53 protein-coding genes and 1 pseudogene (1 of these 54 cut by a window edge) are annotated in these 57,145 nt (G+C 68.7%); 42 read left to right on the forward strand and 12 right to left on the reverse strand.

Annotation, left to right across the window (positions count from 1 at the left end; genetic code table 11):
* A pseudogene (locus NBRGI_RS40125) lies at positions 1–339 on the reverse strand (alpha-ketoglutarate-dependent dioxygenase AlkB); the annotation flags it as partial.
* 83 nt (positions 340–422) lie between these two features.
* Positions 423–623 (reverse strand): DUF7489 domain-containing protein, encoded by a 201-nt coding sequence (locus tag NBRGI_RS40130; RefSeq protein WP_029903109.1) that lies wholly within the window; start codon positions 621–623, stop codon positions 423–425.
* Positions 624–911: 288 nt separating this feature from the next.
* Between NBRGI_RS40130 and NBRGI_RS40135 the strand changes: the two genes are divergently transcribed.
* Entirely contained in the window at positions 912–1,283 is a 372-nt protein-coding gene (locus tag NBRGI_RS40135; RefSeq protein ID WP_148311148.1) for a hypothetical protein, read from the forward strand.
* Positions 1,284–1,317: 34 nt separating this feature from the next.
* Here the strand turns inward: NBRGI_RS40135 and NBRGI_RS40140 are convergent, their stop codons facing one another.
* Positions 1,318–2,184 carry an alpha/beta fold hydrolase gene (locus tag NBRGI_RS40140; RefSeq protein ID WP_029903113.1) on the reverse strand — a complete coding sequence of 289 codons (867 nt, stop codon included), beginning with the start codon at positions 2,182–2,184 and terminating at the stop codon, positions 1,318–1,320.
* Between the two features lie 251 nt (positions 2,185–2,435).
* On the opposite strand from NBRGI_RS40140, the gene pyrR reads away from it, so the two are divergent.
* From pyrR to NBRGI_RS40215, 14 genes are all read left to right on the forward strand, one after another.
* Positions 2,436–3,071: a bifunctional pyr operon transcriptional regulator/uracil phosphoribosyltransferase PyrR gene (pyrR, locus tag NBRGI_RS40145; RefSeq protein ID WP_029903115.1), complete on the forward strand. Its 636-nt coding sequence runs from the start codon at positions 2,436–2,438 to the stop codon at positions 3,069–3,071.
* Positions 3,072–3,147: 76 nt separating this feature from the next.
* Positions 3,148–4,107: an aspartate carbamoyltransferase catalytic subunit gene (locus NBRGI_RS40150; RefSeq protein ID WP_029903117.1), complete on the forward strand. Its 960-nt coding sequence runs from the start codon at positions 3,148–3,150 to the stop codon at positions 4,105–4,107.
* Between the two features lie 20 nt (positions 4,108–4,127).
* Positions 4,128–5,441 (forward strand): dihydroorotase, encoded by a 1,314-nt coding sequence (locus NBRGI_RS40155; protein ID WP_029903119.1) that lies wholly within the window; start codon positions 4,128–4,130, stop codon positions 5,439–5,441.
* Entirely contained in the window at positions 5,442–5,963 is a 522-nt protein-coding gene (locus tag NBRGI_RS40160; RefSeq protein WP_029903121.1) for a PH-like domain-containing protein, read from the forward strand.
* Positions 5,960–7,099 (forward strand): glutamine-hydrolyzing carbamoyl-phosphate synthase small subunit, encoded by a 1,140-nt coding sequence (gene carA / locus NBRGI_RS40165; RefSeq protein ID WP_029903123.1) that lies wholly within the window; start codon positions 5,960–5,962, stop codon positions 7,097–7,099. The genes NBRGI_RS40160 and carA overlap by 4 nt, the downstream gene beginning before the upstream one ends.
* On the forward strand, positions 7,099–10,425 hold the full coding sequence (carB, locus tag NBRGI_RS40170; protein WP_029903125.1) for a carbamoyl-phosphate synthase large subunit: 3,327 nt from the start codon (positions 7,099–7,101) through the stop codon (positions 10,423–10,425). Before carA ends, carB begins: the two co-directional genes overlap by 1 nt.
* Before the next feature lie 45 nt (positions 10,426–10,470).
* Positions 10,471–11,295 (forward strand): orotidine-5'-phosphate decarboxylase, encoded by an 825-nt coding sequence (gene pyrF, locus NBRGI_RS40175; protein ID WP_029903127.1) that lies wholly within the window; start codon positions 10,471–10,473, stop codon positions 11,293–11,295.
* Between the two features lie 613 nt (positions 11,296–11,908).
* A complete protein-coding gene (gene mihF / locus NBRGI_RS40180; protein ID WP_014986450.1) occupies positions 11,909–12,229 on the forward strand; it encodes an integration host factor, actinobacterial type in 321 nt (106 codons plus the stop codon).
* Positions 12,230–12,237: 8 nt separating this feature from the next.
* Positions 12,238–12,822 (forward strand): guanylate kinase, encoded by a 585-nt coding sequence (gene gmk / locus NBRGI_RS40185; RefSeq protein WP_014986449.1) that lies wholly within the window; start codon positions 12,238–12,240, stop codon positions 12,820–12,822.
* Positions 12,823–12,916: 94 nt separating this feature from the next.
* Positions 12,917–13,198: a DNA-directed RNA polymerase subunit omega gene (gene rpoZ / locus NBRGI_RS40195; RefSeq protein WP_014986448.1), complete on the forward strand. Its 282-nt coding sequence runs from the start codon at positions 12,917–12,919 to the stop codon at positions 13,196–13,198.
* A 22-nt stretch (positions 13,199–13,220) separates the two neighbouring features.
* The gene (gene coaBC / locus NBRGI_RS40200) at positions 13,221–14,507 is read left to right on the forward strand and encodes a bifunctional phosphopantothenoylcysteine decarboxylase/phosphopantothenate--cysteine ligase CoaBC (protein WP_228832169.1); all 1,287 of its coding nucleotides are present in this window, start codon (positions 13,221–13,223) and stop codon (positions 14,505–14,507) included.
* 212 nt (positions 14,508–14,719) lie between these two features.
* A complete protein-coding gene (gene metK / locus NBRGI_RS40205) occupies positions 14,720–15,931 on the forward strand; it encodes a methionine adenosyltransferase (RefSeq protein WP_029903131.1) in 1,212 nt (403 codons plus the stop codon).
* Positions 15,932–16,674: 743 nt separating this feature from the next.
* Entirely contained in the window at positions 16,675–19,143 is a 2,469-nt protein-coding gene (locus tag NBRGI_RS49465; RefSeq protein WP_235211271.1) for a primosomal protein N', read from the forward strand.
* Positions 19,144–19,308: 165 nt separating this feature from the next.
* Entirely contained in the window at positions 19,309–19,713 is a 405-nt protein-coding gene (locus tag NBRGI_RS40215) for a subtilase-type protease inhibitor (RefSeq protein WP_029903135.1), read from the forward strand.
* On the opposite strand, the gene NBRGI_RS40220 is transcribed toward NBRGI_RS40215, so the two are convergent.
* Complete coding sequence (locus NBRGI_RS40220) at positions 19,710–20,147, reverse strand: DUF6196 family protein (RefSeq protein ID WP_029903136.1); 438 nt, start codon at positions 20,145–20,147, stop codon at positions 19,710–19,712. The genes NBRGI_RS40215 and NBRGI_RS40220 overlap by 4 nt on opposite strands.
* Before the next feature lie 70 nt (positions 20,148–20,217).
* Here NBRGI_RS40220 and NBRGI_RS40225 point away from each other — a divergent pair, with 70 nt between their 5' ends.
* Both NBRGI_RS40225 and NBRGI_RS40230 read left to right on the forward strand, forming a co-directional pair.
* Positions 20,218–20,823, forward strand: coding sequence for a TetR/AcrR family transcriptional regulator (locus NBRGI_RS40225; protein ID WP_029903138.1), 606 nt, complete (start codon positions 20,218–20,220; stop codon positions 20,821–20,823).
* Entirely contained in the window at positions 20,820–21,512 is a 693-nt protein-coding gene (locus NBRGI_RS40230) for a YqeB family protein (RefSeq protein WP_051728406.1), read from the forward strand. The genes NBRGI_RS40225 and NBRGI_RS40230 overlap by 4 nt, the downstream gene beginning before the upstream one ends.
* A gap of 10 nt (positions 21,513–21,522) precedes the next feature.
* On the opposite strand, the gene NBRGI_RS40235 is transcribed toward NBRGI_RS40230, so the two are convergent.
* Positions 21,523–22,368: an SDR family oxidoreductase gene (locus tag NBRGI_RS40235; protein ID WP_029903142.1), complete on the reverse strand. Its 846-nt coding sequence runs from the start codon at positions 22,366–22,368 to the stop codon at positions 21,523–21,525.
* 79 nt (positions 22,369–22,447) lie between these two features.
* Here NBRGI_RS40235 and NBRGI_RS40240 point away from each other — a divergent pair, with 79 nt between their 5' ends.
* From NBRGI_RS40240 to NBRGI_RS40270, 7 genes are all read left to right on the forward strand, one after another.
* Positions 22,448–23,032 carry a TetR/AcrR family transcriptional regulator gene (locus NBRGI_RS40240; protein ID WP_162836698.1) on the forward strand — a complete coding sequence of 195 codons (585 nt, stop codon included), beginning with the start codon at positions 22,448–22,450 and terminating at the stop codon, positions 23,030–23,032.
* Between the two features lie 59 nt (positions 23,033–23,091).
* A complete protein-coding gene (locus NBRGI_RS40245) occupies positions 23,092–23,781 on the forward strand; it encodes a PadR family transcriptional regulator (protein WP_370627922.1) in 690 nt (229 codons plus the stop codon).
* A gap of 61 nt (positions 23,782–23,842) precedes the next feature.
* On the forward strand, positions 23,843–24,850 hold the full coding sequence (locus NBRGI_RS40250; protein WP_370627923.1) for an esterase/lipase family protein: 1,008 nt from the start codon (positions 23,843–23,845) through the stop codon (positions 24,848–24,850).
* A 149-nt stretch (positions 24,851–24,999) separates the two neighbouring features.
* Positions 25,000–25,566, forward strand: a complete 567-nt coding sequence (gene def, locus NBRGI_RS40255; RefSeq protein ID WP_029903150.1) for a peptide deformylase — start codon at positions 25,000–25,002, stop codon at positions 25,564–25,566.
* Positions 25,566–26,489, forward strand: a complete 924-nt coding sequence (gene fmt / locus NBRGI_RS40260) for a methionyl-tRNA formyltransferase (protein ID WP_029903151.1) — start codon at positions 25,566–25,568, stop codon at positions 26,487–26,489. Before def ends, fmt begins: the two co-directional genes overlap by 1 nt.
* Before the next feature lie 931 nt (positions 26,490–27,420).
* On the forward strand, positions 27,421–28,860 hold the full coding sequence (locus NBRGI_RS44720; protein WP_051728407.1) for an RsmB/NOP family class I SAM-dependent RNA methyltransferase: 1,440 nt from the start codon (positions 27,421–27,423) through the stop codon (positions 28,858–28,860).
* A gap of 441 nt (positions 28,861–29,301) precedes the next feature.
* Positions 29,302–29,646 carry an MmcQ/YjbR family DNA-binding protein gene (locus NBRGI_RS40270; protein ID WP_029903155.1) on the forward strand — a complete coding sequence of 115 codons (345 nt, stop codon included), beginning with the start codon at positions 29,302–29,304 and terminating at the stop codon, positions 29,644–29,646.
* 1 nt (position 29,647) lies between these two features.
* Here the strand turns inward: NBRGI_RS40270 and NBRGI_RS40275 are convergent, their stop codons facing one another.
* Entirely contained in the window at positions 29,648–30,550 is a 903-nt protein-coding gene (locus tag NBRGI_RS40275; RefSeq protein WP_029903157.1) for an RNA polymerase sigma factor SigF, read from the reverse strand.
* Positions 30,550–30,972, reverse strand: a complete 423-nt coding sequence (locus NBRGI_RS40280) for an ATP-binding protein (protein ID WP_029903159.1) — start codon at positions 30,970–30,972, stop codon at positions 30,550–30,552. The genes NBRGI_RS40275 and NBRGI_RS40280 overlap by 1 nt, the downstream gene beginning before the upstream one ends.
* A 96-nt stretch (positions 30,973–31,068) precedes the next feature.
* On the opposite strand from NBRGI_RS40280, the gene rpe reads away from it, so the two are divergent.
* On the forward strand, positions 31,069–31,719 hold the full coding sequence (gene rpe, locus NBRGI_RS40285; RefSeq protein WP_029903161.1) for a ribulose-phosphate 3-epimerase: 651 nt from the start codon (positions 31,069–31,071) through the stop codon (positions 31,717–31,719).
* 725 nt (positions 31,720–32,444) lie between these two features.
* On the opposite strand, the gene NBRGI_RS40290 is transcribed toward rpe, so the two are convergent.
* Positions 32,445–32,915, reverse strand: a complete 471-nt coding sequence (locus NBRGI_RS40290; protein ID WP_029903163.1) for a hypothetical protein — start codon at positions 32,913–32,915, stop codon at positions 32,445–32,447.
* A gap of 598 nt (positions 32,916–33,513) precedes the next feature.
* On the opposite strand from NBRGI_RS40290, the gene NBRGI_RS40295 reads away from it, so the two are divergent.
* From NBRGI_RS40295 to NBRGI_RS40315, 5 genes are all read left to right on the forward strand, one after another.
* Positions 33,514–34,137 (forward strand): riboflavin synthase, encoded by a 624-nt coding sequence (locus NBRGI_RS40295; RefSeq protein ID WP_014986427.1) that lies wholly within the window; start codon positions 33,514–33,516, stop codon positions 34,135–34,137.
* A 151-nt stretch (positions 34,138–34,288) separates the two neighbouring features.
* The gene (locus NBRGI_RS40300; RefSeq protein ID WP_029903165.1) at positions 34,289–35,533 is read left to right on the forward strand and encodes a bifunctional 3,4-dihydroxy-2-butanone-4-phosphate synthase/GTP cyclohydrolase II; all 1,245 of its coding nucleotides are present in this window, start codon (positions 34,289–34,291) and stop codon (positions 35,531–35,533) included.
* A gap of 21 nt (positions 35,534–35,554) precedes the next feature.
* A complete protein-coding gene (gene ribH / locus NBRGI_RS40305; RefSeq protein ID WP_014986425.1) occupies positions 35,555–36,034 on the forward strand; it encodes a 6,7-dimethyl-8-ribityllumazine synthase in 480 nt (159 codons plus the stop codon).
* 181 nt (positions 36,035–36,215) lie between these two features.
* On the forward strand, positions 36,216–36,710 hold the full coding sequence (locus tag NBRGI_RS40310) for a PH domain-containing protein (RefSeq protein WP_063726379.1): 495 nt from the start codon (positions 36,216–36,218) through the stop codon (positions 36,708–36,710).
* A gap of 292 nt (positions 36,711–37,002) precedes the next feature.
* The gene (locus tag NBRGI_RS40315; RefSeq protein ID WP_029903169.1) at positions 37,003–37,542 is read left to right on the forward strand and encodes a GNAT family N-acetyltransferase; all 540 of its coding nucleotides are present in this window, start codon (positions 37,003–37,005) and stop codon (positions 37,540–37,542) included.
* 583 nt (positions 37,543–38,125) lie between these two features.
* Here the strand turns inward: NBRGI_RS40315 and NBRGI_RS40320 are convergent.
* Positions 38,126–40,090: a gamma-glutamyltransferase family protein gene (locus tag NBRGI_RS40320; RefSeq protein ID WP_029903171.1), complete on the reverse strand. Its 1,965-nt coding sequence runs from the start codon at positions 40,088–40,090 to the stop codon at positions 38,126–38,128.
* Positions 40,091–40,224: 134 nt separating this feature from the next.
* Here NBRGI_RS40320 and NBRGI_RS40325 point away from each other — a divergent pair, with 134 nt between their 5' ends.
* From NBRGI_RS40325 to tpiA, 8 genes are all read left to right on the forward strand, one after another.
* Positions 40,225–40,920 (forward strand): HAD family hydrolase, encoded by a 696-nt coding sequence (locus NBRGI_RS40325; protein WP_029903173.1) that lies wholly within the window; start codon positions 40,225–40,227, stop codon positions 40,918–40,920.
* A 454-nt stretch (positions 40,921–41,374) separates the two neighbouring features.
* Positions 41,375–43,381: an excinuclease ABC subunit UvrC gene (gene uvrC, locus NBRGI_RS40330; RefSeq protein WP_029903174.1), complete on the forward strand. Its 2,007-nt coding sequence runs from the start codon at positions 41,375–41,377 to the stop codon at positions 43,379–43,381.
* Between the two features lie 175 nt (positions 43,382–43,556).
* Complete coding sequence (rapZ, locus tag NBRGI_RS40335; protein WP_029903176.1) at positions 43,557–44,537, forward strand: RNase adapter RapZ; 981 nt, start codon at positions 43,557–43,559, stop codon at positions 44,535–44,537.
* Positions 44,534–45,580: a gluconeogenesis factor YvcK family protein gene (locus NBRGI_RS40340; RefSeq protein ID WP_014986418.1), complete on the forward strand. Its 1,047-nt coding sequence runs from the start codon at positions 44,534–44,536 to the stop codon at positions 45,578–45,580. Before rapZ ends, NBRGI_RS40340 begins: the two co-directional genes overlap by 4 nt.
* Complete coding sequence (gene whiA / locus NBRGI_RS40345) at positions 45,571–46,554, forward strand: DNA-binding protein WhiA (RefSeq protein ID WP_014986417.1); 984 nt, start codon at positions 45,571–45,573, stop codon at positions 46,552–46,554. Before NBRGI_RS40340 ends, whiA begins: the two co-directional genes overlap by 10 nt.
* A 643-nt stretch (positions 46,555–47,197) precedes the next feature.
* A complete protein-coding gene (gene gap / locus NBRGI_RS40350; RefSeq protein ID WP_029903178.1) occupies positions 47,198–48,217 on the forward strand; it encodes a type I glyceraldehyde-3-phosphate dehydrogenase in 1,020 nt (339 codons plus the stop codon).
* Between the two features lie 4 nt (positions 48,218–48,221).
* On the forward strand, positions 48,222–49,436 hold the full coding sequence (locus NBRGI_RS40355) for a phosphoglycerate kinase (RefSeq protein ID WP_029903180.1): 1,215 nt from the start codon (positions 48,222–48,224) through the stop codon (positions 49,434–49,436).
* A 4-nt stretch (positions 49,437–49,440) separates the two neighbouring features.
* The gene (tpiA, locus tag NBRGI_RS40360) at positions 49,441–50,226 is read left to right on the forward strand and encodes a triose-phosphate isomerase (protein WP_029903182.1); all 786 of its coding nucleotides are present in this window, start codon (positions 49,441–49,443) and stop codon (positions 50,224–50,226) included.
* 56 nt (positions 50,227–50,282) lie between these two features.
* On the opposite strand, the gene NBRGI_RS40365 is transcribed toward tpiA, so the two are convergent.
* Genes NBRGI_RS40365 through NBRGI_RS40375 form a run of 3 tightly spaced genes read right to left on the reverse strand, consistent with a single transcriptional unit; the run spans position 50,283 to position 53,517 of the window.
* Positions 50,283–51,206, reverse strand: coding sequence for a hypothetical protein (locus tag NBRGI_RS40365; RefSeq protein ID WP_029903185.1), 924 nt, complete (start codon positions 51,204–51,206; stop codon positions 50,283–50,285).
* Positions 51,207–51,261: 55 nt separating this feature from the next.
* Positions 51,262–52,050 carry an META domain-containing protein gene (locus tag NBRGI_RS40370; protein ID WP_029903187.1) on the reverse strand — a complete coding sequence of 263 codons (789 nt, stop codon included), beginning with the start codon at positions 52,048–52,050 and terminating at the stop codon, positions 51,262–51,264.
* Between the two features lie 48 nt (positions 52,051–52,098).
* The gene (locus NBRGI_RS40375; protein WP_081878449.1) at positions 52,099–53,517 is read right to left on the reverse strand and encodes a lipase family protein; all 1,419 of its coding nucleotides are present in this window, start codon (positions 53,515–53,517) and stop codon (positions 52,099–52,101) included.
* A gap of 170 nt (positions 53,518–53,687) precedes the next feature.
* Between NBRGI_RS40375 and NBRGI_RS40380 the strand changes: the two genes are divergently transcribed.
* The 4 genes from NBRGI_RS40380 to NBRGI_RS40395 form a co-directional block, all read left to right on the forward strand.
* On the forward strand, positions 53,688–54,326 hold the full coding sequence (locus NBRGI_RS40380; RefSeq protein WP_051728408.1) for a TetR/AcrR family transcriptional regulator: 639 nt from the start codon (positions 53,688–53,690) through the stop codon (positions 54,324–54,326).
* A 4-nt stretch (positions 54,327–54,330) separates the two neighbouring features.
* On the forward strand, positions 54,331–54,858 hold the full coding sequence (locus tag NBRGI_RS40385; RefSeq protein WP_051728409.1) for a hypothetical protein: 528 nt from the start codon (positions 54,331–54,333) through the stop codon (positions 54,856–54,858).
* A gap of 821 nt (positions 54,859–55,679) precedes the next feature.
* Positions 55,680–56,594, forward strand: coding sequence for a DMT family transporter (locus NBRGI_RS40390; protein WP_029903195.1), 915 nt, complete (start codon positions 55,680–55,682; stop codon positions 56,592–56,594).
* A gap of 124 nt (positions 56,595–56,718) precedes the next feature.
* Positions 56,719–57,145 carry the start of an MFS transporter gene (locus NBRGI_RS40395; protein WP_036562595.1) on the forward strand. The gene runs 1,169 nt beyond the window's last position, so only the first 427 of its 1,596 coding nucleotides appear in the window; the start codon lies at positions 56,719–56,721; its stop codon lies beyond the right edge, outside the window.

Below are 57,145 nucleotides of genomic sequence, written 5' to 3' on the forward strand. Positions count from 1 at the left end.
CCCGGCCGTGCGGAACGGCTCACCGAGTTCTCGGTGATAGTGCTCGGTGAGGGCCTGGCGCGCGTCGGCCAGCGCCGGATCGGGGAGCGGTTCGTGTTCTTCGTAGAACTTGAGCAAGCGGGGGACGTCGACGACGCGGTCGTACATCGGCCGGCGTTCGGCCTTCCACGGCACGTCGTCGACCAGCCGCTCGAACAGTGCGTCGGCGCCGGACAGCCAGCCGGGCAGCACGTCCACCCAGGCGCCGTGGTCCAAAGTCGTGCGGCGCGCATGCCGCAGCGACCCGAATTCGGTGTCACCGAACCCGTCGAGCAGTGATCCCTGCAACGGTGTCGACATGCTGCCGACAGTACCGCCGATCGAACATATGTGCTAGCGGTTTCTTGTCGCCGTCATGAAAAGGGACGAGCACGTCGTTGGGATCAGTCCTTCGCAGGGTCCGCTCCGGCCTGTTTGGATACCGAATCGCCCGGTTCGAGCGAATTCCACAACGAGCGATTCACCCGCACCTCGAGGGTGCTGCCGTCGCCGAGCCGCACAACCAGGCGGCGGTAGAGATTGGACCCGTCCAGCAGTCCGCGTGACTTCTCGACAACGGTCCCTTGCCATTCTTGCTGTGCCATTTGTCCGGCTCCTCGTTTCGAGTGCGCACCTTTGCCGCGCCATTCGCGGGGCGATCTCAGTGTTGTGCAGGACGCAGGTCCGGGGCATCGCCTCAGCGGTGTATGTCGGGGGATACCAGAGATGTAGGCAGGGACATCCCCGATGCGGACGGGGCCGACCTCGCCGGTGGCGAAGCTGTGGTTGCGCCCATCCGGAAGTGTCGCGGCGTCGAATACGCGATATCACTCCCCGAATTGTGGTGCGGCCGTAAGCGCTGTGCCGAAATGCTCGTCGATGAAGGAGCCGGGATGTCCCCTGCAGGTCGCCCACTTTCCGTCGTGCCGTTCGCCGTCGCCACGGCGCTGACCGGGATGCTGCTGGCCGCGGCGGCGGTGGCCGAAGCCGGAACCGTCGAACCGGACAAGGTTTTCAAACCCGCCGCGCGCTTATGCGTTCATCAATTACGCGACGCCGGTTGGCGCACAGACCTATTCGTGCGTTGTGTGAAGAACGAGATCGATCAGCGGATCGAGGACGGCAAAGAGAACGGCCGGTTCAAGCGGGACGTGGACCGTGCTCGGGCGTGCGTCGACGCGGTCGGCGGGGGTGTCGCCGAAGTGAGCGAACGAGACGTAACGGACAAGCTGGTGCGGTGCCTGTTCGACGCCGCCGCCGGATAGTGTCGCCGGGGTGATGTTGTTGCGCCCCAGCGGATCAGCGGGCGCTGCTCGTCGCGAAATGTTCGACCAGCAATCGGCTCGTCGGTTCCGGCGCCTCCTCGGGGATCCAGTGTGAGACGCCGGACAGGACCTCGAGGCGGAAAGGGCCGTCCGCGTAGCGCGCACACAGTTTGTTCCCGGTGTCGAGGACAGCGGTGTCCCCGTCGCTCCAGATCTGCAGCACGGGTGCGGTGACATGCCCGCGCAGCATCCGCGGCGAGCCGAAAGGCATGCCGCGATACCAGTTCAGGCCGCCGCGGGCGATTGTCCGGTCCCGCACGCGCGCGCTGTCGCGGGCGGCGACCTCGGCGGATTGTCCTGTCCGCCGGAGCAATTGGGGAAACAAGCCCGAACGCAGCAGCAGTTCGGGGAGTAGCGGCAGCTGGAAAAGGTACATGTACCAGGACGCCAGCCCCTGCTTGCTGGTCACCATCGCGCGGGCGAACGCGCCGGGATGCGGTACGGACAGCGCCGACAGCGAGAGCAGGCGATCCTGCATCGTGATCCCCGCCGCCCAAGCGGCCACGGCGCCCCAGTCGTGGCCGACCACGTGCGTGGGCCGCCCGATCTGCTCGATCATCGCCTCGACGTCGGCGGCCAGTTCGTCCATCCGGTACGCCCGGCGGCCGCGGGGCGCCGCGGTCGGGCTGGCGCCACGCTGATCCGGCGCGAAGGTTCGGTAACCGGCCTTGTTCAGCAGTTCCGCCACCGGCGTCCAGCTGCGCGAATCCTGCGGCCAGCCGTGCAGCAGCAGCACCGGTTCGCCGGTGAGCGGTCCGGTGTCACGCACCGGGAACACCAGCCCGGCGCGCTGGAAAGTGGTGATCCGGTTGGACTCGTCGGCAGAGATATCGGTCGCCATTGACCCTCCCGTGGTTCGCGGCTTCCTATGTAGCGTGTCACACCACTCCGTTTAACGCTACTGTCGGTTACGCATATATCTCCCGAGGAAACGGGCATATCGGATCGACCGCGTGGCACCGCTCACAACCGGTCCGTGGCACCGCTCACACCGCCTATACCAGGTGAAAGCCGCGTCGCGGCCGCTGTTACGCTGCTTGCCGTAAGACATCCTTTAACGGACCGTCCCGTGAGGCGGGGAAGGAGGTCGGCATGGCTGTGCCCGAAGATCGGGCCGCCGAGTCCGGCGCTGCCGAGACATCGCAGCGACACACCCCGGAATGGGTGGGGGCAGGACGGGAGCTGTTGTCGGCTTCCGATGTCAGTCGGACCATCGCGCGGATCGCGCATCAGATCATCGAGAAGACCGCGCTGGACGCGGGCGCCACCGACGCCCCGCGCGTGGTGCTGATCGGCATTCCTACCCGCGGCACCTCACTGGCCGCGCGGCTCACGGACAAGATCCAGGAATTCTCCGGCGTCCGGCCCGCGCTCGGCTCGCTCGACATCACCCTCTACCGCGACGACCTGCGCACCCGGCCGCACCGGCCGCTGGAGCGCACCTCGGTGCCCGAGGGCGGGATCGAGGACGCGCTGGTCGTGCTCGTCGACGACGTGCTGTTCTCCGGTCGCACCGTGCGCTCCGCCCTCGACGGACTGCGCGACCTCGGCCGTCCCCGCGCCGTGCAACTCGCGGTGCTCATCGACCGCGGCCACCGCGAACTCCCGATTCGCGCCGACTACGTCGGCAAGAACGTGCCCACCTCCCGCGCCGAGGACATCTCGGTCCTGCTCACCGAACACGACGGGCGGGACGGGGTTTATCTGCGGCAGGAGACTGAGTCGTGAGCGAGCGCAGCGAGGGAACCATCGACACAGCGGCCGAATGGCTTACGGCGGAACCGAGCGTCAGCGAGGTGGAGTCGTGAGGCACCTTTTGACGGTCACTGATCTGGATCGGGCCGGCGCGACGGCCCTGCTCGACGAGGCCGAACGTTTCGAGCAGGCGCTGCTCGGCCGTGAGGTGCACAAGCTGCCGACCCTGCGCGGTCGCACCGTGATGACGGTGTTCTACGAGAACTCCACGCGCACGCGGGTGTCGTTCGAGGTGGCGGGTAAGTGGATGAGCGCCGACGTGATCAACGTCAGCGCCAGCAGTTCGTCGGTGTCCAAGGGCGAGTCGCTGCGCGACACCGCGCTCACCTTGCACGCGGCGGGCGCGGACGCGCTGATCGTCCGGCATCCGGCTTCCGGTGCGGCACACCAGATCGCGCGCTGGATGGATGCCTGGGCCGTGCAGTCCGGCCGCACGTCGGGTCCGGCGATCATCAACGCGGGCGACGGCACGCACCAGCATCCGACGCAGGCGCTGCTGGACGCGCTCACGCTGCGCCAGCGGCTCGGCGATATCGAGGGCAAGCGGGTCGTCATCGTCGGCGACATCCTGCACAGCCGGGTTGCGCGCTCGAATGTCTTCCTGCTCGACACCCTTGGCGCCGAGGTGGTGCTGGTCGCGCCGCGCACGCTGCTGCCGGTGGGCGCGGACAGCTGGCCCGCTCGGGTCGCGCACTCGCTCGACGCCGAATTGCCCGGCGCGGACGCGGTGCTCATGCTGCGGGTGCAGGCGGAGCGGATGAACGGCGGGTTCTTCCCGTCAGCCCGCGAGTACTCGATCAACTACGGCTTGTCCGAGCGCCGGATGGCGCTGCTGGACGAGCACGCGGTGGTGCTGCATCCGGGCCCGATGTTGCGCGGCATGGAAATCGCGTCGCCGGTGGCGGATTCGCCGAAGTCCGCGATCCTGCAGCAGGTGACCAACGGAGTGCACATGCGGATGGCCGTCCTGTTCCGGCTGATGGTCGGCACCCAGGAGGCGATCGCGTGAGGACGAACAGCGAAGGCGTCATGAGTGAATTGCTGATCAGGGGAGCGCGGGTATACGGCGAGGGTGAGCCGGTGGACGTGCTGGTGCGCGACGGCGTGATCGCCGCGATCGGCACGGACGTGGCCGCAAGTGCGGATGCCGAGATCATCGACGCGGCGGGCCAGATCCTGCTCCCCGGTTTCGTCGACTTGCACACGCATCTGCGCGAACCCGGCCGCGAGGATACCGAGACGATCGAATCCGGTTCCGCCGCAGCCGCATTGGGCGGTTACACCGCGGTGTTCGCGATGGCCAACACCAACCCGGTCGCCGACTCGGTGGTGGTCACCGATCACGTGTGGCGGCGCGGGCAGGAGGTCGGCCTGGTCGACGTGTACCCGGTGGGTGCGGTCACGGTCGGGCTCGAAGGGAAGCAGCTCGCCGAAATGGGCACCATGGCAGCGGGTGTCGGCGCGGTGCGGATGTTCTCCGACGACGGGCACTGTGTCTACGATCCGCTGCTCATGCGGCGCGCGCTGGAGTACGCGAACACGCTCGGCGTACTGATCGCCCAGCATGCGGAGGAACCGCGGCTCACCGTCGGCGCGATCGCGCACGAGGGCCCGACCGCGGCCCGGCTCGGTCTGGCCGGCTGGCCGCGGGCGGCCGAGGAGTCGATCGTGGCGCGCGACGCGCTGCTCGCCCGCGATGCCGGTGCGCGCGTGCACATCTGCCACGCTTCCACCGCGGGCACCGTCGAGCTGGTGAAATGGGCCAAGGCGCAAGGGATCTCGATCACCGCCGAGGTCACCCCGCACCATTTGCTGCTGGACGACTCACGCCTGGAAACCTACGACGCGGTCAACAAGGTCAACCCGCCGCTGCGCGAGGCGTCCGACGCCGCCGCGCTGCGTCAGGCCCTGGCCGACGGCGTGATCGACTGCGTCGCCACCGATCACGCCCCGCACGCCGAACAGGACAAGTGCTGCGAGTTCGCTGCCGCCCGCCCCGGCATGCTCGGCTTGGAGACCGCGCTGTCGATCATCGTGCAGACCATGGTGCGGCCCGGCCTGCTGGACTGGCGCGGCGTGGCCCGCGTGATGAGTGAGCGGCCCGCCGCGATCGTCGGTCTCGACGAGCACGGCAGGCCGATCGAGGTCGGCGAGCCCGCGAACCTGACGCTGATCGACCCGGACGCCACCTGGACGGTGCGCGCGAAGGAACTCGCGTCCATCTCGAACAACACCCCGTTCGAGGACATGACGTTTCCGGCCCGAGTGACAACGACGTTGCTCAGGGGACGAGTAACCGCCCGCGAGGGCAAAGCGGCACCGCAGGGCACAGGAGGTCCGTAAGTGGAAAGAACGCTGTGGGTGATCGGCCTGCTCGCGCTGTTCGCTTTGTGCGTCTGGTTGATGTATCGAGGCTGGCAGAACCGGGCGGCGCGGCAGACGGACCGGATCGGCGAACTGCCCACCGTGCCCGCCGATCTCGGCGCGCAGGTGCTGGAGCCGACCACCGGCCTCTACCTCGGCAGCACGATCGCGCCGAGCTGGCAGGACCGGATCACGGTGGGCGACCTGGGTTTCCGCGCCACCGCGGAGCTGACCCGGTTCGAACGGGGGATTCTGCTCGAGCGCGACGGCGCGACGGTGATCTGGATTCCGCAGGAGTCCATCACCGCGGTGCGCACCGAGCGCGGGCACGCGGGGAAAGTAATGACACAGGATGGTGTGCTGGTAATTCGCTGGCAGCTGCCCACCGGGACCGAGATCGATACCGGTTTCCGGGGTGACGACAAGTCGGTGTACCCGGCTTGGACGCGGGGCCTGCCGAGCGAACAGACCAGCACGACGACGGGAGACGACGAGGGATGACACAGCAAGCAGCTGCTCTGGTGCTGGAGGACGGCCGGGTGTTCCGCGGCGCGGCCTACGGCGCCGTGGGCGAGACGCTCGGCGAGGCGGTGTTCTGCACCGCGATGACCGGCTACCAGGAGACCCTCACCGACCCCAGCTATCACCGTCAGATCGTGGTCGCCGCGGCGCCGCAGATCGGCAACACCGGCTGGAACGACGAGGACGACGAGTCCGGCAAGATCTGGGTCGCCGGCTACGTGGTGCGTGATCCCGCGCGGCGCGCGTCCAACTGGCGCGCCACCACCACGCTGCCCGAGGCGATGCAGCGCCAGGACATCGTCGGCATCGCCGGGGTCGACACCCGCGCGCTGGTGCGGCACCTGCGCACCCGCGGCTCGATGAAGGCGGGCATCTTCTCCGGTCCCGCGCTCGCGGACACCGACGAGCTGCTGGCCCGGGTCACCGGTCAGCCGTCGATGCTCGGCGCCGACCTGGCCGAGGAGGTGAGCACCGACGCGATGTACACCATCGAGCCGACCGGCGACCGGCGCTTCACCGTGGTCGCGGTCGACCTCGGGATCAAGACCAACACCCCGCGCATGTTCGCCGAGCGCGGCATGCGGGTGCACGTGGTGCCGTCGAACGCGCCGCTCGAGCAGATCCTCGACCTGAACCCGGACGGGGTGTTCCTGTCCAACGGTCCCGGCGACCCGGCCACCCAGGACGGCGCGGTCGCGCTGACCAAGGGCGTGCTGGAGCGCGGGCTGCCGCTGTTCGGCATCTGCTTCGGCAACCAGATCCTGGGCCGGGCGCTGGGCCGCGACACCTACAAGATGAAGTTCGGCCACCGCGGCATCAACATCCCGGTCGTCGAGCACGAGACCGGGCGCATCTCGATCACCGCGCAGAACCACGGGTTCGCGCTGGAGGGCGAGCAGGGCGAACAGTTCGACACCCCGTTCGGCAAGGCCGAGGTGAGCCATGTCTGCGCCAACGACGGCACCGTCGAGGGCGTCCGGCTGGTCGACGGCCGCGCGTTCTCGGTGCAGTACCACCCGGAGGCCGCCGCGGGTCCGCACGACGCCGCGTACCTCTTCGACCGGTTCGCCGGTCTCATGGCAGGCGGCCCGGCCGCGCAGCGGAAGGGAATCTGATGCCACGTCGTACCGACCTCGAACACATCCTGGTCATCGGCTCCGGCCCGATCGTCATCGGCCAGGCCTGCGAATTCGACTACTCCGGCACGCAGGCCTGCCGGGTGCTGCGGGCCGAGGGCCTGCGCGTCTCGCTGGTGAACTCCAACCCGGCGACCATCATGACCGACCCCGAGTTCGCCGACTCCACCTACGTGGAGCCGATCACCGCGGAGTTCGTCGAGAAGGTCATCGCCAAGGAGCGCCCGGACGCCATCCTGGCCACCCTGGGCGGACAGACCGCGCTGAACACCGCGGTCGCGCTGCACGAGAACGGGGTGCTGGAGAAGTACAACGTCGAGCTGATCGGCGCCGATTTCGAGGCCATCCAGCGCGGTGAGGACCGGCAGAAGTTCAAGGACATCGTCGCCGAGGTCGGCGGCGAAAGCGCCCGCTCGCGCGTCTGTTTCACGATGGACGAGGTCCGTGAAACGGTCGGCGAACTCGGCTTCCCGGTGGTCGTGCGGCCCTCGTTCACCATGGGCGGGCTCGGCTCGGGCATGGCCTACAACCACGACGACCTCGACCGGATCGCCGGCGGCGGCCTGGCCGCCTCGCCCACCGCGAACGTGCTCATCGAGGAATCCATCCTGGGCTGGAAGGAATACGAGCTCGAGCTGATGCGCGACGGCCGCGACAACGTCGTGGTGGTCTGCTCGATCGAGAACGTGGACCCGATGGGCGTGCACACCGGCGACTCGATGACCGTCGCCCCGGCCATGACGCTCACCGACCGCGAGTACCAGAAGCTGCGTGACCTCGGCATCGCGATCCTGCGCGAGGTCGGCGTGGACACCGGCGGCTGCAACATCCAGTTCGCGGTGAACCCCGCCGACGGCCGCCTGATCGTCATCGAGATGAACCCGCGCGTCTCGCGTTCGTCCGCGTTGGCTTCCAAGGCAACGGGTTTCCCGATCGCCAAGATCGCCGCCAAGCTGGCCATCGGCTACACCCTGGACGAGATCGTCAACGACATCACCAAGGAGACGCCGGCCTGTTTCGAGCCGACGCTGGACTACGTGGTGGTCAAGGCGCCGCGGTTCGCGTTCGAGAAGTTCCCCGGCGCCGACCCGACGCTGACCACCACGATGAAGTCGGTCGGCGAGGCGATGTCGCTGGGCCGCAACTTCACCGAGGCGCTCGGCAAGGTGCTGCGCTCGCTGGAGACCAAGGCCGCGGGCTTCTGGACCCAGGCCGACGGCAAGTGGACCGACGTGGAAGCGATCCTGGAAGACCTGCGCACCCCGACCGAGGGCCGCATCTATCAGGTCGAGCGTGCGCTGCGCCTGGGTGCGAGCATCGAAACCGTCGCCGCCGCATCGGGTATCGACCCCTGGTTCGTCGCCGAGATCGCCGGCCTGGTCGAGCTGCGTACCGAGATCATCGACGCGCCGGTGCTGGACGAGCCGCTGCTGCGGCGGGCCAAGCACTACGGCCTGTCCGACGGTCAGCTGGCCGCGCTGCGCCCGGAACTGGCCGGGGAGACGGGCGTTCGCGCGCTGCGGCACCGGCTCGGGGTGCGTCCCGTGTTCAAGACGGTCGACACCTGCGCCGCCGAATTCGAGGCCAAGACCCCGTACCACTACTCGGCCTACGAGCTCGATCCCGCCGCCGAGTCCGAGGTCGCGCCGCAGCGCGAGCGGGACAAGGTGATCATCCTGGGTTCCGGCCCGAACCGGATCGGCCAGGGCATCGAGTTCGACTACTCGTGTGTCCATGCGGCGCAGACCCTTTCGCAGGCCGGCTACGAGACCGTGATGGTCAACTGCAACCCGGAAACCGTCTCCACCGACTACGACACCGCCGACCGGCTCTACTTCGAGCCGCTCACCTTCGAGGACGTGCTCGAGGTGTACCACGCCGAAAGCGAGTCCGGGCGGGTCACCGGTGTGATCGTGCAGCTCGGCGGGCAGACCCCGCTGGGCCTCGCGCAGCGGCTCACCGAGGCGGGCGTGCCGGTGGTCGGCACCAGCGCCGCCGCCATCGACCTGGCCGAGGACCGTGGCGAATTCGGCGATGTGCTCGTCGCGGCGGGACTGCCCGCGCCGAAGTACGGCACCGCGACCACCTTCGCGCAGGCCAAGAAGATCGCCGCGAGCATCGGTTATCCGGTGCTGGTCCGGCCGTCCTACGTGCTCGGCGGGCGCGGCATGGAGATCGTCTACGACGAGCAGTCCCTGGAGGGCTACATCTCCCGGGCCACCGAGCTCAGCCCCGAACATCCGGTGCTGGTGGACCGTTTCCTGGAGGACGCGATCGAGATCGACGTCGACGCGCTGTGCGACGGCGAGGAGGTCTACCTCGGCGGCGTGATGGAGCACATCGAGGAGGCCGGTATCCACTCCGGTGACTCGGCGTGCGCGCTGCCGCCGATCACCCTGGGCCGCAGCGATATCGAGGCGGTGCGCCGTTCGACCGTGGCGCTGGCCAAGGGCATCGGGGTCAAGGGCCTGCTCAACGTGCAGTACGCGCTCAAGGACGACGTGCTCTACGTGCTCGAGGCGAATCCGCGTGCCAGCCGGACGGTTCCGTTCGTGTCCAAGGCCACCGCGGTGCCGCTGGCCAAGGCGGCCGCGCGGATCATGCTCGGCGCCACCATCGCCCAGCTGCGCAAGGAAGGCATGCTGCCGGGTGAAGGCGACGGCGGGCACGTCCCGCTGGACGCGCCGGTGGCCGTGAAGGAGGCCGTGCTGCCGTTCCACCGGTTCCGCAAGGCCGATGGCACCGGCGTGGATTCGCTGCTCTCGCCGGAGATGAAGTCCACCGGCGAGGTGATGGGCATCGACGCCGATTTCGGCACGGCCTTCGCCAAGAGCCAGACCGCCGCCTACGGGTCGCTGCCCACCGAGGGCACGGTGTTCGTCTCGATCGCCAACCGGGACAAGCGTGCCATGGTGTTCCCGGTGAAGCGCCTGCACGACCTGGGATTCCGCATCCTGGCCACCGAGGGCACCGCGGAGATGCTGCGCCGCAACGGCATTCCGTGCGAGCGGGTGCGCAAGCACTCCGAACCCGAGACGGCGTCCGGCGAGTCGGGCGCACCGCAGCCCACGATCGTCGAGCAGATCCGCGACGGCGAGATCGACATGGTGTTCAACACCCCCTACGGCAACTCCGGTCCGCGCGTGGACGGCTACGAGATCCGCAGTGCCGCGGTGGGGGTCAACATCCCGTGCATCACCACCGTGCAGGGTGCGGCGGCCGCGGTGCAGGGCATCGAGGCCAGCATCAACGGCGGGATCGGGGTGCGGTCGCTGCAGGAACTGCACTCGGTGCTGCGTGGCTGATCGCGACGGCGGACGCGCCGCAGGACACGGAAGGAGGCCGGCGCGATGAAGACCTTCGGTGACCGATTGCAGCACGCCATGGCGCATTTCGGGCCGGTGTGCGTCGGCATCGACCCGCATCCGGGACTCCTGGCGTCCTGGGGGCTGAGCGTGGACGCGGACGGACTGGAGCAGTTCGCGGAGATCTGCGTCGAGGCCTTCGACGGCCGGGTCGCGATGGTCAAGCCGCAGGTGGCGTTCTTCGAAACCTACGGCTCGGCCGGAATCGCGGTGCTGGAGCGCACCATCGAGGTGTTGCGGGCCTCCGGCACGCTGGTGCTCGCCGACGCCAAGCGCGGCGACATCGGCTCGACCATGGACGCGTACGCGCAGGCCTGGCTGGGTGCGGGCCCGTTGGGTTCGGATGCGGTGACGGTGTCGCCGTACCTCGGATTCGGTTCGCTGGCACCGGCTCTGGACCTGGCCGCGGCGGCGCATCGCGGGGTGTTCGTGCTGGCCGCCACCTCGAACCCCGAAGGGGCGCAGGTGCAACGGGTCGACACGGGGGCGGGCCGCACGGTCGCGCAACTGATGGTCGACGAGGCCGCCGCGCGCAACGCGGGTGCGGGCTTCGGCTCGGTCGGCGTCGTGATCGGCGCGACCCTGACCGACGCCCCGGACCTGTCGGCGCTGAACGGACCGATCCTGATGCCGGGTGTCGGCGCCCAGGGCGGCGGGCCGGAAACCATCCGTGAGCTGGTCCCCGAGGCCATGTTCCGGGCGGCGGTGCCCGCGGTGTCGCGCGAGGTGCTGCGCGACGGACCGGACGTGCCCGCGCTACGGGCGGGGCTGGCCCGATTCCAGGAAGCGTTCGCGTTTCTCCAGAAATAAATGAAACGAACTCCGAGACCGGCGCACCAGCGCCGGTCTCGGTGCTTTTTGCGGCCGGAGCGCGCTGCTCGGGTGCGGTCATGTGCACGCGTGCATGCGGCCCGTAGCGGGGCCTGTACGCCCCGCCAGGCGGATTTTGCCCAGGATCGGTCTATCCGGCCCGATCAAGCCTTCAACCGCGCAGAATGGCGTCAGCGTGCGGTGCGGGGCTTGGTCCGGCGCACGGCCGCGGCGGCGCCCAACCGGTCATTTGACCGGACTGTGGCGCGCGACACGCTGAAAGGCAGCACGACACGCGGAAAATTCCGAGAAAGTTCCTGGTCGGACTCGTCCGGGTTTGCCAGCGTCGCATGTCACGTCACCGCAACCTGCTGGCTAACGTGTGTCGGATGTGAAAACTCCCTGCTGAAGGGGCATTTCGCGATTTCGGCGGTACGATCTGCGCAGCGGTAGAGGGCCCGTGCGATGCGCCTCGCTCTCGCGTCTACGGCATCCGGAATCATGCGCTGACCTGGGGGGTGGGTTCGCAATCTGCGGATGCCGTGGGTACGGTCGCTGAGACTGCCGGGTTACCGGCAGGAGTTGATGCAATGAACGATGAGACGGAGGAACCGTGGCCCTTCCCCAGCTGACTGACGAGCAGCGCGCCGCTGCTTTGGAGAAGGCGGCTGCCGCTCGCCGCGCTCGGGCGGAGCTCAAGGAGCGCCTGAAGCGAGGCGGCACCAACCTGAAGCAGGTCCTCACCGATGCCGAGTCCGATGAGATTCTCGGCAAGATGAAGGTGTCGGCGCTGCTCGAGGCCCTGCCGAAGGTGGGCAAGGTCAAGGCGGCGGAAATCATGAGTGAACTGGAGATCGCCCCCACCCGGCGGCTGCGCGGACTGGGCGATCGGCAGCGCAAGGCGCTGCTGGCCCGGTTCGACTTCGACGCCTGATAACGAGGGTGGTCGAACACACGCGGAAGGGTCGGCTGGTTGTACTGGTCGGCCCCTCGGCCGTTGGCAAGTCCACCGTGGTCCGCTGCGTCCGCGAGCGACTGCCGCACCTGATCTTCAGTGTGTCGGCAACGACCCGGGCTCCGCGGCCCGGGGAGGTCGACGGTCTCGACTATCGGTTCGTGTCCCGGGAAGAGTTCGACGCCATGATCGAGGCGGGCGAACTGCTCGAGTGGGCGGATATTCACGGTGGCTTGCAGCGTTCGGGCACCCCGGCAGCGCCGGTACGGGCCGCTCTCGCGGACGGTCTACCGGTGTTGGTCGAAGTGGACCTCGAGGGCGCGCGCTCGGTACGCAAAGCGATACCGGAGGCGACCCTGGCGTTTCTCGCGCCGCCGAGCTGGGACGAGCTGGTCTCCCGGCTCACCTCACGCGGCACCGAATCGCCCGAGGTGATCGCCCGCAGGTTGGAAACCGCCAGGACCGAACTGGCGGCCTGTGACGAGTTCGACATCGTCATAGTGAACGACGAGGTGACCAGCGCCTGTGAGCAGTTGGTATCGTTGTTCGTTAGCACAAATTCGAGTTCGTGACCCCGACCGGCTGCGGCCGGTCCGGCACGCTCGGGTTCACCAGCCCGGCCGGGCCCAGCCCGGCCACCACCTCCAACGCGCAGGAGCCCTCCTAGTGAGCAGTACGGACCTCAAGACCGTTCCCGCATACGACACCCCGATCGGCCTCACCAACCCCCCGATCGATGAGCTGCTGGAGCGCACTTCGTCCAAGTACGCCCTGGTCATCTACGCGGCCAAGCGGGCCCGCCAGATCAACGACTACTACAACCAGCTCGGCGACGGCATCCTCGAATACGTCGGCCCGCTGGTCGAGCCCGGCCTGCAGGAGAAGCCGCTCTCGGTTGCCATGCGCGAGATCCACTCCGACCTGCTCGAGCACTCCGAAGGCGAGTAGGCCCGAGTGTGCGCGTCGTCCGATGGACGCCGCGGTACCGAATTCCCCGCGGCGCGGGGATGAACCAGCAGCCGGAGGCACAGTGAGCACCCTACGGATCGTCGTCGGCGTCGGCGGCGGTATCGCCGCCTACAAAGCCTGCTCGCTGGTCCGGCGGTTCACCGAGACCGGACACCGGGTTCGGGTGATCCCCACCGAGTCGGCGTTGCAGTTCGTCGGCAAGGCCACCTTCGAGGCGTTGTCCGGGAACCCGGTGCACACCGATGTGTTCACCGACGTGCCCGAGGTGCCGCATGTCCGGCTGGGCCAGGAGGCGGACCTCGTGGTCATCGCCCCGGCGACCGCCGACCTGATGGCACGCGCGGCCCAGGGCCGCGCCGACGACCTGCTCACCGCGACGCTGCTGACGGCCCGATGTCCGATCGTGTTCGCGCCCGCGATGCACACCGAGATGTGGGAGCATCCGGCGACCGTCGCCAATGTCGCGACGCTGCGCGCCCACGGTGCGATCGTCATGGAGCCCGCGTCGGGTCGGCTCACCGGCACCGACACCGGACCGGGACGGCTGCCCGAGCCCGAGGAGATCTTCGGACTGGCCACCTTGCTGCTGGAACGTGCCGACGCCATCCCGCGTGACCTCGAGGGTCGCCGCGTGGTGATCACCGCGGGCGGCACCAGGGAACCGCTGGATCCGGTGCGCTTCCTCGGCAACCGCAGTTCGGGCAAGCAGGGCTACGCCCTCGCCCGGGTCGCGGCACAGCGCGGCGCGCACGTCACGCTGATCGCGGGCAACACGATCGAGATGGCCGCACCCGCGGCCGTCGACCTGGTGCACATCACCACCGCCGAGCAGTTGAAGACCGCGGTGGACAAGCACGCGGTCGGCGCCGACGCGGTGATCATGGCGGCGGCGGTGGCCGATTTCCGGCCCACCGACGTGGCCGCGGCCAAGATCAAGAAGGGCGCGGGCGAACCCGACGTCATCGCCTTGACCAAGACCACCGATATCCTCGCCGGCCTGGTGCAGGCCCGGCGGGACGGACAGCTGCCCGGCACCGCGATCGTCGGATTCGCCGCCGAGACCGGTGACGAACACGGCGACGTGCTCACCTACGCGCGGGCCAAGCTGGCCCGCAAGGGGTGCGATCTGCTGGTGGTCAACGCGGTCGGCGAAGGCAAGGCGTTCGAGGTCGACACCAACAACGGCTGGCTGCTCGGTGCGGACGGTACCGAACAGTCGCTCGATCACGGGTCGAAAGCGCTGCTCGCCAGCCGTGTGCTCGACGCGCTCGGCCCGCTGTTGCGCTGAAACTCATTGCGCGACTGGGATAATGCCCCAGGAACTATCATCAACCGAGTGACGTCAGGGTGAACGATCGATCCCGCTGCGGGAGAGTCAGGTCTCTCCGAGTCCAGCGCGTCAGTGGTTTGCCATAGTCTGAAACGAAGGGTTTGCGCGGCGACGGCATCGCGTTACTGTCGCAAATCGTACGAATGACCCGTGAGGGAGAGGGAAGAACTGTGCGCACGTCCGGCAGCCGGCTATTCACCAGTGAGTCCGTGACCGAAGGTCACCCGGACAAGATCTGTGACGCCATCAGCGATTCCATTCTCGACGCGTTACTGACCGAGGACCCGCGCAGCCGGGTCGCGGTGGAAACCCTCGTGACGACCGGCCAGGTCCACGTCGCGGGTGAGGTCACCACCTCCGCATATGCCGACATTCCCCGCATCGTCCGGGAAAAGGTTCTCGAAATCGGATACGACTCCTCGGCAAAGGGATTCGATGGCAATTCCTGCGGCGTCAATATCGCGATCGGCGCGCAATCGCCGGATATCGCGCAGGGTGTGGACACTTCGCACGAGGCGCGGGTCGGCGGCTCCGATGACGAGATCGAGAAGCAGGGCGCGGGCGACCAGGGCCTGATGTTCGGCTACGCGACCAGCGACACCCCCGAACTCATGCCGCTGCCCATCGCGCTCGCGCATCGCCTGTCGCGCAAGCTGACCGAGGTGCGCAAGTCCGGCGTGCTGCCCTACCTGCGGCCCGACGGCAAGACCCAGGTCACCATCGAATACGACGGCGATCGTCCGGTCCGGCTGGACACGGTGGTCATCTCCACCCAGCACGCCGCCGATATCGACCTGGACAACCTGCTCGCGCCCGACATCCGGGAAAAGGTCGTCGACGCGGTGCTGGCCGACCTCGAACTACCCAGCCTGGACACCTCCGAGATCCGCCTGCTGGTCAACCCGACCGGCAAGTTCGTGCTCGGCGGCCCGATGGGCGACGCGGGCCTGACCGGCCGCAAGATCATCGTCGACACCTACGGCGGCATGGCCCGCCACGGCGGCGGCGCGTTCTCCGGCAAGGACCCGTCGAAGGTGGACCGCTCTGCCGCGTACGCCATGCGCTGGGTCGCCAAGAACGTCGTGGCGGCCGGCCTGTCCGAGCGCGTCGAGGTCCAGGTGGCCTACGCCATCGGCAAGTCCGCGCCCGTCGGCCTGTTCGTGGAAACCTTCGGCACCGAAAAGGTCGACCCGGAGCGCATCGCCACCGCGATCAAAGAGGTCTTCGACCTGCGCCCCGGCGCCATCATCCGCGACCTGGACCTGCTGCGCCCGATCTACGCCCCGACCGCCGCGTACGGCCACTTCGGCCGCACCGACGTCGACCTGCCCTGGGAGCACACCGACCGCGCCGACAAGCTGCGCGCAGCCGTCGGCCTGTAGATGGAGACGTCGGTCCGGGCGTCGTTCCGCCTCCCGCGGTTGGACTTCGCGCGGACCGACCCTTCCTTCCGCCGGGCTGGTTCGCGGGTGCCGCGCGCGCAGGTCGCCGCACCCGTTGTGCGTTCACGCCCGGTTTCTGCGTTCCCGCACCCGCTGTGGCGTGGTGGAGCGGGTGCACGAGCGCAGAACGGATGCGGAGTGGTGGCGTCGCCGCGCGTGGCCCGGGTTGTGCGTTCCCGCGCGGGTTCCGTGTTCGCGCACCGGCTGTGGCGTGGTGGAGTGGGTGCGGGAGCGCAGAACGGGTGCGGGAATCTCGGTGTGCGTCGAGGGTCTGACGCGTCGTCGAGTGGTGGCCTCCGGCGGTCGGCGGCAGGCTGTCAGTGGTCCTCTAGCCGTCACGTGATGTCAAGGGGGGCTATCCCCGGGTGGGTGTTTCGAGGGCCCTCGGGCCGTCCATTGCGGCCGGGTTCGGGGGCCGGTTTTCGCTACCGGCCGAGCGGTGACGACTCGCCGACGGATCGCGCAGCGGCCATGGTCAAGGCAGGTCGGCCCGGTCTGGGCGGGGGTTGCCGATGCGTTGCGAAAAGCCGTGTGCCGCTACTGAGCAGGGCGCAATGCGACCTGTCGATGACGGGGATTTTTGGCATGCCACGGTCGGCGGCTGAGCCGACCAGACCTGCGTGAGCGAGCCGACGGCGGATGCCCCTGCCTCGCAAGGGGTTCTGCCGGTGGGGACTGCGAGCATGGAGTACCCGATTGCCCGGGTGCTCCCCTTGCTGTCGCCCGCGCACCTGGACCGCGACTTCGATTACCTGGTCCCTCCCGAGCTGGACGAACTCGCGCAACCGGGTGTGCGCGTGCGCGTCCGCTTCGCCGGACGATTGGTCGACGGCTACCTTCTGGAGCGCCGCGCGCGCAGCGACCACGGCGGCAAATTGGTGAAACTCGAACGCGTCGTCTCCGCCGAACGCGTCCTGACCCCCGAAATCCGCCAACTGACCACCGCCGTAGCCGCCCGCTACGCCGGCACCCGCGCCGATGTCCTCCGCCTCGCCATCCCACCCCGCCACGCCCGCACCGAAACCGGTGGCAAAAAGAAATCCGCGACCGCACAAGAACTTTCCGCGAACGACGAGGGCAGCACGTCCGACGATCCCGGTCGCGAGGAACAGGAGGAAGACGTCCCCGGGGACGACTCCGCTCACAACCTCAGCTCGACCGATGAGCGAGACGGTGCCGCGCCTTCTCCACGGCGCATCTCCGTCGCGTCGCCTCGCGAGTCCACGCAGGGCGTCTCCACCGCCGCACTGCCGCTGTCCGCGTCCGGCTCATCTGTCGGCCCGGAACCCGACTCGCGACAACCGGATTCGACATCGTCGTCCCAAGTCGACGCAGCGTCGCCCGGTGCGTCGAACCATGCTGCCGAACAGTCGGATTCCACTGATGAGGTGCGGACGGATGCGGATGATTCTTCGCCTCGATCGCCGGGGGAGGCAGCCGAGACCGGGTCGTTGACCGGTGTCCCTTCGGTCGCGATCGGAGACAGCGTCGGCGTTGTGGTGCAAGGGGATTCGACCGCCGAGGAATCGCCGGGTGTGCAGGTTCCCGATGCTTGGCATCGGTATGTGCACGGTCCGGCGTTTGTTACGGCGCTGGCGCAGGGGAAGGGGCCGCGGGCGGCTTGGCAGGCGCTGCCGGGGGAGGATTGGCCGCGTCGGCTCGCGGAGTTGGCGGCGACGGTGGCGAGTGCGGGACGCAGTGCGATTCTGATGGTGCCGGATCAGCGGGATCTCGACCGGGTGCTGGCGGAATGTGAACGGCTGCTGGGGGATTCGGCGGTCGGTTTGTCGGCGGGGTTGGGTCCGGCCGCACGGTATCGGCGCTGGCTTTCGGTGTTGCGCGGGACGGCGCGGGTAGTCGTCGGGACTCGCAGCGCGGTTTTCGCGCCCGCCGACAATCTCGGGCTCATCGCGATCTGGGACGACGGCGACGACACCTACGCCGAGCCACGCGCACCGTATCCGCATGCGCGCGAAGTGGCCATGCTGCGCTCGCACGAGACGGGGGCGGCGTTCGTCGCGGCGGGTTTCGCACGAACGGCGGAGATCCAGGCGGTCGTGGAAACCGGGTGGGCGCACGATCTGGTGGCAGACCGGGCGGTGGTGCGCAAAGCTTCCCCGCGCATCAGCGTGCCCGGCGATTCCGATGCCGCACTGGAACGGGACCCGGTCGCGCGGGCGGTCCGTATCCCCGCGGTCGCTTTCGCCGCCGCCCGATCCGCGCTGAAGGAGGGCGCGGGCGTGCTGGTGCAGGTGCCGCGTCGCGGCTACGTCCCGGCGCTGGCCTGTGCGAAATGCCGGACCCCGGCGCGGTGCCGTCATTGCAACGGTCCGCTCGCGCTGCCGGACGGCCGGGCGGGGCAACGACATGCGCCTGAGCCCGCGCACAGTCCGAGCTGTCGCTGGTGCGGTATCACGGAGGCGGCGTTCCGCTGTCAGGCCTGTGGTTCGCGGGCGCTGCGCGCGGTGGTGATCGGCGCGATCCGGACGGCCGAGGAACTCGGCCGGGCCTTCCCTGGTGTTCCGATCCGCGGTTCGAGCGGCGGCGCAATGCTCGACACCGTGGAGCCCGGCCCGCAGGTGGTGGTCGCCACGGTCGGCGCGGAACCGGTGCTGCCCGGTGGTTATGGGGTGGCGCTGCTGCTGGACAGCTGGGCCCTGCTCGGCCGTGCCGATCTGCGCGCGGCCGAGGACGCGTTGCGTCGCTGGATGACCGCGGCGACGCTGGTGCGTTCGCACGGTCAGGTGTTCGTCGTCGCGGAGCCCTCGATTCCCACGGTGCAGACGCTGCTGCGCTGGGATCCGGTCGGCCATGCCCGGGCTGAGCTGGCCAGTCGCGCCGAGGTCGGTTTCCCGCCCGCGGTGCGCATGGCGGCGATCGACGGCACCTCCGATTCGATCGCCGAATTGCTCTCCACCGCAACCCTTCCCGACGATGTCGTCGTGCTGGGTCCGGTCCCGCTGCCACCCGCGGCCCGCAAGCCTTTCTCCTCCGGCGATTCCCCGGCCGAGGTGGAACGGATCCTCTTGCGGGTGGACCGCAGATCCGGCGCCGCGCTCGCCCGTGCCCTCACCGCCGCCCAAGCGGTCCGCAGTACGCACCGCTCCGATGCGCCGCTGCGCGTCCAGATCGATCCGGTCGATATCGGCTGAGGCGTCCACGGCCGTCGGCACGTTCTTTCGCGCCTGCGCACCGCGTTGTCGCCGCAAAGGACTCTCACGTCCGGCCGACACCTGCCCACCAAACTCGCGAAACCGGCTGGTCCACCCCTCGGCGCGTTGGTCCCGCGCGCGGATCGCCCGTGCTTAACTCTCCACGTGCCGACGACTCCGCTCCGCCGCATCCTCGCGACCGTGTGCCTTGCGTTCGCCACCCTCGCCACGTCCGTCGCCTGCGGGAAGTCCGATTCCGCTCCGGCCAGGACCACCCTCGACCTCGCGGTGAGCGCGGGCCAGACACTGGGCGTGCAGCCAACGCGCGTCTCGCTCACCTGTGAACCGGCCGGTGGCGATCACTCGAATCCCGATGGCGCGTGCGCCGCGCTGATCGGCGCGGGCGGCGATTTCGACAAGCTGGCCGGCGATCCCGGCACGATGTGCGCGCAGGTCTACGATCCGGTCACCGCGACGGCGACCGGCACCTGGCAGGGCAAAGCGGTGAAGTGGGAGAAGCAGTTCAGCAACAGTTGCGAACTGCGCGCCAAGACCACCCCCGTGTTCTAGGGCGAGCGCAGCGTCTCGATCTCACGCTCGACGGCGGCCAGCAGCTCGACCGGGCAGCCCCAATAGTCGTAGATGCCTCCCCGTTCCCGGTTGCTCCCGCACACCACGAACACCCCGGTGCCCAGCGCTCGTTTGAGGTGACCCGCGAGCCAGCCCACGAACCCGCTGTTGTCCATGCCGGTGGGGAAGTGGAACGAGAACAGGCCGAACTTTTCCACGTCGGGCCCGTCGGCCTCCGCGAACGGGACGAGCGCGCTCCAACTCTCGGCGTCGCGGACCACGGCCAGCGTGCGGGCGGACAGCTGCGGCGGTTCGGCCAGCGGGCTCTCCCGAAAACACCACACACCCGGCTGCACCTCGAGCTCCGCGGACGCGAGTACGCGCCGAAGGCGTTGGGCGGTTTGGTCTTCGGTCTCGATGCTGATGTCCACCACGGGGCCACGGTAACAACCCCAGCCTCGATAATTATTTAACTGGTCGATCAGTTAATGATACGATCGCCGCATGGCACGCACCGTGGATCCCGATCGAGTCGCCGAGCGACGCCGCGCCATCACGGCCGCGGCCGCCGAGCTGTTCGGCTCGCACGGCTACGAGAACACCACCGCCACGCAGATCGCGCGGGTCGCGGGGATGAGTTCGGGCAGCGTCTTCTACTACTTCAAGGACAAGGCCGCAGTCTTCCGCTCGATCTTCGAGGCCTCGATTCCCGAACACGCCGAAGTCATTGCGCGCCACATCGATCGGACCGACTGCGTGGCGGCTGTCCTGGACATCGTGGAAGCGCTGGCCGCCGAGGCGCTCGACCCGGTGGCGCCGGGACTGATGGTCGAGTTGCTGCGGCGCATCGATCAGGACGAGGAGCTGACTCGGGTGGTGCTGGAGGACGCGCGGCTCAGCGCCGAAGCGCTCACCACGCTGCTGGAGCGCGGGGTGCGCGCGGGGCAGCTGGACGCCGGTTTCCCGCCCGCGCAGACCGCGCGCTGGATTCTCGCGATCGTCGACGCGGCCTTTCTCGACGCCGATCCCGCGCACCCGCACGATCCGCGCCCGCTGGTGCGCGCGACCGTGTCCCGGCTGCTGCGACCGACCGTGACGGATCAACCATGACCACTGCCTCCGCACCCACTGTCCTGCGCTTTTCCGTCCTGTGGGCCTGGGCGTTCTCGATCGGCGGGTTGCTGCTCGGCGTCGGGCTCGGGTTCGTCGTCCGCCCGATCGGGCGCTGGGTGATCGATACCTTCGATGCGACGCCGGGCCCGCTGCGCATCGCGATGACCGTGCCGCCGGTGTGGCTGGTACCGGTCACCTCCGTCGTCGGCGTGGTCGCCGGGATCGTGCTGTTCGAGGTGGCCCGCCACGAGGCGCTCGCGCTGACCGTCGCCGACGACCACGTCGAGCTCTCGCAGAACGGCCGGGCACGGCACGTGCCGCGCAAGAGCGTCGCCGCGGTGTTCCGCGAAGGCGCGGACCTGGTGCTCACCGACCGGTCGCGCCGCCCGCTGGCCCGGTTCGGCGCAAAGGACCTGTCCCGCAACGATATCGAGCAGGCGTTCCGGGACCACGGCTATCCCTGGCTCGACCAGGACGATCCGTTCGCCGCGGACTTCCTGCGCTGGGTCGACGGCCGCCCGGAGTCCGGCCCCGCCGTCGACGCCGTGCTGCGCGCGCGGCGGCGGGCGCTGGCCGACGAAAAGCCGCTCGCGGTCGAAGAACTCGACGAGGAACTGCTCGCCCTCGGCGTCGATGTCCGAGACCGTCAGGGCGAGCAGCACATTCGCTTCTTCGATCAGGTGTGAAAGCCGAGGGTCAGGCGAACGCCGCGCGATTGCGCTGTGCCCACTGCGCATAGCTCGCCGGCTTGCGGCCGAGCACGCGCTGCACATCGGCGCTGAGTTCGAGTTCCGCGGCGGTCGGCGTGCCGAGGATCGCCAGTGTGTGCTCGACCACCGGCTCCGGCATGAACCGCGCCATGGCGGTAAACGCCTGCGCCCGAGTCAATTCCACGAAACGCACCGGTGCGTCGAGTGCCGCCCCGATGGCCGCCGCCTGGTCCCGCGGCGTGCTCAGCGCGGGGCCGGTCAGCGTGTAGGTCTGCCCGGCGTGTCCGTCTTCGCGGAGCGCGGCGGCTGCCACCGCGGCGATATCGGCCGGGTCGATCGACGGCAGGCCGACGGCGCCGAAGGGCGCGGCGACCGTGCGGTCCGCGCGCACGGATTCGGCCCACGCGTAGGTGTTGGCGTAGAAGCCCGCGGGTCGCAGGATGGTCCACTCCAGGTCGGACCGTCGAATGGCGTCCTCGAACGCGGCCAACCGCGCATAGCCCGCGGCGCCGGGCCGGGTCGCCACGCCCTGCGACGAAACGAACACCACCCGCCGGACCCCGCCCGCCGCGGCGACCGCGAGCACTTGCTCGGGCGCCGGACCGTCGACCAGTTGCTCGCCGGTGATGAGCAGGAACAGCGCGTCGGCGCCCGCGACGGCGGGGGCGAGGCTGCCGGGATCGGCGAGGTCGGCGCGCATCGACCGCACGCTGCTGGGCCATTCGCTCGGCCGGTTGCCCCGCGATACCGCCGTGACGCTCGCGCCGGCGTCGGCCAGCGTCTGTACGAGGTGTGTGCCGATGTTTCCGGTTGCTCCGGTGACCACGATCATGCTGTCGAATCCTTCTTAGTTAGTTGACTGACTAAATCGAACATAGTCGCGCCTGCCCAGTCTGTCTATAGTGAGTTGGGTGACTAACTCAGTGGCCGGGGAGCGGCCGAAAGGCGGCAAGCGGGAACGGCTCGGCGCGGCAGCGGCCCGGGTGTTCCACGAGCAAGGGGTGGAGAAGACGACCATCGCCGATATCGCGCACGCTGCCGACGTGCCGGTCGGCAACGTCTACTACTACTTCAAGACCAAGGATCAACTGGTCCGCGCCGCGATCGGTGCGCACGACCACACCTTGACCGAGCTGATCGCCCTGCTCGAGCAGTTGCCCGCGCCGCAGGATCGGCTCAAAGCGCTGATTCGTGGGTGGGTCGATCAGCGGGAGACCGCCGCGCGGATCGGGTGCCCGTCGGGGACGCTCGCGACCGAACTGGACAAGCGGGCCGACGGTCTGGACCGCGAGCTCGCCGAGGTCATGCGGCGGTTGGTCGACTGGGTCGAGGGGCAGTTCGCCGCGATGGGTCGCGCCGACGCGGCCGAGCTGGCCGTCGCGCTGATCGCGGCTTATCAAGGAATCTCATTGCTCACCAACACGTTTCGCGATCCAGCGTTGATGGCGAGGGAGGGGGATCGACTGGCGCGTTGGATCGACTCGCTCGTGAGCTGAGTCGCCTTGTTCGCCAAAGGCTCTTGCGTTCGATGCATTGCCGATATATCGTCGATACTATGAAACGAACACGAGAGCCCGAGGAGGCTTACATGGAGAACCAAGGACATCGAGATTTCGGACGGCGCGGCCCCTGGTCGCGACCGGGCGGCGAGGACTTCGACCCCCGCCAGCGGTTCCGTCGCGGCAGGCACGGGCATGGGCACGGACCCGAGTTCGGTCCGGGCTTCGGCCCGGGATTCGGACCCGGCTTCGGCCCGGGATTCGGTCGCGGGCGTGGCCGCGGTGGCCGGGGCAGGCGCGGTGACGTGCGTGCCGCGGTGCTGCTGCTGCTCACCGAGCGGCCGATGCACGGCTACGAGCTCATCCAGCAGATCCGCGAGCGCAGCGACGACGTCTGGCGCCCGAGCCCGGGGTCGATCTACCCCGCGCTGGCCCAGCTGGAAGACGAGGGACTCGTCCTCATCGATAAGATCGCCGGTCGCAAGACCGCGCAGCTGACCGAGGCGGGCACCGCGTACGTCACCGAGCACAAGGACGAGCTGGGCGACCCGTGGGCGGATGTCAAGGAAGACGTCGGCGCGCAGGCGATCGATCTGCGCGGTCTCGTCGGCCAGGTGATGGGTGCGGTCGCACAGGTGGCGGCTGTGGGCACACCCGAACAAGCGGCGCGGGCGGCGGACCTGCTCACCGAGACCCGCAAATCGCTCTACCGGATCCTCGCCGAAGACGAGACCCCCGAAAAGTAACGGGGTGTGAAACACCGCGCCGGAGTGCACATTTGAACCGAATCCGGTAGATCATTGTGAAATGCAACAGTCTAGGGGTTCGTGGGGTTGGGGAAAGTCACTCTTGTGCAGGGCCGGGGTGGCCGTCGCGCTGGCCGGAGCCGTAGTTCTCGGCTCCGGGTCGGCGCAGGCCGCGCCCCTCGGTTACCTGCCGCCCGAGGTGCCTTCCGAACCCGGCCCGTCGCAGACCGATCATCTGGCCGCGGCGTGGTACAAGAAAGCACATCCGAACGCGGTGCCGATCGGCACCAACAATTTCGACTGCAAGCCGACCGCCGGACGTCCGCGCCCGGTGGTCCTTGCGCACGGCACCGACTCCAGCGCCTACTCGGACTGGTCCGGGATCGCACCGCAACTCACCGCGGCCGGGTTCTGTGTCTTCGCGCTCAACTACGGCGGTAAGCCGGGCGCCGAGACCTACGGCACCGAAGACGTGGTGCTCAGCTCCTATCAGATCGGCGCTTTCGTCGATCAGGTGCTGGCCGCGACCGGTGCCGAAAAGGTGGACCTGGTCGGCTTCTCGCAAGGCGCGACCGTGACGCGGTACTACATCAACAAGCTCGGGGGAGCGGCCAAAGTCGGGCAGTGGGTCGGGCTCGCGTCGCCGAGCTACGGCGGCGTGATGTACGGACTGGTGCCGATCGTGCAGGCGGTGCCCGGCGGAATGGCGGCCTTCGCCCGGGTGACCTCGCTGGCCGCGGTGCAGCAGGCGCAGGGCTCGACGATCATGGTCGAGTTGAACGCGGGCGGCGACACCGTGCCCGGTCCGCGCTACACCACGATCGGCAGCCGGGTCGACGAGATGATCCAGCCGTTCAGCAATATCGCGCTGCGCGGTGCGAACGCGACGAACATCGTGCTGCAGGATCGCTGCTCGACGAACCTGACCGGACACTTCCACATGGTCTACGACCCGTTCGTGCAGCAACTGCTGCTGACCGTGCTCGACCCGAGCGCGCCCGAGCCGGTCTGCCGGCCGGTCGCGCTCGGCACCGGGATCCCCGAGGTGATCGTCGCCGGGCACTCCTGAGGCTCGCTCGCGGCGGGCGGCCGGGCGGAGGAACCGTCACCCCGCCCGACCGCACTCGAGTTCTACCAGCTTCCGCCTGGTGAATCGGGGACATTCGGTCGTCTCACTAGAATGAGACGACCGTGTTCGTCCGCTTCCGGGAGTTTGCCGTGACCATTCAGCCTGTTCGCCTGTTCGGCGATCCCATTCTGCGCGCCCGCGCGGCGGAGGTCACCGCATTCGACCGGGAACTGCAGCAGCTGGTGACCGACCTGACCGACACCATGCACGACGACGGTGGCGTCGGAATGGCGGCACCGCAGATCGGAGTGGGGTTGCGTGTGTTCGTGTACGACACTCATGACGCGGCGGGGCATCTGGTGAACCCGCAGTGGGAAGTCATCGGCGACGAAGAGCAGGTCGGGCCGGAAGGCTGCCTGTCCATCCCCGGGGTGCGCCACGACACCCGGCGGGCGCTGCGGGTACGCGCCAGCGGCGTCGACCTGCATGGCGCGCCAGTCGAATTCACCGCCGAAGGGCTGCTGGCGCGGTGTGTGCAGCACGAGACCGATCATCTCGACGGCGTGCTGTTCATCGATCGGCTCGACCCGGCCGACCGCAAGGACGCGATGCGGACCATTCGCGAATCCGATTGGTTCAGTGCGGGTGTCACCGCCCGGCCGTCGCGGTCGGTGAGCGGAGCGGGCCAGGCCGGTCCGTTCGGACGGGGCCGCTGATGCGCATCGTCTTCGCGGGCACGCCGGAACCGGCCGTGCCGTCGCTGCGTCGCTTCCTCGCATCCAGCCGGCACGACGTGATCGCCGTGGTAACCCGGCCCGACGCCGTCGCGGGGCGCGGGCGCAAGGTGACCCGCTCGCCGGTCGGCCTGCTCGCCGACGAGCACGGCATACCGGTGCTGACCCCGCGGCGGCCGTCCGAACCCGAATTCATCGAGCAGCTCACCGAATTGGCGCCGGACTGCTGTCCGGTCGTGGCCTACGGCGCGTTGCTGCCGCAGCGGGTGCTCGACATCCCGCGCTTCGGCTGGATCAACCTGCACTTCTCGCTGCTGCCCGCCTGGCGCGGGGCGGCGCCGGTGCAGGCCGCGATCAATGCGGGCGACGAGATCACCGGCGCGTCCACCTTCCAGATCGAAGCCGGCCTCGACACCGGACCGGTGTTCGGCACCGTCACCGAGAAGATCGACGTCACCGACACCGCGGGCGTGCTGCTGGACCGGCTCGCCGAAAGCGGCGCCCGGCTGCTGGAAGCCACCCTGGACGGCGTGGAAGACGGGACGCTGCACTCGGTTCCGCAACCCGCCGAGGGCATCTCGCACGCCGCCAAGGTGACCGCCGAGGCCGCGCACATCCGCTGGGACCTGCCCGCCCTCGCCATCGGCCGCCGCATCCGCGCGGTCACCCCGGCGCCCGGCGCCTGGACCGAAATCGGCGGTGCCCGACTGAAGCTCGGCCCCGTCGAACTCGTCGAAGAACAGCTGCCGCCGCGCACCATCGAGGTCCGCAAAGCGGGTGTCTTCGTCGGCACCGCGACCACCGCGGTCCGCCTCGACCAAGTTCAGCCCCAAGGCAAACGCATGATGGCGGCCCTCGACTGGGCCCGCGGCGCCCGCCTGCAACCCGGCGCGGAGTTCGAGTGAGGATCCTCGATCGGACGCAGGGGTGGGGCGGGTCCGGCGGCGTGGCCACGTCGCAGCATCCAGACCAGGTTCGCGGCGTCGCGCCGCGACCGCGACCAGAGCGGTGGAATATGACAGCACGGCGCAGTATCTCGGTACCCGGCCGGACTGTCGGCAGCGGTTCCCGGCTCGGCGGAGCGGTCGCGTGACGCCGGCGGAGGGTAAGGGCGGCAACGAGTCTCGCGGTTCGCAGCCGGGCGGTTCGAGAGGCGGGCGGGGGCACACCGAGTCCGGTGCGGCCTCGGGACGCGAGGGAGCCCGCGGTCGCGGCGATGCCGGTCGACCCGTCAACCGCTCGGCGGCGCGGAACGACGAGCGTACCGGCGCGGCTCGGTCCGGGTCGAAACAGTCTGCGTCACAGGCGAAGTGGAAGCGTGCCGATAGCTCGGCGAGCGCACGGCCCGACCGAAATGGCACGGCCGGGACGGAGCGTCGTTCGCGGGATGGAGATCAACCGAACGGCGGCGCGAAAGGTAATGCGCGCGTGGGTGGTCGGTCGGCTGGTTCGGCGCAGGTCGCCGGCGGCGCCGATGCGAGTCGCGGTCGGCCTGCAGGCGGTCGTGAAGGAAGTGCTTCGCGCTCTGGTGGGTGCAGCCGGTCCGACGAACAAGGTGGCTTCGGACGCGGGAGCAGGCCCGAACGCACCGGTGCGTTCAGTCGAAGTGCCGGCCGGTCCGGCGAATTGAATGCTTCGCGCTCGGGCGGGGCGAACGATGGTGCGCGCGCGGGTCGGTCCGGTGAGGTGGGCGACGGTGCGGGTGCTTCGCGGTCCGGTGGGGCGGGGAATGGTGGTGCGCGCGGGGAGCGGTTCGGCGGGGCGGGCGACGGCGGTGGAGCGAGTGCTTCGCGGTCCGGCGGTCGTGCCGGTGGGGCGGGGAATGGTGGTGCGCGCGTGGGCAATCGAGCCGGTGGGGCGGCGCAGGGGGGTAAGCGAGGGTCCGGCGGCAAGGGGGAGGGGGCGGCGAAACGGGGTGGGAAGGATCGGCTCCCGGAGGGGGTGGACGCGGCTCGGCTTGTCGCGCGGGACGTGTTGCGGGCGGTGCGGGAGCGGGACGCTTATGCGAATCTTGTGCTGCCGGGCCTGCTTCGGGACCGGAAGGTGACGGGGCGGGACGCGGCGCTGGCGACCGAACTCGCCTACGGTGCGTGCCGGTCGCAGGGCCTGCTGGACGCGGTGATCGAGGCCGGTGCGGGACGCCCGATCGCCGAGATCGACGGTCCGCTGCTGGATGTGTTGCGGCTGGGCGTCTATCAACTGTTGCGGACCCGGATCGGCGCGCACGCCGCCGTGGACACCTCGGTGGCGCTCGCGCGTACCGAAGCCGGCGCGGGTAAGGCCGGATTCGTGAACGCGGTACTGCGACGTGCGGGGGAGAAGACCGCCGACGAGTGGGTGGAAACCCTGGCGCCGCGAGATCCCGTGGGCCACTTGGCTTTCGAATTCGCACACCCGGTGTGGATCGCGCAGGCCTTCGCGGACGCGCTCGGCGCGCGAGCGGGCGAACTGCGCGACGCACTGGCCGCCGACGACGCGCGCCCGGCCGTCCATCTGGTCGCCCGGCCCGGCGATATCACCGCCGAGGAATTGGCGCTGGTGACCGGCGGCGAGGAAGGGCGCTGGTCACCGTACGCGGTCTACCTCGACGGCGGCGATCCCGGCAAGCTCGAGCCCGTTCGCGACGGCATGGCCGCCGTCCAGGACGAGGGTAGTCAGCTGGTCGCGTTGGCGCTGACCAGGGCACCGCTCGACGGACCGGACGGCGGCCGCTGGCTCGACCTCTGTGCCGGTCCCGGTGGAAAGGCCGCGCTGCTCGGTGCGCTCGCCGGCATCGACGGGTTCCACGTCGACGCGGTGGAGCCCGCCGAGCATCGCGCCGAACTCGTCCGCAAGGCGGTGCACGGCCTGCCCGTCGACGTGCACGTCACCGACGGCCGCAGCAGCGGACTGACACCGGGCTACGACCGCATCCTGGTCGACGCCCCGTGCACCGGTCTCGGCGCACTGCGCCGCCGTCCGGAGGCTCGCTGGCGCCGCACCCCTGCCGACGTCGCCGAACTGGTCCAGCTCCAGCGCGAATTGCTCACCGCCGCATGGGAACTCCTGCGCCCCGGCGGCGTCCTGCTGTACTCGACCTGCTCGCCCCATCTCCCCGAGACGGTGGCGGTCGTCGCCGACGCGGTCCGCCGCACCGGCGCCGAACAACTCGACACCCGTGACCTTCTCCCCGGCGTCTCCGACGTAGGCGAAGGTCCCACCGCACAACTGTGGCCGCACCGTCATGGCACCGACGCCATGTTCATGGCCGCCCTCCGCAAACCCACCGACCCCTGATCTCTGCGGGTGGTACCCCAGGGACTGGTCATGTATGGACCGTCGCGCGCGGACCCGCCGTAGGCGGACTGGTCCATATGGACCAGTCGCGTTGGCCTGCCGTATGCGGACGTCCGTCCATGGACCGGCGCATGCGGATCGGCCGCGCGGCCAGTGCGCGGCTGGGAACGCGAAGTCCGCGGCGGGCCGCGCAGACTTCCCGAGTGCTGACCTCGTGCGTCGCGGGCTCCGCCGCTGCCGGGATGCGGGGCAGGTTCGCCAGATCGGTCGCGACCGACCCGTGGGAGTGGTTGCGCCGCATGGCCATCGGTGTCTCGGCCGGGGCTCGGCGGCGGAACTCGACCCCTACGGTGGGCGCGCCGGACTGCGCCGCGGTCGCTCACCTGCTGCGGGTTCCATTCGTCCAATAGTGGTGGTGCAGGGGTGGGGCATACTCGAGGTATGGCTCTGACCTGGGAAGATGTGGTGGCGGTGGCGACCGAGCTGCCCGGTGTCCAGGAATCGACGTGGTGGCGCAGCCCGGCGTTGAAGGTCGGCGGGAAAGGGTTCGGCAGGTTGCGGGTGGAGGCGGAGGGCGGGTTGGTGCTCGCCTGTGATCTCGCCGAGAAGGAGGCGCTGCTCGCGTCGGGCGATCCGGCGTTCTTCACCACACCGCACTACGACGGCCACCCCTACATCCTGATCGACCTCGAACACATCGATCGGGACCACCTGCGCGAACTGCTGGACGACGCATGGTGGCGTACCGCCCCACCGAAGCTCCGCAAACAACGCCAACCGGAATGAACTACTCCCGGCTGGTCTGTTCCCGCAGCCGGGCAAGGGTTTTCGCGAGGATGCGGGAGACGTGCATCTGCGAGATCCCCATCTGCTGCGCGATCTGCGTCTGCGTCATCGACTCGAAGAACCGCATGGTGAGAATCCGGCGTTCCCGTTCGGGCAGCCCGGCCAGCAGTGGACGGATCGCGACGTACTCTTCGACCCGGTCGAACTGGGTTTCTTCCTCGCCGAGGGTGTCGAGCAGCGAAGCGTCGGTGTCGCGGCCGAGGGTGGCCGCGTCGATGGAACTCGGCTGGTAGGCGTTGCCCGCGATGACGGCCTGGGTCACCTCGTCCGGGTCCACGTCGAGTTCGGCCGCGATCTCCTTCGCCGTCGGTGAGCGACCGAGCCGCTGCGACAGCGCGTCGATCGCGGCGCCGATGCGCAGGTGAGTTTCCTTGACCCGCCGCGGGACTCGCATCGCCCAGGTGTTGTCCCGGAAGTAGCGGCGCACCTCGCCCATGATGGTCGGCACCGCGAAGGACAGGAAATTGGAGCCGCGTTCGATATCGAAGCGGTCCACCGCGTGCACCAACCCGACCCGTGCCACCTGGGTGAGATCGTCGAACGGTTCACCGCGCCCGCTGAATTTGCGCGCGATGTGATCGGCGAGCGGAATGCACCGGCTGATCAGCTCGGCGCGGATCGCCGCATGCCGTGCGGTGCCCGCCGTGCTCGCGCCCAACTGCTGGAACAGCAAGCCGACATCGTCGTAACCCGCCACGGTGCTTGCGGTTTCGAGGGTTTCGCTGTCCTCGGCGGCGTCTTCCTCGCTGATCTTTTCGGCCTCGGCGGCGGTGGTTTCGGAATCGTCGGTGGCGGTTTCGGCGTCATCTCGTTCCGAGTCGAACACGGTGTCCTCGTCCGCCACTACGCTTTCCCCCGGACCCGACGGAACTCGACCGTCGTCGGATATCCGGATACTGCGGAGTCGAATGAATCCTGAGTGGCCTGGACCTCATCGGTCAGGGTGCGCAGCACATGCCAGCCGAAACTGCGTTGATCGGGTAGGCCCTCCTTGTCGGCGATGCCGCTCACCTTGACCAGCAATTCGGTCTCGCCGACGGTGAAACGGCAGTGCAGGCTCGTCCCCGGACCCGCGACCGCGATGAGGGTGGAGCAGACCTCGTCGACCGCGAGCCGGATATCGGCCACCTCGTCCAATGTGAAATCGCTTAGTAGGACCAGAGTTTCGGCGAGCCCACGAACGATGGGCAGCTGCGTGACCGATGCGGCCACCCGAATCTCCACCGGGGTGCTGTAGAGCCCCTGTTCCGCCGAAATGTTGATCACCCTATGCAGGCTACCCACTCCCGCGCTGGGCAACCCCCAGTACCGATAGACTGCGGCGTTGTGTCCACCCCGACTTACGCGCGCCCGGCCGTCCCGATGATCGCCCCGTCCATCCTGTCCGCCGATTTCGCGCATCTCGCGGATGAGGCCCGAGCCGTCGAGGGCGCCGACTGGCTGCACGTCGACGTGATGGACGCGCACTTCGTCCCGAACCTGACCCTGGGCCTACCGGTGGTGGAAAGCCTGTTGAAGGCCACCGACATCCCGCTCGACTGCCACTTGATGATCGAGGACCCGGGCCGCTGGGCGCCCCCGTACGCCGAGGCGGGCGCCTACAACGTGACCTTCCACGCCGAAGCGACCGATGACCCCATCGCGGTGGCCCGGGACATCCGTGCGGCCGGCGCCAAGGCCGGGCTCTCGGTGAAGCCGAACACGCCGATCGAGCCGTACCTGGAGATTCTGCGCGAGTTCGACACACTGCTGGTGATGAGCGTGGAGCCCGGTTTCGGCGGCCAATCGTTCATCGCCGACGTCCTCGACAAGGCGCGCACCGTCCGCCGCCTGGTCGACGCCGGCGAGCTGCGCCTGCTGGTCGAAATCGATGGCGGCATCAACGCCAACACCATCGAAGCGGCGGCGGAAGCGGGCATCGACTGCTTCGTCGCCGGGTCCGCGGTCTACAACACCGCCGACCCCGCAGCCACCGTCCAGGCCCTCCGCAAACAGGCTGCCGCCCACCGCTGAGCAGACTGTCGCTGGCTGAACGGGCTGTCGCGGGGTGAACGGGCTGTCGCGGGGTGAACGGGCTGTCGCGGGGTGAACGGGCTGTCGTGCGCTGAGCGGGCTGTCGCGGGCTGAACGGACTGTCGTGCGTCGATCGAGCTGCCGCGGGCTGAACGGGCTGGGCGGGCTGTCGCGGGCTGAGCGGGCTGTCGCATACCGCTGGAGCCAGCTGCTGCCTTCCGTTGTCCCGGCTGCCGGTGACTGCCGGAGCGGGGAGCCCGCCTATTGCTGGGACCGGGTGCGGCTTCCCTCCGGGATCGGTGCGGCGCACCGCTGTCACACGCTGCTGCCACCTGAAAGGGGCGCCGTCCGCGGAACACCTGGACAGTTGATCACCAGGTAATCCTGGCGGCGCCCTCTCGGCCGGTGCCGCCACCATTACCTGGTGATCGCCTGCCCCACCTCTCGTGGGTCCTGGCGACCTCAGGTTCAGCCTCTCGAACGTGCGAGGCGCCTGCCTGAGCTTGCGTCAGCCGTCCGGAACTTGTGTCAGCCGTGCTGAACTTGCGTCGGGCCGCGCCCAGTTTTCATCGCGCCGTCTCTGGACTCCCGTCGGGCCGTCTTGTACTGCGGTCGGGCCGCCTTGTACTCCCGTCGGGCCGTCCTGAACCCCCGTCGGGCCGTCCTGAGCTCACACGTGGGCGTCCCGAAGTCGTATCGCGCCGTCCGGAACTCGCGTCCAACCCTCAGAGGGCGTTGTTCTTTCGCGTGCCCATCTCGCGGGTCGCTTCGATCACCGCGGTGAGGGGTGGGCGGGTGGTGGCTGGTTCGGGTGGGCGGATCCAGGTGCGGTAGCCGGTGCGTTCGTCGTCGGGGGACGGCAGGACGACCTGGCTGCCGGTGCACGCGACGGTCGCGTACATCCGGAACAGTTCGGCGGAGACCGCCGCGGAAAGGGTGTCGGGGCGGTGTGGGCCGGTGAGGAAGGTCCAGCGCTTGGCGCGCGGATGATCGACGACCGGTCCGGCGATGTCGGCCTGTTCGAGCCGCTGCTGCACCCGCGCGCCGAGATCGGCGGGCATGGTGATGGCACCGTAGTGGGTGCCTATGTGCAGGAGAATGCGGCGCGAGGTGGGATCGATCGATGCGGGGAGGTGGAATTCGCGGCGATACTGCACGCAGCGAACCTCCAGCGTCGAGTCGAGAAATGTGGTCACGCCGCGCCCCCAACTGTGTCGAACTTGATTGGACCCACTGTGGTTTCTGACTTCCTCGAGTGGTGGACATCCCTGGGTCGAACTTCCTGAGGGGCCTGACCGGCGTCCCCAGGTCGAACCGTTCCGCGCTGAACTGGTCGGATTTGAAGTTGAACGGTAGGAATCAGCTACATAACAATATTGCGTCTATTTCGATCACGGCGCAAGGAAACGTTAAAAGTGTGTTGCCTGCGGGTATGAACCCGAATGGGCGCCGAACGGGTAGCTGGATCGCCTTCTTGCGGTATCAAAAATGCGTTCGCGAATTAGCGTCGGGAAGAAGAATGCGACTTTTCCGTACGCATGAACGAAATTACCCGACAATTCGTTATCAAACCCCTGGTCGACTGCGACTTGTCCGGCAGTCGGTCTGGTTCTCTCGGCGGTTGCCGGGAACGGGTTCGAGTCGCTCGGCGCTGAGCGCGAGCCGTACGGTCCGCGGGCGAACCGTCGTCGACCGGCGAACTAAGCTGAGACAACCGGCAGCGACCGACGGGAATTCCTGCCGCGGCCGGGCTGTTCCGCAACCGGGGACCACAACGCGACAGGGAGTCAGGGCATGTTCACAGGCATCGTCGAGGAGCTGGGCGAGATCGTCGCCACCGAGCGGTTGGCCGACGCCGCGCGGCTGACCATCCGAGGCGAGCTGGTGACCTCCGATGCCGGGCACGGTGATTCGATCGCCGTCAACGGCGTGTGCCTGACCGTGGTGGAGGTGGTCGGCGGCGACTCGTTCACCGTCGACGTGATGCAGGAGACGCTGAACCGGTCGAGCATCGGCAAGCTGGACACCGGATCGAAGGTCAACCTGGAACGCGCCGCCGCGCTGAACAGCAGGCTCGGCGGGCACCTGGTGCAGGGGCACGTCGACGGCACCGGCACCGTGCTCTCGCGCACGCCCTCGGACAACTGGGATGTCGTGCGGATCTCGCTGCCCGACTCGATCGCCCGCTACGTGGTGCAGAAGGGCTCGATCACCGTAGACGGCATCTCGCTCACCGTCTCCGGTCTCGGCGTCGCCGACGAGCCGGCCGACACCGACAGCAAGGACTGGTTCGAGGTCTCGCTGATCCCCACCACCCTTGCCCTGACGAATCTGGGCTTTGCCACCGTCGGCACGACGGTCAATCTGGAGGTGGATGTGATCGCCAAGTATGTGGAGCGGTTGCAACAGCGAGGCTGAACGCGAAAACAACAGTGCGGCCGCGCACCGATCCGGACGCACCGTAGACGACCGCCACGCGCGAGGCAGGCGAAGGCGCAGCGCCGCAGGCGCTGCGAGTCGGACACAGTAGTGTGGGGGCGGACCTAATTCGAGATGGAGCACAACAGACGTGACCAGGTTCGACACCATCGAGCGCGCAGTCGCCGACATCGCCGCCGGTAAGGCGGTCGTCGTCGTCGACGACGAGGACCGCGAGAACGAGGGCGACCTCATCTTCGCGGCGGAGAAGGCCACCCCGGAGTTGGTGGCCTTCATGATTCGCTACACCTCCGGTTACATCTGTGTGCCGTTGACGGGTGACGACTGCGACCGGCTCGGGCTGCCGCCGATGTACGCGATGAACCAGGACAAGCACGGCACCGCATACACGGTGGCGGTCGATGCCCGGGAGGGCATCACCACCGGTATCTCGGGCGCCGACCGCGCGCACACCATGCGTCTGCTCGCCGCCGCCGACACCAAGGCCGATGACTTCACCCGCCCGGGGCACGTGGTGCCGCTGCGCGCGAAAGACGGTGGCGTGCTGCGCCGCCCCGGTCACACCGAGGCCGCGGTCGACCTGTCCCGGATGGCCGGACTGCGGCCCGCGGGCGTGATCTGCGAGATCGTCAGCCAGAAGGATGAGGGCCACATGGCCCGCACCGAGGAGCTGCGGGTCTTCGCCGACGAGCACAACCTCGCGCTGATCTCCATCGCCGACATGATCGCCTGGCGACGTAAGCACGAAAAGCACGTGGTGCGGGTCGCCGAAGCGCGCATCCCGACCGCGCACGGCGAGTTCATGGCCGTCGGGTACCAGAGCATCTACGACGAGGTGGAGCACGTCGCGCTGGTACGCGGCGATCTCGCCGACGGCGACGACGTGCTGGTCCGGGTGCACTCCGAATGCCTGACCGGCGACGTGTTCGGCTCGCTGCGCTGCGACTGCGGTCCGCAGCTGGACGCCGCGCTGGAGATGGTGGCCCAAGAAGGTCGCGGGGTGGTGCTGTACATGCGCGGTCACGAAGGTCGCGGCATCGGGCTGATGCACAAGCTGCAGGCCTACCAGTTGCAGGACTCCGGTCACGACACCGTCGACGCGAACCTGGAACTCGGGCTGCCCGCCGACGCCCGTGACTACGGCACGGGCGCGCAGATCCTGGTGGACCTGGGGATTCGCTCCATGCGACTACTCACCAACAACCCGGCCAAACGCGTCGGGTTGGACGGATACGGCCTGCGGATCACCGAGCGCGTGCCGATGCCGTTGCGCGCCAACGCCGAAAACCTGCACTACCTGCGAACCAAACGAGACCGCATGGGCCACGACCTGATCGGGCTGGACGACATCGATCTGGGCGAAACCGCCCGCTGACCCACGGAAAGGCCACTATCGATGAGCGGTACCGGCGTACCGACTTTCGCGCTCGCGGATGCCAAGGATCTCAAGCTGGGCATCGTCGCGTCGCGCTGGCACACCACGATCTGCGACACCCTGGTGGCGAATGCCGAACAGGTCGCCAAAGAAGCCGGCGTGGTGCACGTGACGGTGGTGCGATGCGCGGGCGCGATGGAGCTGCCGGTGGTGGCGCAGGAGCTGGCCCGCACGCATGACGCGGTGGTCGCGCTCGGCGTCGTGATCCGGGGCGGGACACCGCATTTCGAGTACGTGTGCGATGCGGTGACAGCCGGGCTCACCCGGGTGTCGCTGGACGCGGGCACTCCCGTCGCGAACGGTGTGCTCACCACCAACAACGAAGAACAGGCGCTCGACCGCGCCGGGCTCCCCGGTTCCGCCGAGAACAAGGGCGAACAAGCGTGCGCCGCGGCCCTCGACGCCGCCCTCACCCTGCGCGCCCTGCGCCAGTCGGCATAATGCGCTCGGTGCGCTCGGTGCGCTCGGTGCGCTCGGTGCGCTCGGTGCGACGGGATCGCGTTAGCTGTCGTCGACCTGGGTCGTCGAGGCGGGGGCGGCGTGATTCGATGTCCTCCACGGCGATTCGCTCGTCCTTTGTCGGCCGTGAGCGGTCGGCTCTAGTGCAGGAGAGTAGGTAGCGATGCCGGTGGTGCGCATTTTCCGGAGGAACGCCGAAGCGGCGCAAGCCGATTCGCCCGAGTGGGACTTCGAGGTGCGACCGCGGCGTGCGGTGCGTACCGCGTGGATCGTCGCCACCCTGATCGCGGCCGCTTTCCTCGTCGGCGGCATCTGGCTGCGCTCCGGCTCGACCGGCGTGAACTTCCGGGTGGCCGACCAGATCGCCATGATCGGTATCGGCCTGCTCATCGCCGGCGGAGTCCTCATGCTCACCAGGCCCCGCGTCCGCGTCGGCCCCCGCGGCGTCACCGTTCGAAATGTGCTGGGCGACAACGAATTCCCCTGGGACACTGTCCGTGGCGTCGCGTTCCCCGACCGCAAATCCTGGGCTCGCCTCGAACTTGTCAACGACGACTACGTCCCCCTCCTCGCCATCCGCTCCAACGACAAAGCCCATGCCGCCACCGCCATGGACAAACTCCGCGAACTAGGCGCAAAGTACACCGCCGAAAAATAGCCCGCGCCGCGCCGGCCCGTTGTCTGGCTCCCGAAGTGCGACTTGCCCAATGGGCTGTTCCTGCCGCGGGCGGCGGGCCGGCCGGCCTGGACCACGCGACAGATTGGGGGGTCACAGAGGTTCCATACGGTTCACAGGGGTTGTAGCTGCTGTGAACCGTATGGAAGGTCTGTGGGGCGGAGCCTCGCAGCCTCGTCAAAGGAACAGCCGAGAGCGGCACCGACTGCCAGGTGGCCACGCTGGGATGGGGAACATCCACTTGACACGGCGTGGGGTTAGATAGCCTCACGCTATGGAGTTGGGTGCGGTTGTGCTGGCCGCGGCGTACGCCGACGATCCGCTGATGACGTACTTCTGGCCGAATGCGGAGCGGCGGGGTAAGGCGTTGCCGTTGTTCTGGGAGGCGCGTATCGCGGCGCGGGCGGAGACCGGCATGGTCGATCTCGCGCTCGATGAGGATCGCAACGTCGTGAGTGTTGCGCTGTGGGAGCCCGTCGGGGTCATCTCGCCGATTGCCAAGCATTTCACGCTGGTTCGGGCATTGTGGAGCAGTCTGCCGCGTGCGCTCGCGGTTTCGCATCGGATGGAAGCGGCCCGGCCCGCGACCCCGCACCTCTACCTGGCCGCGGTCGGCACCCGGCCGGACGCGCAACGCAAAGGTTTCGCCAGCTCGCTGCTGGAACAGCGGTTGGCGACCTCGACCGAACCTTGCTTCCTGATTGCGAACGCCAAGACCACCATGCCCTTCTATGACCGCTTCGGCTTCCACCCCGAGCCCGAACTCCCCCTCGACCACGGCCCCGTCCTGTACCCCATGCGCCTGACGCGCTGAACCGGCGAAATCCGCACCACTTCCAGGGATTCGCACCCCCTTGCGGGCCGCCAGAGATGCCTGGATCACCTTGCGACCAGTGCTCCCTGTGGGTGCGGCAGACCATGCGATTCCGACGCGACGACGACGGTGCACAGCCGGAGTGTCCGCCGCCCGGCTTGCACAAGTGGCAGGGCACGCACGGTTTCTGAGGGGTGGCTGTCGTTGCTCGTCGTCCGGCAGTGCGGGGCGCGCACCGCTTCGGGGGATCGGCCCGGCGCCCGGTAGTGCAGGCGCAAAGCATGCGCAGCTTCTGAGGAGCCGCCGCTGTTGGCCTGGCGTCCGGCGGGCGCAGGCGCGGGGCGCTGCCGTTGTTCGCTCGTTGTCCGGCGGTGCGGGTGCAGGCACGCACGGTTTCTGAGGGGTGGCCGCCGTTCGCTCGTCGCCCGGCGGGTGCAGGGCGCGCACAGCTTTCGAGGAGCGATCGCTCGTTGCCCGGCGCTCAGCGGTGTTGCTGAGCGCAACTCACGGCGGACCGCCTCGGGGGTGCCCGCGTCACCCTGCGGCTAGGGCCCCGGGTGGGCGTGGCAACTCGTCCCTGGCCTCAGCGGTTGTCGCCGAGTACAGCTCCCTCGCGGCGGGGGTCGGCGCCGCCGACCCAGGCGGTGCCGTCGCGGGTCAGGGCGCTGAGGCCGCTGGATTGGGGGGCGACGGAGATCTGGTGGCCTAGTTCGCGCAGGCGCAGGACGAGGGCGTCGTGGTCGCCGTTGTCGGCGGTGTTGATGCTCGGGTGTTCGCCGCCGACGCCGGTGGCGGGGGAGTTGCCGGCGCCGAAGGACAGGGCGGAGACGGCCTGTTGCGGGTCGAGGCCCCAATCGAGCATGCCGACAAGGGTTTTCACGACGAACTGGATGATCACCGAGCCGCCGGGGGAGCCCGCGACATGGGTGAGGTTGCCGCGGGCGCCGTCGGGCGCCTTGTCGAAGACCAGGGTGGGGCTCATCGAGCTGCGCGGACGCTTGTTGGGCTGGAGGCGGTTGGCGACCGGTGCGCCGTCGGCGCCCAGCGGGTCCGCCGAGAAGTCGGTGAGCTGATTGTTCAGCACGAATCCGTCGACGAGGTGGAAGGAGCCGAATTCGGACTCCACCGTGGTGGTCATGGCGGCCGCATTGCCGTACTGGTCGACCACGGAGATATGGCTGGTGCCGTGTTCCGGCGGTTGCGGGCCGACGCCGAGCGAGACGGGCCCGAAATCGCCGGGTTGTGCGGTGCCCATGCTGCGGTTGCGGTCGATCAGGGCGGAGCGCTGCTTCAGGTAGTCCTTGTTGAGCAGGGTTTGCAGCGAATTGCCGGGCAACGGAACGAAATCGGTGTCCGCGACGTACTTGTTGCGGTCGGCGTAGGCGAGCCGCTCGGCTTCGGCGATGAGGTGCACCGCTTCGGCCTTCGGCTTGCCGCCGTTGCGGGCGGTGTCGGAGCCCGCGGCGAGGTTGTCCGGGGGCAGGGCGGCGAGGTCGAAGTTCTCCAGGATGCCGAGGGTGGCGGCGACAGTGCTGCCGCCGGACGACGGGTTCGGCATGCCGCAGATCTGATGGTTGCGGTAGTCGGTGCACAGGGCCGTGCGCTTCTTCGCCTGATACCCGGCCAGGTCGGCGGTGGTGATCAGGCTGGGCGTGCGGCCGCCAGTGGTCGAGGCTGCCGCGGCGACGATGTCCTGCGCGATGGCGCCGGTATAGAAGGCCTGCGCGCCTTCGGACGCGATGGCGCCCAGCGTCTTGGCCATCGCCGGGTTGGTGAGCAGCGTGTCGGCCGGCTTGGGTGTGCCGTCGGGATTGAGGAAGTACGCCTTCGCGGCCTCGTCCAGGGCGAGGTTCTTGGCCTGTTCGGCGACCTGCGCGGCGAGCCTGGGGCTGATCGAGAAGCCGCGATCCGCGAGTCCGATTGCCGGATCGAACAATTCGCGCCAGCCGGTTTTGCCGTGCTCGCGATGCACCATCTCCAGCATCCGGAGCACGCCCGGCACGCCGATGGACCGGCCGCTGGCGCGTGTGTTCGGTTTGGGTTCGGTGCGGTCGGTGTCGCTGACCCAGCGCAGGTAGTTCTCGGTGGCGGCGGCGGGCGCGACCTCGCGGCCGTCGTAGGCCTCCACGGACTTGCTCGCCGCGTCGTAGTACATCAGGAACGCGCCGCCGCCGATGCCGGACGACTGGGGTTCCACCAGGCCGAGCATGGTCTGCGCGGTGATCAGCGCGTCCGCGGCGGTGCCGCCGTCGCGCAGGACCTCGCACGCGGCCTTGCTGGCCAGGGTGTTCGCGGTCGCCACGGCGAAGGTCTTGGTGCGCGCGGCCACCATCCCGGATCGGTAGCCGGTGGACAGCTCCGGATTGGTGCTGATGTCCTTGCTGCCCGTCGGCCCGGTCGGCGACGCCGCGACCAGCGTCCCGTTCGGCGTCGTCGCGCAGACGTCGGCGGCCTTGTCCGTGTCATCGGACGAACAAGCGGTGGCCATTCCGGCGACGAGCAGTGTTGCCGCCACCACGCTGGTCCAGGTTCCTCGCGTGCGACTCATGCAGGGACTCTAACCGTCGGCACCGACACCTCGGGAGCGTTTGATCACCCGGACGCAACGGACCTGCGCGGCGTCGCGGTGCCCGCGGCCTGCGACGGCCGGAGCCCGCACCAACCCGTCGGTAGGCTGTTTTCGTGACTCTCGAGGCGGTGCTGTTCGACTATTCCGGGACCTTGTTTCGACTGGAGGAGAAGCAATCATGGGGTGATGATCTGGTCGCTGCCGACGGCCGGGCCTTCGATGTCCACGAGAAGACCGAGATCCTGCGCCGGATGACCGCGCCGGTGCACCAGATCGTCGAGTTCGACGCGGCAGGCCAGTACGCCTGGGACAACCGCGACCTCGACCCGGAGCTGCACCGGAAGGCCTACCTGGAGGTGCTCCGCAAGTCGGGTGTGCCGTTCGACGACCAGGCCACCAAGCTCTACGACCGGATGATCGACCCGTTGGAGTGGACGCCGTACCCGGACGTCGAGGAGGTGCTGACTTCCCTTGCCGCCCAAGGTATCCAGGTGGCGGTGGTGAGCAATATCGCGTTCGATATCCGTCCGGCGTTCACCGCCCGCGGCTGGGACCGCTACATCGACGCCTTCGCCCTCTCCTTCGAGATCGGCGCCATCAAGCCGCAACCCCGGATCTTCGCCGCCACCCTCGACAAACTCGGCGTCGACCCGACGGCCGCTCTGATGGTCGGCGACAGCACCGAGGCCGACGGCGGCGCTACTGCCATCGGTTGTCGCTTCGCGCTGGTCGAGCCGACTCCCACCGGTGAACGCCGCTCCGGTCTGCTCGACGCGGTCGCACAGCACGGTGTCGCCCGTCGGCAATGACTCCCGCCGCGGCAGTCGCACCACCGTGCGCCGGTAGTTCACGGGGCAAGCCGCCGAGTGCACCGTCCGCGCCGATCCAAGGCTGCCGTCTCGGCGGCGGCGCCGGGATCGGCACGATGGCGTACGCGTCAGCGGCGGTCCGAACATCGCGCAGGCTGCCGAGCACCGGCGCACTCAGCTCGCCCCGCCGCGCCCCGGCGTGCTCGGCTCGCCCCGCCGCACTCGACTCGCCCGCCGCACTCGGCTCGCCCGCCGCGCCCCGGCGCACTCGGCTCGCCCGGCGCGCACCGGCGCACTCAGCTCGCCCGGCGCCAAGTGCACCGCCGTAACGACACACGCTGCGGTGCAAGATATTTCGAAGCATCGATGCCGATCGAAGCGCTCCGGCACGGCGCGATGCCGCGGACCCGAGCACCCCGGCGAACCTGTCGTAGCCTCCCTCTAGGCTTGACTGGTGGCAGATCCAGCGACGTACCGGCCCAAGCCGGGCACGATTCCCGTCGAACCAGGGGTGTACAAGTTCCGGGACGCGCATCGACAGGTCATCTACGTCGGTAAGGCGAAGAGCCTGCGCAGCCGGTTGAACTCGTACTTCGCCGATGTGGCGTCGCTGCACCCGCGCACGAAGCAGATGGTCACCACGGCGGCGAGCGTCGAATGGACGGTCGTCTCCACCGAGGTGGAGGCGCTGCAACTCGAATACAACTGGATCAAGGAGTTCGATCCGCGGTTCAACGTCCGCTACCGGGACGACAAGTCGTATCCGGTGCTCGCGGTCACTTTGAACGAGGAGTTCCCCCGGCTGTTCGTCTATCGCGGCGCGCGCAAGAAAGGCGTGCGCTACTTCGGCCCGTACGCGCACGCCTGGGCGATCCGGGAAACCCTGGACCTGCTGCTGCGCGTCTTTCCCGCGCGGACCTGCTCCAACGGCGTGTTCAAACGGCACAGCCAGATCGGCCGTCCCTGCCTGCTCGGGTATATCGACAAGTGTTCGGCGCCGTGCATCGGCCGGGTCAGTGCCGACGAGCACCGCCGGATCGTGGAGGACTTCTGCGACTTCCTGGCCGGCCGCACCGACCGCATGGTGCGTCAGCTGGAACGGCGCATGCAGGAGGCGGCCGAGGACCTCGATTTCGAGAACGCCGCGCGGCTGCGCGACGACGTGCAGGCGCTGCGCCGGGCGCTGGAGAAGCAGGCGGTGGTGCTGGGCACCGGCACCGACGCCGACGTGATCGCCTTCGCCACCGATGAATTGGAAGCCGCGGTGCAGATCTTCCACGTCCGGGACGGCCGGGTGCGCGGCCAGCGCGGCTGGGTGGTCGACAAATCCGGCGACGCCATCGACGCGCCGGAAACCGGCAGTGAGATGGCAGTGCTGGTCGAACAGTTCCTCACCCAGTTCTATGGCGAGCAGGTCGCGGTCGCCGAGTTCGGCGCGGGGGAACAGCCCGCGACCGTGGTGCCGCGGGAGGTGCTCGTCCCCGAGCTGCCCGGGGACGCCGAGCAGGTCCAGCAGTGGCTGTCCGACCTGCGCGGCTCGGCCGTGCAGTTACGGGTGCCGCAGCGCGGCGACAAGAAGGCGCTCGCGGAGACCGTGCAGCGCAACGCGATGGAGGCGCTGCAGCAGCACAAGCTCAAGCGCGCGGGCGATCTGACGTCGAGATCGGCAGCGCTGCAAGCCATTCAGGACGCTTTGGAGCTGGACAGCGCCCCGCTGCGGATCGAATGTGTCGACATCAGCCATGTGCAGGGCACCGACGTGGTGGCCTCGCTGGTGGTGTTCGAGGACGGTCTGGCGCGCAAATCCGAGTACCGCCACTACACGATCAAGGAGGCCGCGGGGGAGGGCCGCTCCGACGACGTGGGCAGCATCCGGGAGGTCACCCGGCGGCGGTTCTACAAGTTGCAGAAGGAACGCGAACTGCTGGCCGGCGAGGACCTGGCGGCCGAAACCGAGGGCGCCGCAGCCGAACTCGATGCCCGGCCGGGCATCGATCCGCAGACCGGACGTCCGCGCAAGTTCGCCTACCCGCCGAACCTGTACGTCGTCGACGGCGGCGCGCCCCAGGTCGCGGCCGCGGCCGAGGTGCTCGACGAACTGGGTATCACCGATGTCGCGGTGATCGGCCTGGCCAAACGGCTGGAAGAGGTGTGGGTGCCGGGGGAGAGCGACCCGGTGATCATGCCGCGCAACAGCGAGGCGCTGTTCCTGCTGCAACGGGTCCGGGACGAGGCGCACCGTTTCGCGATCACCTTCCATCGCAGCAAGCGCTCGCGCCGGATGACGGCGTCCGCGTTGGACTCGGTGCCCGGTCTGGGCGCGGCGCGCCGCACCGCGCTGGTCACCCACTTCGGTTCGGTCGCGAAACTCAAGGAGGCCACGGTCGAACAGATCACCGAGGTCCCCGGGATCGGCCTGGCGACGGCCAAAGCGGTACTCGCCGCATTACAGGAGGGGTGAGGAAGTTCGGAATCACCAGCTTTTCACCGATGCACCTATATCCTCGTTACCGTTCCAGCACATGTTCGATCACCGGCCTCGGGCACCACGGAGGGTGACCGCGCATGTCTGCGCCCGCTACCGGAACCGGTGCGGGATGATTCGAGAGGTAACCACGAGACGGATCCGGTAGGACATGACACGCGTCGAATCGAACAACACAGCGGGCAATCCGCGACAGACGGCGGGGCAGGACAGCTTCGCGAGCGCTGTCACTGCGGCGAACCCGCAGGTCGAGGTCGTGATCGTGACCGGACTATCGGGCGCGGGCCGCGGTACCGCCGCCCGCGTGCTCGAGGATCTGGGCTGGTACGTCACCGATAACCTGCCGCCGGAACTGATCGGCCGGATGATCGAACTCGGCGCGGCCACCGAGCCGCCGATCCGGCGCCTGGCCCTGGTGATGGACGTGCGCAGCCGCTTCTTCACCGGCGATCTCTCGGTGGTCACCGAACAGTTGCGCAAGCTCGGTATCGAGACTCGGGTGCTGTTCCTGGAAGCATCCGATGACGTGCTGATCCGGCGATACGGGTTCGCCCGTCGCCGACATCCGCTGCAAAGCGAAAGCAAAGACGGCACCCTCTCCGCGGGCATCGCCGCCGAACGGGTTCGGCTCTCCGCCGTGAAAACCGCCGCCGACCTGGTCATCGACACCACCGAGCTGTCCATCCACCAGCTGCATCGCAAGCTGGAGGAGGCCTACGGCGGCGGTGCGCCGAGCGCGTTGCAGCTCACCGTGCAATCTTTCGGCTTCAAGCACGGGGTTCCACTGGACGCCGACATGGTGTTGGATGTGCGTTTTCTACCTAATCCACATTGGATTCCAGAATTGCGGGAACACACTGGTCAGGAACCGGTGGTGAGTGAGTACGTGCTGTCGCGCCCCGGCGCGGCGGATTACCTGCGTACCTGTCACCACCTGGTGGATCTGACCATGAACGGTTACCGCCAAGAGGGGAAGCGATACATGACGGTGGCAGTGGGCTGCACCGGAGGAAAACACCGCAGCGTGGCGATAGCCGAGGCCCTCGGTGAACTGATGAGCGCGGTCACCGACGTGGCCGAGGGATCCGCCGACGTGGTGCGGGTCGTGCATCGGGATCTGGGGCGCGAATGAGTGGTTGGGAATCCGATCCCAGCATCGTCGCGCTGGGGGGCGGGCACGGCCTGTACGCGACGCTGACCGCGGTCCGGCGGTTGACCAGAAAGATCTGCGCTGTCGTGACGGTCGCCGACGACGGCGGTTCGTCCGGGCGTCTACGCAGCGAACTAGGGGTGCTGCCGCCCGGTGATCTACGGATGGCGTTGGCCGCGTTGGCCGCCGACGCCGACGATGTCTTGACCCGCACCGTGCAGCACCGCTTCGGCGGCACCGGAGCGCTGGCCGGTCACTCGGTCGGCAACCTGATCTTGGCCGGTCTCACCGAGGTGCTCGGCGACCCGGTCGCCGCGCTGGACGAGGTCGCGAAGCTGCTGCGGATCACCGGGCGGGTACTGCCGATGTCGCCCATCGCCCTCGATATCGAAGCCGATGTCGCTGGGCTGGAAGCGGATCCGCGGGTCAGCCGCTGTATCCGCGGGCAGGTCGCGATCGCGACCACCCCGGGCAAGGTGCGCCGCGTCCGGTTGATTCCGTCCGATCCGCCGGCCAGTCCGGAAGCGACCTCGGCCATCGAACACGCCGACGTGGTCGTGCTCGGGCCGGGATCGTGGTTCACCAGTGTCATCCCCCATGTGCTCGTCCCCGAACTACGAGAGGCGCTCGTGTACACCCGAGCCAGAAAAGTTCTCGTGCTGAACCTCGCCGCCGAGCCCGGCGAAACGGCGGGTTTCTCCGCCGAACGGCACCTGCATGTATTGTCCCAGCACGCACCGGAATTCGTGGTCGACGAGGTGGTGGTCGATTCAGGGTCGGTTCCGGAAGGTCGCGAAAGAGAACATGTGGCCAGAGCTGCCGAACAGTTGCGAGCGCGAGTAACCTTCTCCGATGTCGCCGAAGCGGGAACGGACCGGCATCACCCCGGAAAGCTTGCCGCCGCACTGGATCAACTGATCCGGCAACCTCGGCCGCAAATGGCAGGGCTTCGAGTCGAGGGACGGCACATGGGTCAGGATGTGCGTTCCGGGTTGGGTGGAAAGGAGCGCGTCTCGTGGCGATGACAGCCGATGTGAAGGACGAGCTGAGCAGGCTCACGGTGTCGCAGGTCAGTTCCCGGAAGGCGGAACTGTCGGCGCTGCTGCGGTTCGCGGGCGGTCTACACATCGTCGGAGGGCGGGTGATCGTCGAGGCCGAGGTGGACATGGGTTCCATCGCGCGCCGACTCCGCCGGGAGATCTTCGAGTTGTACGGCTACGGTTCCGATGTGCATGTGCTCGGCGCGGGCGGCCTGCGCAAGACCTCGCGCTATGTGGTGCGGGTGTCGAAGGAAGGCGAGGCGCTGGCCCGGCAGACGGGTCTGCTCGATGTGCGTGGCCGGCCGGTGCGCGGGCTGCCCGCGCAGGTGGTCGGCGGCAGCATCGCCGACGCCGAAGCCGCTTGGCGCGGAGCGTTTCTCGCGCACGGCTCGCTCACCGAGCCGGGGCGCTCGTCGGCGCTCGAGGTCAGCTGCCCGGGACCGGAGGCGGCGCTCGCGCTCGTCGGCGCGGCCCGCCGGCTCGGCATCACGGCGAAGGCGCGCGAGGTGCGCGGCACCGACCGGGTGGTGGTGCGGGACGGCGAGGCCATCGGCGCACTGCTGACCCGGATGGGCGCGCACGGCACCCGGATCGTCTGGGAGGAGCGCAGGCTGCGCCGCGAGGTGCGGGCCACCGCGAACCGGCTGGCCAACTTCGACGACGCCAACTTGCGCCGTTCCGCCCGGGCCGCGGTCGCCGCGGCCGCCAGGGTGGAGCGCGCGCTGGAGATCCTCAGCGACGAAGTGCCCGACCATCTCGCCGCCGCGGGCAAACTGCGCGTGCAGCATCGCCAGGCGTCGCTGGAGGAACTCGGCCAGCTCGCCGACCCGCCGATGACCAAAGACGCTGTGGCAGGCCGGATTCGGCGCCTGCTGTCGATGGCGGACCGGCGCGCCAAGGAACTCGGCGTCCCCGACACCGAATCCGCCGTCACGGCCGAACTGCTCGACGAGGCCTGAGTCGCGTTCGCACTCTCCCGAGCCGGGCTCTGGAGGGTGCGAGGCGGCGCGGTGGTGCCGTCGGACCCGCGAGGGTGTCGCGCAAGGGTCCAGTGTGCGGCCGAGCCCGACGGGTGCGGGTGCGGTGGTGCCGTCGGACCCGGGAGGGTGTCGCGCGAGGATTCGGTGCGCGGCCGAGCCCGACGGGTGCGGGCCCGGTGCCTACCGGTCCTCGAAGGGTCGCCACCCGTGCGGCCGGAGCCGCGGTGCGCTCTTCGCAAGAATGCGGATCTGCACCACTTTTCGGGATTTGCACTTCTTCTGGAGCGCCGGAAAGGGTGCAGATCCCGGCAAAGGGTGTAGATGTCGCGGCTACCCCTACGCGGGCGGGGTGCCAGCGGGGTTGACGGAGGGTTGGGGCTGGTCGGCGGGGTGGGGTGTGAGGAAACAGACCGGTCGGTGATTGATGCCGCTGGTTACCGTAGGGGGGTGGTCCCTCAGCCGACTCCAGGACGGCGCCGGAAAGGTCGATCATCCGGCGACCCAGCAGCTCGCCGACAGATGTCCAGTTCACAACGGACAGGTGCATGTCGGTGCGGTGCAGGGCGGGCACTACTGTTACTAGACATCGGAATGATCCGCTTGAAAGCTGAGGAGCGATAACGTGACTGTCCGGGTAGGCATCAACGGCTTCGGTCGTATCGGACGTAACTTCTTCCGGGCGGTGGAGGCGCAGAAGGCGCTGGGCACCACCGACATCGAGATCGTCGCGGTCAACGACCTCACCGACAACGCGACGCTCGCGACCCTGCTCAAGTACGACTCGATCCTGGGCCGGTTGCCGCAGGACGTCTCGCTCGACGGCGATGACACCATCGTGGTCGGTGACCAGCGCATCAAGGCGCTGGCCATCAAGGAGGGCCCGGCGGCGCTGCCGTGGGGCGACCTGGGTGTCGACGTGGTGGTCGAGTCCACGGGCATCTTCACCGACGCGACCAAGGCCAAGGGCCACCTCGCGGCCGGCGCCAAGAAGGTCATCATCTCCGCGCCCGCCAAGGGCGAGGACCTGACCGTCGTCATGGGCGTCAACGACGAGAAGTACGACGGCAGCCAGAACATCATCTCCAACGCCTCGTGCACCACCAACTGCCTCGGCCCGCTGGCGAAGGTGCTGAACGACAGCTTCGGCATCGAGCGTGGTCTGATGACCACCATCCACGCCTACACGCAGGACCAGAACCTGCAGGACGGCCCGCACAGCGACCTGCGTCGCGCCCGCGCCGCCGCGCTGAACATCGTGCCGACCGGCACCGGCGCCGCCAAGGCCATCGGCCTGGTGCTCCCGGAGCTGCAGGGCAAGCTCGACGGTTACGCGCTGCGCGTGCCGGTTCCGACGGGTTCGGTCACCGACCTCACCGTCACCCTGCGCACCGCCGCCTCGATCGACGAGATCAACGCCGCGTACCAGGCCGCCGCCGAGGGCCCGCTGAAGGGCATCCTCAAGTACAACGTCGACCCGATCGTGTCGAGCGACATCGTCACCGACCCGCACTCCTCGATCTACGACGCGCCGCTCACCAAGGTGATCGACGACCAGGTCAAGGTCGTGTCCTGGTACGACAACGAGTGGGGCTACTCGAACCGTCTCGCCGACCTCATCGGCCTCGTCGGCAAGTCGCTCTGAGGCCATGGCAGTCAAAACTCTCGACGATCTGCTGAGCGAGGGTGTCGAAGGTCGGGGCGTGCTGGTGCGCTCCGACCTGAACGTCCCCCTCGACGACAACGGTCAGATCACCGATCCCGGTCGCATCCTCGCGTCCGTGCCCACCATCGAGGCGCTGGTCGAAGCCGGTGCGAAGGTGGTGCTCACCGCGCATCTCGGCCGGCCGAAGGGCGCGCCGGACGCCAAGCTCTCGCTGGCCCCGGTGGCCGCGAAGCTCGCCGCAGAGCTGGGTCGTAACGTCCAGCTCGCCGGTGACGTGGTCGGCCAGGACGCGCTCGCGCGCTCCGAGGGCCTGACCGACGGCGACGTGCTGCTGCTGGAGAACATCCGCTTCGATCCGCGCGAAACCAGCAAGGACGACGCGGAGCGGGCCAAGCTGTCCGCCGCGCTGGTCGAGCTGGTCGGCGACGACGGCGCTTTCGTCTCCGACGGCTTCGGCGTGGTGCACCGCAAGCAGGCGTCGGTCTACGACGTGGCGAAGCTGCTGCCGCATTACGCGGGCAAGCTGGTCGCCGCCGAGGTGGACGTGCTCGCGAAGCTGACCGCGGACACCGAGCGGCCGTACGCGGTGGTGCTCGGCGGTTCCAAGGTCTCCGACAAGCTCGCGGTGATCGAGGCGCTCGCGCCGAAGGTCGACACGCTCGTCATCGGTGGCGGTATGTGCTTCACCTTCCTTGCCGCCCAGGGGCTTTCGGTGGGTTCCTCGCTGTTGCAGGAGGAGATGATCGACACCTGCAAGGGCCTGCTCGAACGGTACGCCGACGTGATCCACCTGCCGCGCGATATCGTCGCGGCGGAGCGGTTCGCGGCCGACGCCGATTCGAAGGTGGTTCCGGCGCACGAGATTCCGGACGGTTGGATGGGTCTGGACATCGGCCCGGAGTCGACCGATCGGTTCGCGGCGCTGCTCACCGAGGCGAAGACGGTGTTCTGGAACGGCCCGATGGGCGTGTTCGAGTTCGAGAACTTCGCGGCGGGCACTCGCGGCGTGGCCGAGGCGATCGTCACGGCGACCGGCAAGGGTGCGTTCACCGTGGTGGGCGGCGGTGATTCGGCCGCGGCCGTGCGCGCGCTCGGCCTGCCCGAGGACGGCTTCTCGCACATCTCGACCGGCGGCGGTGCGTCGCTGGAATACCTGGAGGGCAAAGAACTTCCGGGCATCGCAGTGCTGGAGGGCTGAGTAAATGGCACGCAAGCCGCTCATCGCGGGCAACTGGAAGATGAACCTCAATCACCTCGAGGCCATCGCTCTGGTGCAGAAGATCGCGTTCGCCCTGCCGGAGAAGTACTTCGCCAAGGTCGACGTCACCGTCGTGCCGCCGTTCACCGATCTGCGCAGTGTGCAGACCCTGGTGGAGGGCGACAAGCTCCTGCTCACCTATGGGGCGCAGGATCTTTCGCGCCACGATGCCGGCGCCTACACCGGTGAGATCAGCGGCGCCATGCTGGCGAAGCTGGGTTGCACCTATGTGGTGGTCGGGCATTCGGAGCGGCGGCAGTACCACGGCGAGGACGACGCCACCGTGCTCGCCAAGGCGAAGCAGGCGCTCAAGCACGGACTCACCCCGATCGTCTGCATCGGTGAGGGTCTGGATGTGCGCGAGGCGAAGACGCATGTCGAGTACAACCTCGAACAGCTGCGGGGTTCGCTGAAAGGCCTGACGGCGGAGGAGATCTCGAAGATCGTCATCGCCTACGAGCCGGTCTGGGCGATCGGCACCGGCAAGGTCGCCACCCCGGCCGACGCGCAGGAAGTGTGCGGGGCCATCCGCGGCGAGTTGGTCGAGCTCGCCTCCGCGGAGGTGGCCGCGGAACTGCGTGTGCTCTACGGCGGTTCGGTCAACGCCAAGAACATCGGCGAACTGATCAAGCAGACCGATATCGACGGCGCGCTGGTCGGTGGCGCCTCGCTGAAGGGTGACGAGTTCGCCACCCTGTCCGCGATCGCCGCGGGCGGCCCACTGCCGTAAGGGTTTTCGAACCGTGAAAGGGCCGAGCACCAGCAGGTGCTCGGCCCTTTCCGGTATCAGTCGACGGGGATGCGGTACTCGGAGATGCTGCCGCGCAAGGTGAATCCCGCGCCGGCGAGGGCGGTGCGCAGCGCCTCGTCGGCCGGGTCGGCGCACAGATCGGCGGTCGCGACCTCGGGGTGGTCGCGGCGCAGGCGGTGCAGCGTGCTCGCCAGCAGGGCGCTCAATTCCGGGACGAGGGCCTGCGCGTGCACGATGTTCAGCACCGCGGTGCCGTCGCGGACGCCAGCCGAGGATTCGGCGCGCAGTGTGCCGTCCACGTCGAGATAGCCGAGGGTAAAGGTGGTGTCCAGGTATTCGTCCCGGTCGGCGAGCAGTTCGCCCACGGTCTCGGCGGTCCAGCGGTCGGTGCAGCCGGTGTCGTCGCAGCGGCTCAGGCCCGCGTCGGTGTACAGGCGGGCGTATCGGGCGAGCGTTTCCTGAGTCGGCGGGGCCGGGAGCTCCTCGACGTACGCCGCCGGGGTGTCGGGCCAGTCGCCGCCCTCGGCGCGCCACTCGCAGTCGAGTTCCCGATGCGGGCGCAGGCCGAGCGCCGCCGCGACCGCGACGCCGTCGGGATCCTGGACGATCCATTGCACCGCAGCGTGTTCCGAGGACCGGGCCGCGTCGACGGCCGCGCTCAGCATGGCTCGATAGGTGTCGGTGTCGCCCTCGTCGACCACCGGGACAGCGAGCAGGTACCGTTCCGGATCGTCCGGGTCCACCAGCAACGTCCAGCCCACCACCGCGCCTTGCCTGCGGACCGTCAGCACCCCGCGGGTATGCGGGCCGATCAGTTGCTCGCGTAGCTCGCGTAGCCCGCTCGCGGTGTCCGAGGTGCCGGCGACCGACGGTTGACGGGCGTGTAACTCCGCCACCAGACGATCATCGATGGTGGTGTGGAGTTCGATCTCGCCGACCGCGGTGTGGATTGCTGACATGTAGCTGATGGTACCGGCGCCCGGCGCGGCAGGGGGCGGCCCGAATTCCGGGGGCTCATTCCGCGTGCAGCACCAGACCGTTACCGTTCTCGTTCGCGAGGGTGAGGGTGTTCGCGTCGACGGTCGCGGTCGCCTTACCGTCCAAGGCTTTCAGGACCGCCTGCTCGACCTCCATCACCTCGGGCGCGCACGCCATCCTGGTGGTGGCGATCCGGAAGGTGAGTTCGGGGTCGGTGCCCGTGGCGCTGCCGTTCATCGTGTTGCAGCCGGCGCTGCCGGAGACCTTGCCGTCGGCGGCGATGGTGAGGGTCGGTTTCACGTCATCGATGGCCTGCGAACGGATCTGGGCTTCGGGGGTGAGCAGCGCCGTGACGATCCAGGTGGTGCCGCGCAAGGGTTTATCGGGTTCGGCGACCTTCTTGTCGAGCATGGTGACGGTCAGGTTGTCGCTCTTCAACGTCAGTTTCGGGCCGTCGAGCTGCCAGGTGGGCTGGGAGTTGAGCAGGCCGCTGAGCCACTCGTCGGCGCCCTGCCGGTCGCCGCCGCAGGCCATCAGGGTGCTCGCGAGGCTGGACACCACCAGCTTGTGCTCCGCCGATGCCACCGCGCCCGAATGGGTATTGCAGCCCGCGTCCGCGGAGACGCGGTCGTCCTTGAAGGTCAGCCGGAGTGGACCACCGCCGGGTATCGGCGCGCCCTCGACCCCGGTGGAGACGAAGGTGCGGCCCATCAGCGTTTGATCCGGCGGGTTCGCGGGAGAGTTCGAATCCCCGCTCGAGCAGGCGTTGATCGCGAGAACTGCGAGCAGGACGATCGGGCCGAACCGCACGAGATTAGCCGCCATGACGGCGATGCTACCGATATCGTGTGGTTCGGCCCGGGTTTCGGCCGGTCAGACCGGCATGCCGAGGGCAGAGGCGAGGGTCTGCCCGATGGCGTTGGCGAAGGCCGCCGCCGCGCCGGGATCGAGGATCTGCAACGGGACGTCGCGGTTCGTGCAACCCTGGCGCGCGGGCACGCCGTTGAGCCGATCGTTGAGCCAGAGTGCGGCCGAACCCGCACCGGAGACGGCTGCGATGCCGTGCTCACTGATCAGCTCGCGGGTGTAGGAAACGCTGGCGTTCGGATCCTTGCAGTAGGTGTCGTACAGGTTGTTCACCGCGTTCACGGGCATCGCCTCGTCCAGCGGCGCTTGATAGATGTACAGCGGGAACTGTGGGGTGCCGCGATGTCCGAGGCTCAATTCCCGGAGCATGGGCTGCAATTCGGGCGCGCGCATCGGGTCGCCGGGGTAATCGAACAGGCCCTTGATGTTCACGAAGGGGAATCCGGCGAACTGGATTGCGACGCACTGTCCCTGATGGACTACCCGCAGGCCCTTGCCGAGCGGGTTCATGTACCGCTCGATGAACTGGTTGAGCTCGGGGTATTCGTTTGCGACACCGAACAATCCGCCGAGCACCGCACCGCCGAAGGTCGAGGTGGCGTTGTTGTAGTCGATGGCCATGCCGATATCGGCCATCAGCCCGCCGACCGCCGAACCGACCAGATTGAGTTCCGGTGCGTACTCGGCCTGCAGTTCCGCGGCGTGCGCGGTCGGAATCGCGCCGCCCGAATAGCCCCACAGCGCGGTCCGGGTCGCGGCGCCGGGCAGCCCGGCGGGCTCGAAGTTCTCGGCCGCCCGGATGGCGTCCAAGGTGATCCGGCCGCCGAGCGGTCCGGCCGCGTAGGCGGAGTTCGGGCCTTGATGATCGGGCACCACGACGGCATGCCCGAGTTGCAGCATGGCCTGCACCTCGACGAACTCCGCAGAGATCACCGGGTTCAACGGGTTCGGCAACGAACCCATCTGCAGGACATAGGAGGCAGCGCAGTTCTGGGACAGCGAGTCCTCGGCGAACTGGAAAGCGACCAGGTTGCGTTCCGGCGTGGGCGACGGCCGATGCGGGACGATCACGGTGGCCACCGCCGGGATCGGCTCACCGCGGGTATTGCTGCTGCGGTACGACAGCTGCCAAGCCCGCACATTCAGCGGGATCAAGAAGAAGTTGGCGAGATTGACCTGGCGGGCGGCGAGGATCTCGCCGGGTTGGGCCGCGGCCACCCGGGCCGGATCCGGGTTGTAGAAACCCTGATCCAGGTACGGCGGAGCCGGGGGTAGCGGGAACGGGAGCGGCGGTGCCACGGGCACCGGATCCGCGTGTGCGGCGCCGACCAGCGCCGGGCATACCGCGACGGTCAAACTCGCGGTCATAGCCAGGCAGGTGCGGGCGAGCACTTGTTTGGTGCGCCCGACGGTGCCCATCTTCATTTGAACTCCTAGACCTCAACGCGACACTGCGAGACATGGCTCTCGAGCATAAAGAGAGCGATCGTTCCCTAATTGGCGCGTCGACTGTAGAGGGTGCGGTGGCGGTGTGTCAACGATCACGCTGACCCGCTGATCGGTAGCGTTCTACGCGCCCGGCAGGATGGACAGTCATGACCGGTAGCGCCGAAATATCGCGTCCGCGCAGGACGCAGCAGCAACGCCGTGCCGCAACCGTCGCCAAGTTCGTCGACGCGACCATCGCCGCGATCAGCGAGGTCGGCTACCAGCGCACGACCGTGCAGGAGATATGCAGTCGCGCAGGGCTTTCCGTCGGCGCCATGTTCCGGCAGTTCGACGGCAGGCTGGACCTGATCGTGCGGACCGCCGAGGAGATCGTCAGCAGGCAGCGGATCGCCTTCCTCCTGATGATGGAACACTTGGAGGAACAGGCGAATCCGCTCGACAGCGCGCTGCGGTTCCTGCGGGCGGCGCAATCGGCCGAGATCACGCACGCCCTGCGCGAGATCTACCTCGCGGCCCGCTCGGACACCGAACTACGGACGCGGATCGCGCCGACCGTGGAGAACTACTACGACGAAATCGTGGCCGCGGTCGAGCACACCGGCGTGCTGCGCCGCTACCCGAAACGGGTACGTGAGCCGCTGTTCTACCTTGCGCTGCATGTGTTCTCGGGACAGGCCGTGGTCCGCGGCGTGTATCCGAAACCCGAAGTCGACGACGCGGTCCTCGCGCTGCTGGAAGACATGCTGCAGATGTACGCCGACTCGGTCGAGCCGGGCGAGTCCTAGAACCATGCGACTGTGGACGCTGCAAGCGCCCGAAGTTGTCGCGGCCGTGCGCGCGAGCGGCCGGTATCGGGCGCGCTGGGACCTTGTCACGCCGAACTGGCACACCGCGTTCCGCGCGATGACGGTCGAGATGACAAGGCGCGGTATGGATTGCGCCGCCGCCCCGCCGGTGTGGTGCTGGCCCGGCCGTGCGCTGCGCGCCGCCACGGTGCGGACCACCGCGAATCTCCTGCTCGGCGACCATGAATGGGCCCACGGCCGCTGGCTGCTGAAACTGGCTGTGCCCGAACAGTTCACGCTCGTCACCTCGTACGGCGCCTGGAACGACTACCTCGCCCACACCATGGGCTTCGCCGACGGACCCGGCCGAATGGACTGGACCGGCCGCCCCACCTGGGCCCGCGACCAACTCCAGGTCACCATCCCCGAACTCCGCCGCGAATGGATCATTCGAGCCACCCCCTACCCGCCCGACCCCGAAACCGCGGCTCGCATCGCCGCCGACCCAGAGCTCCGCGTGCGCGAGTCGTGACGCCGTGCGTGCTGCGTCGCCATGCGCGGGCATTGGCAAGTGCGGTTGGAAATGCCGGGGCGACACCGCGCCGTGCCGGGCATTAGGATCGGCCTCGTGCATCGATGCTTCCCCATATCCCCGCCGCCCGCCTCCTAGCGAGGTGTAGGCGTACCTACGCATCCGCTCCGGCCATGCGCGTCTGAGGACGGACTATGTCCGGCAGCGCCTGTTCTGCGTACCTCCGCCTTCGCTCCGGCCGTGCGCGGCTAAGGTCGGACTTCGTCCGGCAGCGCCTGTTCTGCGTACCTCCGCATCCGCTCCGGCCGTGCGCGTCCAAGGACGGACTACGTCCGGCAGCGCCTGTTCTGCGTACCTCCGCATCCGCTCCGGCCGTGCGCGTCTGAGGACGGACTACGTCCGGCAGCGCCCGTTCTGCGTACCTCCGCATCCGCTCCGGCCGTGCGCGTCCAAGGACGGACTTCGTCCGGCAGCGCCCGTTCTGCGTACCTCCGCATCCGCTCCGGTCGGTCTCGGCGGTTCGTGCCTCGCATCTGGTTCCGCGAGATGCGAAGGGCGACGGGTTGCGGTGCGGCTTGGACTGCGTCGGCGCGGATCCGCTGCGGTTATGGGCTCAGGCGGTGTGGCTGCGGCTGATGGCGGCGTAGCGGGTTCCGTTCAGTAGGGCGGGCGGTCTGCTGCGGTTGCGGGCGGTGCGTGGGGCGCGGCGTGGGCGTGGCTCGAGAGCGGAGCTTCCTCAGGGTGCGTGCGGCGCTGCGGTATTCGTTGTGCACCTCGCTTCAGCGACCTCTAATCCTTCTGTCGCAGGAGCGCAAACCTTCATGTCCACGACTCTGTCCACGGCCGGCCGTTCGGGGCTGGTCTATCTCGTCGGCGCCGGAATGCTCTGGGGCACCGGCGGTCTGCTCGGCACGCTGCTCGGGCGGGCCACCGGTCTGTCCCCGGTCGCGGTCGCCGCCTGCCGGCTCGCGGTCGGCGGTCTGCTGCTCGTCGCGCTGCTGGCGGCGACCCGGCGGCCCTGGCCGCGAAATCCGCAGGCGTGGCGCCGGATCGGCGCGGTCGCCGTGCTGGCCGCGGCCTTCCAGGCGTGCTATTTCGGTGCGGTCGCCGCGTCGTCGGTGAGCATCGCGACGTTGCTCACCATCGGCACTTCGCCGGTGGTGGTCGCGCTACTCGAACAACTCACCGGCCGCCGCCGCTTGGATCGCCGTCGCGCGGGCACGATCTGTCTCGCGCTGACCGGTTTGGCGCTGTTGATCGGCGTGCCGTCCGATGACGTCGATGCCGGCGGTCTGCTCGCCGGTGCAACCCTCGCCGTCGCGGCCGCGGCCGCGTTCTCGACGGTCACCGTGATCAACACGCGCCCCGTCCCGGGCCTCGACGCGATGACGACGACGGGCTTCGGCTTCACCGCGGGCGCACTGCTGCTCGCACCGGTGGCGGTGACGACCGGCCTCACCTTCCACCCATCCGTCGCGAGTTTCGCCCTGGTCCTCACCCTCGGACTCCTCCCGACCGCGATCGCCTACACGCTTTATTTCCGTGGCCTGCCCGCCGCAGGCTCCGGCACCGCCGCCGTCCTAGCCCTGCTGGAACCACTCACGGGCGCCGTCCTCGCCGCCCTTCTCCTCGGCGAACGCCTCACCCCCAGCGCCCTGGCCGGCGGCGCTGTCCTGACCTTCGCCCTTCTCCTCACCGCCACCGAGCGGACAGGAGCCGCCCGCGACCTCACGTGATCGGTCCCACGAGCGGCGCGGCGGTCGTCCCTTCGCGGCGGTCGGCGCACAGCGGCGTACCGGCCGCATCGGACCCGGCCGCGGTTCGAGCAGGGCGGTGCGCGGGAGCGCTAAGCTCCGGGGAGTGACCACTGTGGCTACTACCGTCTCTACCTGGGCGCCGATGCGGTCGAAGGTGTATCGCGCGCTGTGGATCGCGCAGTTGGTGTCCAATCTGGGGACCTGGATGCAGACGGTCGGCGCACAGTGGATTCTGGTCGACGAGCCGAACGCGGCCGCGCTGGTTTCGTTCGTGCAGACCGCGATCACGCTGCCGGTGATGTTGCTGGCCATCCCGTCCGGGGTGATCGCGGATCTGGTGGATCGGCGCAGGCTGCTGGTGGGCGCGCAGTCCACGATGGCGTTGCTGGCGACGGTGCTCGCGATCTCCACGGCGACCGGCCACACCACCCCGGCGGTGCTGCTGACCTTGTTGTTCCTGCTGGGCTGCGGGCAGGCGCTGACCGGTCCCGCATGGCAGGCGATCCAGCCGGAACTGGTTCCGCGGGAAC

Source organism: Nocardia brasiliensis IFM 10847, from assembly GCF_000710915.1.
In the GTDB taxonomy this organism is placed as follows: Bacteria; Actinomycetota; Actinomycetes; order Mycobacteriales; family Mycobacteriaceae; genus Nocardia; species Nocardia brasiliensis_A.

Excerpts from the sequence above, each read along its gene's own strand:
- NBRGI_RS40130 (WP_029903109.1), bottom strand. The coding sequence starts at position 623 with ATGGCACAGCAAGAATGGCAAGGGACCGTTGTCGAGAAGTCACGCGGA.
- NBRGI_RS40135 (WP_148311148.1), top strand. The coding sequence starts at position 912 with ATGTCCCCTGCAGGTCGCCCACTTTCCGTCGTGCCGTTCGCCGTCGCC.
- NBRGI_RS40140 (WP_029903113.1), bottom strand. The coding sequence starts at position 2,184 with ATGGCGACCGATATCTCTGCCGACGAGTCCAACCGGATCACCACTTTC.
- pyrR (WP_029903115.1), top strand. The coding sequence starts at position 2,436 with ATGGCTGTGCCCGAAGATCGGGCCGCCGAGTCCGGCGCTGCCGAGACA.
- NBRGI_RS40155 (WP_029903119.1), top strand. The coding sequence starts at position 4,128 with ATGAGTGAATTGCTGATCAGGGGAGCGCGGGTATACGGCGAGGGTGAG.
- carA (WP_029903123.1), top strand. The coding sequence starts at position 5,960 with ATGACACAGCAAGCAGCTGCTCTGGTGCTGGAGGACGGCCGGGTGTTC.
- carB (WP_029903125.1), top strand. The coding sequence starts at position 7,099 with ATGCCACGTCGTACCGACCTCGAACACATCCTGGTCATCGGCTCCGGC.
- pyrF (WP_029903127.1), top strand. The coding sequence starts at position 10,471 with ATGAAGACCTTCGGTGACCGATTGCAGCACGCCATGGCGCATTTCGGG.
- coaBC (WP_228832169.1), top strand. The coding sequence starts at position 13,221 with ATGGACGCCGCGGTACCGAATTCCCCGCGGCGCGGGGATGAACCAGCA.
- NBRGI_RS49465 (WP_235211271.1), top strand. The coding sequence starts at position 16,675 with ATGGAGTACCCGATTGCCCGGGTGCTCCCCTTGCTGTCGCCCGCGCAC.
- NBRGI_RS40225 (WP_029903138.1), top strand. The coding sequence starts at position 20,218 with ATGGCACGCACCGTGGATCCCGATCGAGTCGCCGAGCGACGCCGCGCC.
- NBRGI_RS40230 (WP_051728406.1), top strand. The coding sequence starts at position 20,820 with ATGACCACTGCCTCCGCACCCACTGTCCTGCGCTTTTCCGTCCTGTGG.
- NBRGI_RS40235 (WP_029903142.1), bottom strand. The coding sequence starts at position 22,368 with ATGATCGTGGTCACCGGAGCAACCGGAAACATCGGCACACACCTCGTA.
- NBRGI_RS40245 (WP_370627922.1), top strand. The coding sequence starts at position 23,092 with ATGAAACGAACACGAGAGCCCGAGGAGGCTTACATGGAGAACCAAGGA.
- NBRGI_RS40250 (WP_370627923.1), top strand. The coding sequence starts at position 23,843 with ATGCAACAGTCTAGGGGTTCGTGGGGTTGGGGAAAGTCACTCTTGTGC.
- fmt (WP_029903151.1), top strand. The coding sequence starts at position 25,566 with ATGCGCATCGTCTTCGCGGGCACGCCGGAACCGGCCGTGCCGTCGCTG.
- NBRGI_RS40270 (WP_029903155.1), top strand. The coding sequence starts at position 29,302 with ATGGCTCTGACCTGGGAAGATGTGGTGGCGGTGGCGACCGAGCTGCCC.
- rpe (WP_029903161.1), top strand. The coding sequence starts at position 31,069 with ATGATCGCCCCGTCCATCCTGTCCGCCGATTTCGCGCATCTCGCGGAT.
- NBRGI_RS40295 (WP_014986427.1), top strand. The coding sequence starts at position 33,514 with ATGTTCACAGGCATCGTCGAGGAGCTGGGCGAGATCGTCGCCACCGAG.
- ribH (WP_014986425.1), top strand. The coding sequence starts at position 35,555 with ATGAGCGGTACCGGCGTACCGACTTTCGCGCTCGCGGATGCCAAGGAT.
- NBRGI_RS40310 (WP_063726379.1), top strand. The coding sequence starts at position 36,216 with ATGCCGGTGGTGCGCATTTTCCGGAGGAACGCCGAAGCGGCGCAAGCC.
- NBRGI_RS40315 (WP_029903169.1), top strand. The coding sequence starts at position 37,003 with ATGGAGTTGGGTGCGGTTGTGCTGGCCGCGGCGTACGCCGACGATCCG.
- NBRGI_RS40320 (WP_029903171.1), bottom strand. The coding sequence starts at position 40,090 with ATGAGTCGCACGCGAGGAACCTGGACCAGCGTGGTGGCGGCAACACTG.
- rapZ (WP_029903176.1), top strand. The coding sequence starts at position 43,557 with ATGACACGCGTCGAATCGAACAACACAGCGGGCAATCCGCGACAGACG.
- NBRGI_RS40340 (WP_014986418.1), top strand. The coding sequence starts at position 44,534 with ATGAGTGGTTGGGAATCCGATCCCAGCATCGTCGCGCTGGGGGGCGGG.
- NBRGI_RS40355 (WP_029903180.1), top strand. The coding sequence starts at position 48,222 with ATGGCAGTCAAAACTCTCGACGATCTGCTGAGCGAGGGTGTCGAAGGT.
- tpiA (WP_029903182.1), top strand. The coding sequence starts at position 49,441 with ATGGCACGCAAGCCGCTCATCGCGGGCAACTGGAAGATGAACCTCAAT.
- NBRGI_RS40365 (WP_029903185.1), bottom strand. The coding sequence starts at position 51,206 with ATGTCAGCAATCCACACCGCGGTCGGCGAGATCGAACTCCACACCACC.
- NBRGI_RS40370 (WP_029903187.1), bottom strand. The coding sequence starts at position 52,050 with ATGGCGGCTAATCTCGTGCGGTTCGGCCCGATCGTCCTGCTCGCAGTT.
- NBRGI_RS40375 (WP_081878449.1), bottom strand. The coding sequence starts at position 53,517 with ATGAAGATGGGCACCGTCGGGCGCACCAAACAAGTGCTCGCCCGCACC.
- NBRGI_RS40380 (WP_051728408.1), top strand. The coding sequence starts at position 53,688 with ATGACCGGTAGCGCCGAAATATCGCGTCCGCGCAGGACGCAGCAGCAA.
- NBRGI_RS40385 (WP_051728409.1), top strand. The coding sequence starts at position 54,331 with ATGCGACTGTGGACGCTGCAAGCGCCCGAAGTTGTCGCGGCCGTGCGC.
- NBRGI_RS40390 (WP_029903195.1), top strand. The coding sequence starts at position 55,680 with ATGTCCACGACTCTGTCCACGGCCGGCCGTTCGGGGCTGGTCTATCTC.